We start from the raw sequence: 56,097 nt of genomic DNA, 5'->3' as shown, positions 1-56,097 counted from the left end.
GCATCGCCGCCGTCTTCATCGTCACCTCCGCCCGCGCGAGGTTCAGCGCCGCCGCGAAGCGCTCCGGGTCGATCTCGAACAGGAGGTCGCCCTTCCGCACCGTCTGGTTGTCGCGCACATGGAGGGTGCTGATCAGTCCGGACACGTCGGGCGCCACGCGCAGCACGTCGGCCAGAACCCGCGCATCGCGCGTCCACGGCGACAGCAGGTAGTAGTTCCACAAATGCCAGCCGGCAAAGGCGGCGATGGCAACCGTGGCCAGCGTCACCGCGACGCGAATGGCGTTGTGCCCGCTCATGCCGGACCTCCTGTCAGAAGCGGCAGCCCGAGAGTCAGGGCGGCCAGAACGATCACATAGAGCGCGGCATCGAACAGCGGGCGATGCCAGACGAGGGCGTAGAAGCCGCTCCAGCGGGCGAGCCGGCTCAGCGCGAAAAAGGGAATGAAGGCGATCAGCGCCCACATCAGCACCGGCGGCAGGTAGAAGCCGAAAAAATCGAGTGTGTGAAACAGCGGATTCCACGTCATCACGCGCGCGCCTCGCACAGCGCGCGAAAAGCCTGGTCGCGCAGGGTCCGATCCTCCAGAAAACACAGGCTCGCCGCCACCTCGGCGAGGAGCGAGGCCGGCGCGGCGCCCGGCCGTGCCTCCGTCTGCGCCAGCGCGGCGCGCAACGGGGCGAAGCTTTCAGCGGGAGCGGTCGGGGGCGCGGCGGCTGTCCCGTCGCCCCGCCCGCCGGGCGCCAGCGCGCCGGCGAAGCGTTCAAGCCCCTCCGCGATCGCCGCACGCAGCGGCGGCGGCAGCGCCGGGCTGTCCGCCGCCTCCCGCAGCCGACCGAGTTCCCCCGCGCTGGCGGCGCAGGCCAGCAGGCCGCGCAGCAGCCTGTCATGGGCGGGACGCGCCGGCGTCAACTGCGCCAGCAGCGCGCCCAGCGACCCCAGTATTTCGCGCGCCGCCGCCCGTGGCGCGCGCTGCCCGCGCGCCACCTCAGGCAGCAGCACGCCGAGCGCACGGTCAACCGCGCGGCGGCGCGAGGCCCGCGCCGTCGCCGGCACGAGCCGCACCACCATCAGGCAGACGAACATGCCGAAGGCGAGACCGAAGCAGAAATTGGCGAAGTCCAGAGGATCAGGCGTGAACACATTGCCGGTCGCGGCCGCGGCGACGTAGAAAATGGTGAAGGTTCCCGCCGTGCGGGCATAGCGCGGCGTCGCGATCAGCAGGCCCGCCGGCACCAGCACCGCCAGCAGGAACAGCGCCAGCGCCTCGAAGCCCTCCAGCCAGGGATAGATGAAGACCATGGTGGCATAGGCCGCGAAGCAGGCCGCCACCACCGCGCGCAGATAGGGCCAGCCGAGCTTCTGCGGATCATCAGTGTTCACGCATTGATAGTTCATCAGGGCGAGCCCGGTAATGCCGGCAATGCCCTGGTCCCATTGCGTCGCGTACCAGATGGCGCAGAAGATCATCAGCCCCAGCGCGGCGCGCCCGCCCTGCAGCAGGGCGGAACCGTGGGCGGCGGCTCGTCTTTCGCGGTGCCGCGCGGTGCCGGCGGCAGGCGGCTCGAACACCGCGCGCTCGGCGAGGCACAGCAGGGCGAGTTCGCGCAGCATCGCCCCCGCCTGCCGGCAGATCAGCACGGCCTCGGCCCGCGCCGCGAGCGGCGTGGCGTCGCCCGGCGCGGACAGCCGGCGGGCGAGCGCGGCAAGGTCCAGCCGGAGCGTGGACAGGTCGGCGCAGTGCCGCTCCGGCCGCTGCAGCAGGGCGGGGTCGGCCGCGCCGCGCTCCAGCAGCGCCACCATCCGCTCCAGCGCCGCCCGCAGCGCCTCGGGCGCCGCCTGCGTCCCCGCCCCGTCGGCGGCGAGCCGCAGATGCAGCGCCCGCGCCTGCGCCAGAACGCCGAGAAAGCGGCGGGCGACCTCGTCCATCCGGTCGCGATCGGCCCGCATCTCCGGCGCTTCAAAGCGCGTATAGGAGCGGAGCGCGTCAAACTTCACGATCTGCGGCAGCAGCGACCGGCGGTCGTCGATCACTTGGTCGCCGCGCGTGGCCGCGCGCAGGGTCAGCGCGGCATGGGCGCACAGCCCGCGCAAGGTCTTCGCCAGCAGCCCGCGCAACTGGGTGCCGGCATGGTCGGGCAGCACCAGCGCGCCGGCCAGCGTCGCGCAGGCAATGCCGATGCTGATCTCGCTCACCCGGTCCACCGCCACCAGCCAGGCCGCAGCGGGCGCGGCGGCGCCCTGAAAGGTGACCAGCAGCCCGGTGAAGCCCGCCAGCATGAAGCCATAGGCGGTGAAATTGCTCGCCTGAGCGGCGCCGTAATAGCACAGGAAGATCCAGACCATGGCGCTGCCGACGAGGAGCAGCGGGTCCTGCGAGAACAGCTTGACGGCGGCGAGGCCGTAAAGCGCGGCGAGAATCGTGCCGAGGAAACGGAACGCCCCCTTGGCCAGCGCCGCCCCGGTGGAGGACTGGGTCAGGAGATAGACGGTCAGGATCGCCCATTGCGGCTCCTGAAGCTCAAGCCAGTAAGCAAGGGCGAGCGCGACGATGGCCGCGCCCGCGAGGCGCGAAGAAAACAGAAGAGTGCGCCAGTTCGGATTCAGTAGAAATCCGTGTCTATTGTCACGCGGCAAAGAGTGACTAAGTCGCACCTAGAACCTGCCTTGAACGTGACGTGGCGTCGCGCGATTATAGCCATCCTGCCCTGAATGAACAGCCCGCCCCTCCTCCGCCGTGAGGCGCCGCCCGGCCACGCCGCCGCCATGCAGCGGTCACGACTTTTCCGTAATCCATACAAAGTGAGACAGTGAACTCCGTCGCCTTTCGTGCTTTCCTGCAAGCGGGGTACGGGTCGATGTCTTCACATGAGAGGCGCGCGACAGTCGCAGGGGGGCCGTGTTGAGGTTGAGGGGATTGATGGCCGGGTTGCCGGCCCTTGCCATGCCATGTGCGGCCTCCGCCGCAGGCTTTCTCGAACCGGCCGGGCCGATCGCCGCCGGTCAGATCGCGCATTTCGGCACGATCAGCGCGCTGATGCTGATCGTCATCGTGCCGATGTTCATCGCGCTGCCGCTGGTTCTGTGGCGCTACCGGCGCGGCGGCAAGGGCAGCTACCGGCCGGACTGGGAGTTCAACTGGGGGCTGGAACTTCTCATCTGGGGCGTGCCGGTGGCGCTGGTCGTGGCGCTCGGCACCGCGCTGTGGCGCCAGACCATCGCCGGCGACCCCTACCGCCCGCTGGGGCCCGACCCGCTGGTGGTGGAAGTCGTCGCGCTCGACTGGAAGTTCCTCTTCCTCTACCCCGAACAGGGCGTGGCGACGCTCGACCTGCTCGCCTTGCCGGAGGACCGGCCGGTGACGCTGAAGCTCACCAGCGGCACCGTCATGCAGTCCTTCATCGTTCCGCGCCTCGCCGGCCAGATCTACGCCATGGCCGGCATGCAGACGCAGCTCAACCTCATCGCCGACGAGACCGGCGATTTCACCGGGCGCAACACCCAGTATAACGGCCTCGGCTTCGCCACCCAGTCCTTCACCACACGGGTGATGACGCCGGACGATTTCGATGCCTGGGCAGCCTCGGCCAAGACGCAGGCCGCCACCCTGGACGCCCGCGCCTATGCCGCGCTGCTACCGTCCTCGGTGGTGAGCGAGCCGGTGATCTATGGCAGCTTCACCCCCGGCCTGTTCGACCAGATCATCGCCAGCTTCGCCCCCGGCATGACCGGCGGGCACGCCGCCCACGCGCCGCAGGCCCGTAACGACGCGCCGCAGGCCGCCCACGCGCCGCAGGCCGACACCGACGCGCCGGCCGCGGCCGCGCCCCATCAGCATCACCAGACCACGCCGGAGGCCGGACAATGAACTGGGAGCTTGTCTTCGGCCAGATCAAATGGACCTCCTTCGTCTTCGCCGGGATGATCGAGAATCCCTCGCTCAGCGAGGCCATCGCCTCCGGCGCGGGCTCTCTCGCCGTGCTGGGCGCGATCGCGACGGTGATCCTGCTCACGGTGAAGGGCTGGTGGGTACCGCTGTGGCGCGACTGGCTGACCAGCGTCGACCACAAGCGGGTCGGCATCATGTATATCGTGGTGGCGCTGATCATGTTCGCCCGCGCGGTGATCGAGGCGGCGCTGATGCGCGCCCAGCAGCTTTCCGCCTATGATGGCGGCGGCTTCCTCTCGGCGGATCATTTCGGCCAGCTCTTCAGCACCCATGGCACGATCATGATCTTCTTCGTCGCCATGCCCTTCATCACCGGGCTGATGAACTATGTCATGCCGCTGCAGATCGGCGCGCGCGACGTGTCCTTCCCGCTGCTCAACGCCATCTCGCTGATGCTCACCGTCGCCGGCGCCATGCTGGTGATGGTGTCGCTGGTGGTCGGGCGTTTCTCCACCGGCGGCTGGTCGGCCTATCCGCCCTTCACCGGCATCGAGTTCAGCCCGGACGAGGGGGTGGATTACTGGATCTGGGCGGTGTCGCTCGGCTCCATCGGCTCGACGCTGACGGGGCTGAACTTCGCCGTCACCATCTACAAGAAGCGCTGCCCCGGCATGTCGCTGTTCCGCATGCCGCTGTTCACCTGGACGACGTTGTGCACGTCGATCCTGATGATCTTCGCCATGGCGCCGCTGACCGCCGCCACCATCATGCTCGCCCTCGACCGCTACGCCGGCTTCCATTTCTTCACCAATGGCGACGGCGGCAACATGATGAACTACGCCAATCTGTTCTGGCTGTTCGGCCACCCGGAGGTCTACATCCTCATCCTGCCGGCCTTCGGCGTGTGGTCGGAAGTGGTCGCCACCTATTCCAGCAAGCGCATCTATGGCTACACCTCGCTGGTCTACGCCACCATGTGCATCGCCGTGCTCTCCTTCGCCGTGTGGCTGCACCACTTCTTCACCATGGGCCAGAGCGCCAATGTGAACGCCATTTTCGGCATCGCCACCATGATCATCGGCGTGCCGACGGGGGTGAAGGTCTATGATTGGCTGCTGACCATGGTGGGCGGGCGCATCCGCCTCTCCACGGCGATGCTGTTCCACATCAATTTCCTGCTCACCTTCATTCTCGGCGGCATGACCGGCGTGCTGCTGGCCAATCCGGGCGTCGATTTCCAGGTGCACAACACGCTGTTCCTAGTGGCGCATTTCCACAACATGATCATCCCCGGCGTGCTGTTCGGCATGTTCGCGGCGGTGCAGTTCTGGTTCCCCAAGGCGTTCGGCTTCCGCCTGCATGAGGGGCTGGGCCGCGCCTCCTTCTGGTGCTTCGCGCCGGGCTTCCTGCTGGCCTTCTTCCCGCTCTACTGGCTCGGGATGATGGGCGCGACGCGCCGCACCTTCGAATGGTCGAACCCGGATTATCTGCCCTGGCTCGCCCTCGCCATGCTCGGCGCGGCGCTGATCCTCGCCGGCTTCGCCTTCATGACGGCGCAGTTCATCGTCTCGGTGCGCCGGCGCGAGGAACTCGCCGCCCCGCTCGGCGATCCCTGGGACGGGCGGGCGCTGGAATGGTCGATCCCCTCCCCGCCCCCGGCGTGGAACTTCGCCGTGCTGCCGCAGGTCACCGCCCGCGACGCCTTCTACGAGGCGAAGAAGGACGGCACCGCCTATCGCTCGCCGGCGGGCTATGAGGACATCGAGGTGCCGCGCAACACCGCGACCGCGCCGCTCATCGGCCTGTTCGCCTGCGCCTGGGCCTTCGGCCTCGTCTGGCACATCTGGTGGCTGGCCATCCTCTCCTTCGTGCTCATCTGGGCGGTGGTGATCGCCCGCTCCTTCGCCACCGACACGGAAGAGACCGTGCCGGCGGCCACGGTGCGGGCGGCGAACGAAGCGTTCCTCGCCGCCGTGCGCGCCGCGCCGGGCGTGACCCGCGACCAGGAGATGACGGCGGCGAACCGGGGCCGTGCCATCCCGGAAAGTCTGGAGGGAGGCGCCGGCGCCCTTGCCGCCGGCGCGGCCATGGAGGTGACGCGATGAGCCTTTCCGAACGTCTCCACCCCGGCATCAATCTCGCCGGCACCGATCCGGAAAGCCACGAAGCCGCCGAAGAAGTGCTGTTCGGCTTCTGGATCTTCCTGATGAGCGATCTGGTGCTGTTCGCGGTGCTGTTCGCCACCTATGCCGCCATGAGCGTGCAGGGCATCGCCGAAGGCCCGCGCCCGGCCGAGGTGTTCGACCTCACCGCCGCGTTCCTGGAGACGCTGCTGCTGCTGCTCTCCAGCTGCGCCTTCGGCTTCGCCATGCTGGAGATGAAGTACCGCGAGAACCGGCGCGGCGTGCTCGGCTGGCTGCTCGTCACCGGCCTGCTCGGCGCCGGCTTCGTCGGCATGGAGCTGCACGACTATTATGTGATGATCACCGCCCATGGCGCGCCGCCGCAGGCGAGCGGCTTCCTCTCCGCCTATTACCTGCTCACCGGCACCCATGCGCTGCATGTCTCGTCCGGGCTGGTGTGGATGGCGGTCATGGCGGTGCAGGTGGCGGCGCTGGGCATGAACCCGGCGGTGAAGCTGCGGCTGATGCGCCTTGCCTTGTTCTGGCACATGCTCGATGTCGTCTGGATCGGCATCTTCACCTTCGTCTATCTCTACGGGGTCGTGTCATGAGCAACCGGGTGTCCGCCGACCTGCCGGCCAGCGAGCTTGAGGACGAGGGCCATGAGCGCCGTTCCTATGTGATCGGCCTCGTGCTCGCGCTGGTGCTGACCACCGGCGCCTTCGCGGTGGTGTGGTTCGATCTGTTCAGCGGTGCCGCCGCGCTCGCCGCGCTGGGGCTGCTTGCCGTGCTGCAGGCGGTGGTGCATCTGCGCTACTTCCTGCACATCGACCTTCAGCGCTCGCACCGCGACGACCTGTTGCTGATCCTGTTCACCGTGCTGATCCTGCTCATCATGGTGTCCGGCACCATCTGGATCCTCTACGACCAGCACATGCGCATGATGGGCTGACGGCGGGCCGACCGCCGGAAGCGACTGGCGCTGCGGCGGCCGGCTATGCAGGCTGCGATGAAAGCGGCTGCGAGGAACGCGGCTTCGAGGAACGCTTGCGCCGCATGAAACGTTGCGCCCCGGGATTTCTCACCGGGAGCGCCGCGCGTGATCACCGACCTCTGGTACAAGAACGCCATCGTCTACTGCCTCTCCGTCGAAGGCTTCATGGATTCGAATGGCGACGGCATAGGCGATTTCCGCGGCCTGATGCGGCGGCTCGACTATCTGCACGGGCTGGGCGTCACCGCCATCTGGCTGATGCCGTTCCAGGCCTCGCCCGGCAAGGATGACGGCTATGACGTGGCAGATTATTACGGCGTCGACCCGCGCTATGGCACGCTGGGCGATTTCGTCGAATTCACCCACGCCGCCCGCCAGCGCGGCATGCGGGTGCTGATCGACCTCGTGGTCAACCACACCTCGAACCAGCACCCCTGGTTCAAATCCGCCCGCTCGGACCCCAACTCGCCCTATCGCGACTGGTATGTCTGGTCCAAGACCAAGCCGAAAAACGCCGATGAAGGCATGGTCTTTCCCGGCGTGCAGACCACCACCTGGACCTATGACAAGGCGGCTAAGGAGTATTATTTCCACCGCTTCTATGATTTCCAGCCCGACCTCAACACCGCCAACCCCGATGTGCAGGCGGAGATTCTGCGCATTATGGGCTTCTGGCTCGAACTCGGCGTCTCCGGCTTCCGCATGGACGCCGTGCCCTTCGTCATCGCGGAGAAGGGGGCGGAAATCGACGGCAAGCCGATCGAGCATTTCAACATGCTGCGCACCTTCCGCGAGTTCCTGCAGTGGCGGCGGGGCGACGCGATCATCCTGGCGGAAGCCAATATCCTGCCCGAGGACGACAAGAAATATTTCGGCGCCGATGGCGACCGCATGCACATGATGTTCAATTTCCAGGTCAACCAGTCGCTTTTCTACGCGCTCGCCAGCGCCGACATGAAGCCGCTGGTCAAAGCGCTGAACGCCACGCGGCCGGACTATGCCACCGCGCAATGGGGCCTGTTCCTGCGCAATCATGACGAACTCGATCTCGGCCGGCTGACCGAAAAGCAGCGGGAGCAGGTGTTCGCCGCCTTCGGGCCGGACAAATCCATGCAGCTCTATGACCGCGGCATCCGCCGCCGTCTCACCCCGATGCTCAAGGGCGACCGCCGGATGATGGAGCTGGCCTACAGCCTCATGCTCTCCCTGCCGGGCACGCCGGTGCTGCGCTATGGCGACGAGATCGGCATGGGCGACGATCTCAACCTGCCCGAGCGCTACTGCGCACGCACGCCCATGCAATGGTCGAACGAGAAGCAGGCCGGCTTCAGCGCGGCGGAAAAGACCTATTTGCCGGTGATTTCCGAGGGCGCCTATGGCTATGAGCAGGTCAATGTCGCCGACCAGCGGCGCGACCCGGAATCCTTCCTCAACTGGATGGAGCGGATGATCCGCACCCGCCAGGAAACGCAGGAAATCGGTTGGGGCGCCTTCGAGGTGGTCGATGTCGGCCACGACGCCGTGCTGTGCCTGCGCTATGAATGGCGCAACAACGTCGCCGTGTTCCTGCACAATTTCCACCCCGAGGGGGTGAGCGTCCGCTTCGCGCTCGAAGCCCCGGAGGGCGAGCCCGACCGGCTGGTCAACCTTTTGTCCGAGGACCACGCCCAGGCGGACGCCAAGGGCCGCTACGAGATCACGCTGGAGCCCTATGGCTATCGCTGGTTCCGCATGGGCGGGCTCGACTACGCCTTCCGCCGCTCGGAACTTTAGTCCCGCCCGTCCAGCGCCACGATGACCCCCTCATAGGGCCGCAGCGCCAGGCGGCCCTCCACCCGCTCGGCGCGGTCGCCCTCGGTGGAGAGCAGCACCTGCCCCCGGGTGCCGGGCGGCAGCGGAATGTCGCCCTGGGCCCTGCCGGCGAGGTTGAGCGCCACCAGCACGCATTCCTGCGCGCTCTCGCGCAGGAACACCAGCACGTCCCCCAGCGCGGTGATCTTGCGATAGCTGCCCGCGTGCAGCACCGGATGGGCACGGCGCAGCGCGATGAGGTCGCGGTAGAGCCGTAGCAGCGAGGCGGGCTGTTCCGCCTGCACCGCGACATTGCGGGTGGCGAAGTCCGCCGCCAGCGGCAGCCAGGGCTGGCCATTGGTGAAGCCGGCATGCGGCGAGGCGTCCCACTGCATCGGCGTGCGCTCGGGATCGCGGCCGAGGCCGAGCCCCGGCTCGTTCTTCTCCCAGGGGTCCTGTGCGTCGTCGGTGGAGATAGGCACATTCTCCATGCCGATCTCGTCGCCATAATAGAGCGTCGGCGTGCCGCGCAGGGTGAGCAGCAGCATGGCGGCGACGCGGGTGCGCGCGGCGCCGATGCGCGAGGCGATGCGCGGCTGGTCGTGATTGCCCAGCACCCAGTTCGGCCAGCCGCCTTCCGGCACCGCCGCGTCATATTCGGCGATCAGCGCGGCGAGCTGCGGCGCGGTCCAGCTCGCATGGATGAGCTGGAAGTTGAACGGCAGATGCGCGCCTTCGAGATTCTCGCCGTAATAGGCCACCAGCCGGTCGATCGGCAGGTAGATCTCGCCGATCAGCACGCGGTCGTCATATTCGTCGATCACCGCGCGCAGTTCGGCGATGATGGCGTGCACATCGGGCTGGTCGGTGGAGCGGGTCTGCAGGAAGCGGCGAATATCGCCGTCGCCGGGCGCATATTCCGGATTGGGCGGGTTGTCGCGGAACTGCTCGTCCTTCATCAGGTGCCAGATCACATCGACACGGAACCCGTCCACCCCGCGCGCCATCCAGAAGCGCAGCACATCGTGCATCGCCGCCCGCACGGCGGGGTTGCGCCAGTTGAGGTCCGGCTGCTGTTTCAGAAAGGCGTGGTAGTAATATTGCCCGGTCGCAGGGTCGAGGCTCCAGGCCGGCCCGCCGAAATTGCTCATCCAGTTATTGGGCGGGCCACCATCAGGCGCGGGATCGCGCCAGATGTACCAGTCCCGCCGGGGGTTGTCGCGCGAGGCGCGGCTCTCGACGAACCAGGGATGCTGGTCGGAGGTGTGGTTGGGCACGAAGTCGAGCACGATCTTCAGCCCGCGCGCATGCGCCTCGGCCACCAGCCGGTCGAAGGCGGCGAGATCGCCGAACATCGGGTCGATGTCGCAGTAATCGGCCACGTCATAGCCGAAATCGGCCATGGGCGAGGGGAAGATCGGCGAGATCCACACCGCGTCGACGCCAAGCGTGACGAGATAGTCCAGCCGCGCACGGATCCCGTCGAGGTCGCCAATGCCGTCGGCATTGCTGTCCTGAAACGAGCGGGGATAGACCTGATAGAAAATCCCGCGCTGCCACCAGCGTGTCTGCGTCATCCGCGCCTCCTAAAGGTCTGGTCAGGCCCGGCCCCGCAATTGGGGAAGCACGAGGGCGCCAAACGTCTCGATGAACGCCTGCTGGTTTAGCCCGACATTGTGAAGGTAGATGTCGCCGAAGCCGAGTTCGGCCAATTCCGCCAGCCGCGCCGCGTGCCAGCCGGGATCGTCGGAAATGAGGATGCTGTCGTCGAGGTCTTCCGGCCGCACCAGCCGCGTGGCGGCGTCGAACTGTTCCGGCAGTTTCAGCTCGGCGGCGACGGAAGAGGACAGCGTGTTGAAACGCCACTGGTCATGCGCGTTGGCGCGCGCCTCGTCCATTGTGCCGGCATAGGAGAGATGCACCTGCAGCACCAGTCTCTTGCCCGCGCCGCCGCCCTCATGGAAAGCCTCGATGATCGCCCGCAGCCGCTCCATGGGCTGGTTGATGGTGACAAGGCCGTCCGCCCATGCCCCCGCCCGTCGCGCCGTCTCCGGCGTCAGCGCGGCGGCGATGAAAGCGGGCGGCACGGACGGGCGCGTATAGAGCCGCGCCTCCTCGACCGCGATCAGCCCGCCCTGCCGGTTCACCGTCTCCCCGGCAAACAGGGCGCGCATGATCTCCACCGCCTCAGTCAGCCGCGCGTCGCGCTCCGGCTTGGATGGCCAGCGCTGCCCCGTCACGCGCTCATTGAGCGCTTCGCCGGAGCCGAGCGCCATCCAGAACCGCTCGGGAAACATCTCCGCCAGCGTCGCCGCCGCCTGCGCGGTCAGCGCGGGATGGTAGCGCCGGCCGATCGGCGTGGTGACGACGCCGAAGGAGAGCGAGGTGGTCGCCAGCGCCGCGCCGAGCCAGCTCCAGGCATAGCCGGAATGCGGCTGGCGCGCGCTCCACGGCGCGAAATGGTCCGAGCACATCGCCGCCGCGAACCCCGCCTGTTCCGCCGCCTGCACATGGGCAAGCAGGGCGCTGGGGGCGAACTGCTCATGCGAGGCGTGATAGCCGATGCGAAGAAAGGGCGCGGCGGGCATGCGGGAAATCCGGTAGCTGGAGGAACGGGACGCTCGTCCCGCAGGGCGTGGAAGCAAACGTCCGAGCCGCCCCAGGGTTTCCGCCGCCCTGTTGCCGAAGATGGCAAAGAGCCGGTTTTCGGTTTGCCCGCCGGGCGAAGGGTGGAACAATCGCGCCGGTGCCGGCTTGTGTCGGCAGCATCTCGACACCAGTCCAAGGGGGGATTGCATGCCCATATCCATCAGCCGGCGCGGCCTGCTGGCCACCCTCGCGGCGGCGGCGCTGGTGCCGGGTGCCGCCCGCGCCGCCGCGCCCGTGGTGGTGAGTTCGAAGATCGACACCGAGGGCGCGGTGCTCGGCAACATCATCGCGCTGGTGCTGGAGCATGCCGGCATTCCGGTGACGCGCCGGCTGCAGCTCGGCCCGACCAAGATCGTGCGCACCGCGCTGCTGGCGGGCGAGATCGACCTCTACCCCGAATATACCGGCAATGCCGGCTTCTTCTTCGCCATGGCGGACGATCCGGTGTGGAAGAATGCCGGCGCCGCCTATGAGAAGGCCCGCGATCTCGACGCCGCTAATGGCCTGGTCTGGCTCGCCCCTGCCCCCGCCGACAACACCTGGGGCATCGCCGTGCGCGGCGATGTGGCGGCGCGCGAGAGCCTCGCCACCATGGAGGATTTCGCGCGCTGGACGAAGGATAGCGAGGTGAAGCTCGCCGCCTCGGCCGAATTCGTGGAAAGCGCGGCGGCGCTGCCCGCCTTCCAGCAGGCTTATGGCTTCAAGCTGTCCGGCGACCAGTTGCTGGTGCTCTCCGGCGGCGACACCGCCGCCACCATCAAGGCGGCGGCGGAAGGCACGTCCGGGGTCAACGCCGCCATGGTCTATGGCACGGACGGCGCCATCGCCGCGCTGAACCTCAAGGTGATGACCGACACCAAGCAGGTGCAGCCGGTCTACCAGCCCGCGCCGGTGATCCGCAAAGGCGTGCTCGACGCCTATCCCGCCATTGCCGACGCGCTCGCCCCCGCCTTTGCCGGACTCGACCTGGCGACGCTGCAGCGGCTGAACGCGCAGGTGCAGCTCGAAGGGCGCGACGCGCGCGCGGTTGCCGAGGCCTATCTCAAGGCGCAGGGGCTGCTCGGGTGAGGCACCTCGCCGGCCGGGCGCCGGCACGCGCCGGCGACGCCGACGGCAGCCAGGGCGGGATCCCTGATGCGCGAACGGGTGAGGCGCGCAGCGGGCTCGACCTTCTGCCGCTGCTCTTCGCTGCCATCGCCCTTGCGGGCCTGCTCGCAGGCGGCTTCGTCGTCGTCGCCCCCAACCGGCTGCTGTCGGGAAGCCCGCTCCCGCTCTGGGCGGCAGCGGGGTCCGCTGCTGCGGCGCTGGTGCTGGCGCCGCTCGCCCTCATTGCGGGGCTGGCGATGCGGCCCGCGTGGCGCGCGCGGCACGCGCTGACCGGCCTCGCCGCCGCCGCGCTGGTCGTGGCCGCGCTCGGCGTGGCCGGGCTGGCGGCCGGCGCGCAGGCCGAAGCGGCGGGGTCGCTCACCCGCGTCTCGCTCGGAACCGGCTTCTGGGTCGCGGTGGTGGCGGGGCTGCTCCTCCTCGCCGACAGCACCGAGCGGACATCGCATCCGGCCGGCAAGGCCGTGCCGCTGCTCGCCCTGCTGGCCGGCCTTGCCGCGCTGCTCGCCAGCGGCGGCCTCGCTTCGCTGTCGCTGGCGCGGGAATATGCGGTGCGCCAGGAGGCCTATCGCGACGAGGTGCTGCGGCATCTGCAACTGACCGGCGCCGGCCTCGTTCTGGCGGTGATCGTCGGCGGGGTGATCGGGCTCATGGCCTATCGCCGGCCGCGGCGCGCCGGCCCGATCTTCGCCGTGCTCAACATCGTCCAGACCATTCCCTCGCTCGCTCTCTTCGCCCTCCTCATCGGTCCCATCACCCTCCTCACCGGCCTCGTGCCGGGCCTTCGCCACCTCGGCATTTCCGGCATCGGAGCGACGCCCGCCATCCTCGCGCTGGGGCTCTACGGCCTGCTCCCGGTCGCCCGCGGCGTCCATGCGGGCCTGTCTAACGTCCCGTCGGATCTCGTGGAATCGGCGCGGGGCATGGGTATGACGCCGGCGCAGATCGTCCGCCACACGCTGGTGCCGCTCGCCCTGCCGACGCTGCTGCAGACGCTGCGCCTTACCCTGGTGCAGCTCATCGGCCTCGCCACCCTCGCCGCCCTGATCGGCGCAGGGGGCCTAGGAACCTTTATTTTTCAAGGACTTGGACAGAGCGCTGCCGATCTCGTCCTGCTCGGCGCGCTCTCCGCCATCGCCCTCGCCTTGCTGGCCGACACCGCCCTGCGAGGTCTCTCCCTGCTCCTGCTGCGGAGGCAAGCGTGATCCGCTTCGAGGCTGTCTCCAAGCGCTTCGGCGCGGCATCGGCGCTTGATGGCGTGACGCTGGACGTGCCGCGCGGCACGCTCTGCGCGCTGGTCGGCAGCTCGGGTTCGGGCAAGTCGACCCTGCTGCGCCTCGCCAACAGGCTGCTCGAACCCGATGGCGGACGCATCCTCATCGAGGGCTCCGACATCGCCACGCTCGCCCCGGTCGAACTGCGCCGGCGTATAGGCTATGTCATTCAGTCGGTTGGTCTTTTTCCGCATTGGACTGTCGCGCGCAACGTCGCCACCGTGCCGGTGCTGCTGGGATGGCCGGCGGCGCGCATCCGGTTGCGCGTGGCCGAGCTGCTCGATCTCGTCGGCCTGCCGCCCGAAAGCCACGCCCAGCGCTACCCCGACGAACTCTCCGGCGGCCAGCAGCAGCGCGTCGGCGTGGCGCGGGCGCTGGCGGCCGAGCCCGAGCTTCTGCTGATGGACGAGCCCTTTGGCGCCGTCGATCCGCCGACGCGGCGGGGGCTGCAGGATAGCCTGATCGACATTCAGCAGCGCATCGGCACCACCATCCTGCTCGTCACCCATGATGTCGAGGAGGCGATCCGCCTTGGCGGCACGCTGGCGGTGCTGCACCAGGGTCGCCTGTTGCAGACCGGCACGCCGGCCGAGGTGCTGGCGCATCCCGCGAACGAGGCGGTGGCGCGCTTTTTCGGCGGGCCGCTGCTGGGGCTCAACAGGCTCAAGGCGCTGCGGGTCGGCGACCGCGCGGATTTCAGCGCCGCGCCATCGGTGGATGGCGCGCCGATCGACGCCGACGCCACGCTGGAAGCGGCTCTGGCCCGCATGGTGGCGGAAGGATGTGCCCGGCTGCCGGTGCGAAGCCTCGCAGATGGCCGCGCCGGCCTGATCGCCCTCACCGACCTGGTCCGCCCATGAACCGAAACCGGGCGAGACAGTTTGCGTGGCATCTCGCCCGCCGACCGGCGATCTGGGCCGGGGCGGCCTTCCTCGCCCTCACCTTTGGCATGGACGCACTGGCGCCGCATCTCGGCATTTTGTTTCCGCCGGGCACGCGCCTCGTCTACAGCCGCGCCAGCTTTCCCGAACTGGTAGCAGCGCATGCGCTGCTGACCGGCTCGGCCAGCCTCGTCGCGGTTGCGCTCGGGGCCGGCGCCGCGCTGTTCGCTACCCGCCCGGCGGGGCGGGCCTATGCGCCGACGCTGGAGCGGCTCGGCGCGCTGGCACAGACCTTTCCGCCCGTCGCCGTGCTGGCGCTCGCCGTGCCGAGCCTCGGCTATGGCGCCCTGCCGACCGCCTTCGCGCTGGTGCTTTACGGCGTGCTGCCGGTGATGGGCGCCGGCATGGCGGGGTTGCGCAGCGTGCCGGCGCCGGTGCTGGAGGCGGCGGACGGCATCGGCTTTTCGCCGGCCGGCCGGCTATGGCGGATCGAGTTGCCGCTGGCGGCGCCGATCCTGTTCGCGGGCATCCGCCTTTCGGTGACGATCGGCATCGGCACCGCCACGATCGGCTCGACGGTGGGCGCGCTGACCCTCGGCTCTCCGATCATTGACGGGCTGTCGGCCGGCAATCCCGCCTTCGTGCTGCAGGGCACGGTGCTGGTGGCGCTGTTCGCCGTCGCCGTCGATCTGGCGCTCGGCGAGGTGCAGCGCGCGCTGCCGCAGCGCGCGCCGCCGCGGAAAGGGGCCTAGTTGCCGTGGCCTGAACGCTCCTGGCAGCGATAGCCGGCGAGGCACTGGCTCTGGTCCTGCGAGGGAATCCAGCTTGGCGCGCCGCCATCGGCAGCATCGCACAGGCTGGGATTGGAGACGACGCGGCTGAGGTCGCCGCTGCCGGTATCGAACACCACGGCACCACGCTGCTGCACCAGCGCGTTCACCGCCGCGCAGCTCATACTGGTGGAGCGCGGCGTCTCCTGCGCCTGCGCCGTGGCGGCGGCAAGGATCAGCGCAGCCGAAAGGAAAAGGACACTTCGCATTGGGGGCTCCCGAGAACATGTCGCCGCGCTCCTGCGGAGCCGGCGAACGGCACATGGCGGCCGCAACGGTATCCTAGCAAATCCGCCGCACGACGACAGGCAAAGCCGCGTGAAGCCCCGCTGGCGCAATCCTGATGCAGGCCTCCTTCACCCCGCCAGCCGGCGGGCACGGCGCTTGCGCAGCACGGCGATGGTCGCCAGTGCGAGGAGGATCACCGCCAGCGAAAACACCGTCGTCACCGTGCCCAGCGCATAAAGCACCGGCGTCGTGACATTGGTGGTCATGCCGTAGATCTCGAGCGGCAGCGTGTTGAAGCTGCCGGAGGTCATCAGCGTGCGGGCGAATTCGTCATAGGACAGGGTGAAGCCGAACAGGCCGACGCCGATGAGGCTCGGCAGGATGATCGGCAGCACCACATGGGCGAAAGTCTGCCACGGGCTGGCGCCGAGATCGCGCGCGGCTTCCTCATAGGCCGGGTTGAAACGGTTGAACACAGCGAACATGATCAGGAGGCCGAAGGGCAGCGTCCAGGTGAGGTGCGCGCCGAAGCCGGAGGAATACCAGGCCGGCTCCAGCCCGAACACGTTGAAGGCGAGGCCGATGCCGAGCGAGATCAGGATCGAGGGCACGATCAGGCTGGCAATGGTGAGGTAGAACAGCGGCCCGCTGCCGAGGAAGCGGCGGCGGAAGGCGAGCCCCGCCAGCAACGACACCACCACCGTCGTGAGCATGGTCATCAGCCCGAGAACCAGCGAGCGCGAGAAGGCGCCGCCGAAGTCGCCGACCGCCTGCTGCTCGAACAGAAGGTTCTCGAACCAGCGCAACGACACCCCGTTCATCGGGAAGGTGAGCCCGCCATTCGGCCCCTGAAAGGAGAGGATGAAGATGGTCGAGAGCGGGCCGTAGAGGAACAGCACGAACAGGATGAAGAAGGCGGTGAGCACATAGAAGCCGGGGCCGCGCTTGTCCGAGTTCATCGCTCACAGCTCCTTGCGGATGTTGACGATGCGCAGGATGCCGGCGACCAGCAGCAGCACCAGCGCGAGCAGGATCACCGCATTGGCGGCCGCCGCCGGATATTGCAGCAGCGCGATCTGGTTCGCCATCATCAGACCGACCGAGGCGGACTGACCGCCGGACATGAAACGGACGGTGATGAAGTCGCCCATGACCAGCGTCACCACGAAGATCGAGCCGATGGCGATGCCGGGCTTGGCGAGCGGGATGATCACATTGGTAAGGATCTGGAAGGCGCTGGCACCTGCGTCGCGCGCCGCCTCGATCAGCGCCCGGTCGATGCGCATCAGCGTGTTGAAGATCGGGGTGACCATGAACAGCGTGTAGAGATGCACCATGGCCAGCACGACCGCGAAATCCGAGAACAGCAGGAATTCCAGCGGCTGGTCGATCACGCCCATCGACATCAGCGACTGGTTGAGCAGCCCGTTGCGGCCGAGGAACGGAATCCACGAGATCATGCGGATGATGTTCGAGGTCAGGAACGGGATGGTGCAGATGAGGAACAGCACCATCTGCATGGTCGCCGAGCGGATGTGGAAGGCAAGGTAATAGGCGACCCAGAATCCGATAATGAGCGTCACCGCCCAGACGATGACGGTGTATTTCAGCGTGTTGAGATAGGTGCTCCAGGTCACCGGCGAGGTGATCGTCTCCTCGTAATTGGTGAAGACGAAAGCCGGGAAGATCTGGATCGAATCGTAATCCCAGAAGCTCACCATCACGATGGTGGCGATCGGCAGCACCAGGAACGCCGCCAGGATCAGCGTCAGCGGCGTGGCCTGCAGATAGGGGGCGATCCGGGACAGGGTCATACGGGGCCGATCCGGTGCGGAACTTCGATCCTGTGGAACGTCATGGCCGGGCTTGACCCGGCCATCCACGTCCTTCTGGCGTCGAAGAAGCGTGGATCCCCGGGCCCAGCCCGGGGATGACGTCGTATGCGTCGCAAGGCCTCACGCGGCGATGAATTCGTTCCAGCGGCGGACCATGTAGCGGTCCTCGTCCATCACCGAGTTCCAGCACGCCACCGCGCCCATGCGCTCCTGGAACGAGCCGCCGTCGCGCACCGCGCCGGCCGTGTACATCACCTTGCCCTCGGGCGAGAGGATGTCGGCCTTGGCCGGCTGGCCCAGCATCCAGAACGCCCATTCGTCCGGAGTCATGTTCTTCTCGGCGGTGGAGAGCACGGCGGAATAATAGCCCTGCCGGTTGAGATAGGCGCCGACCCAGCCGGAGAGATACCAGTTGATGTACTCATAGGCCGCGTCGAGTTGCGCGCCCTTCAGGTGCTTGGCGATGCCGAGGCCGCCGCCCCAGGCGCGGTAACCTTCCTCCAGCGGCTGGTAGACGCAGGCAATGCCCTTGGAACGCACCGCCGCCACCGCCGGCGACCACATGGACTGGATCACCACCTCGCCCGAGGCCATCAGGTTCACGCTCTCGTCGAAGGTCTTCCAGAAGGCGCGGAACTGGCCGGCCTTCTTGGTCTTGATCAGGAAGTCGATCGTGGTGTCGATCTCCGCCTTGGTCATGTTGCCCTTGTCGCCATATTTGATGATGCCGGCGCTCTCGCAGATCATCGCCGCATCCATGATGCCGATGGACGGGATGTTGAGGATCGAGGTCTTGCCCTTGAAGGCGGGATCGAGAATGTCCTTCCAGTTCTTGATCGGCCGGCCGACGAGATCGGGGCGGATGCCGAGCGTATCGGCGTTGTAGATGGTCGGGATAAGCGTCATCCACTGGGTCGGCGCGGGCGCGAATTTCTTGGAATCCGGGCCTTCGACGAAGCCGACCGTGTTCGGCGCGGTGCCCTGGGCGATCTTCGAGTCGGGGGTCAGCTTGCCGGTGGTGAAGATGGGCACGATCTGGTCGTAATATTTGATCTTGGTCACATCCATCGGCTGCAGCGTGCCGGCGGCGAACACCTTCTTGCAGATCCAGTATTCGATATCGGCGATGTCGAAGGAATTGGCCTGCGTCACCACGCGCTGCGACACCGCGTCGGAATCGAGCGCGGTCATCTGCAGGGTGATGCCGAGATCCGCCTTGCACTTCTCGGCGATGGCGTTGAGGTTCGACACGCCGGTGCCGAACTGGCGCAGCGTGATCGGGTTCTGCGCCCAGATGGTGGGGAAGCCGGTCACCGCCTGCCCGCCGACGGCGAGACCGCCGAGCGCCGCCGCGCCCTTGAGCAGGCCGCGACGGCTGACGCCGGTTCCCTTGGCGACCTTGGTGCCGGTGCGATCCGTGGTCTTCTGGCTCATCAATCTCTCCCGAGCGTTGTCGGCGGTGGCATGGGCGGGTGAAGCGGTCAGGCGGCGGGCGACGCCCGGAGGATGTGCACGTCCTGCGGAGTCCAGGCGAGCGGCACGGCATCCCCGACGCTGAGCGGGGCGGCGAAGAAGGCGGTCTCCGGCACCTGCACGGAAAACTCGGCAATGCCGGGGGCATTGAGCGCCACCTGCACCTTCTGGCCGTGATATTCGATGTTCTGCACGAGGCCGGTGAGACCGCAGCCCGGCCGCGTGCCGGCGCCGAGCGTCACCCGGTCGGTGCGCACGGCGATCTCCACCGGCGCGCCCGGTTCCAGCCCCGGCGCGGCCGGCGCGCGGAACGCGGCACCGCCGGGCACTTCAAAGGTCACGTCCTCGCCGATATCCGTCACCCGGCCGGCGATGACATTGTGGTCGCCCATGAAGCGAGCGACGAAGGCGGTGGCCGGTCGGTTGAACACCTCGCGCGGCGTGCCGGCCTGTTCGATCCGCCCGCCATTCATCACCACCACGAGGTCGGAGAGCGCCATCGCCTCCTCCTGGCTGTGGGTGACGTGAATGAAGGAAATGCCGAGCTGAAGCTGCAGCTTCTTCAGTTCCTGCCGCACCTTGATCTTGAGGAAGGGATCGAGCGCCGACAGCGGCTCGTCCAGCAGCAGCGCCTGCGGATCGGTGATCAGCGCCCGGGCCAGCGCCACGCGCTGCTGCTGGCCGCCGGAAAGCTGGGCGGGGCGGCGCTCAGCGAGATGATCCATCTGCACGAGCCGGAGCATGTCCAGTGCCCGCGCCCGGCGCGCGGCCTTGTCCACCCCCTTCATCTTCAGCGAGAAGGCGACATTGTCGACGCTGTCGAGATGGGGAAACAGCGCGTAGCTTTGAAACATCATCGCCGTGCCGCGCTTGGCCGGCGGCAGGTCGGACACGACCGTCGGGCCGAGGCGGATATCGCCCTCGGTAAGGCTCTCATGGCCGGCGATCATGCGCAGCGTGGTGGTCTTGCCGCAGCCGGACGGCCCGAGCAGGCAGCAATAGGTGCCGGCGGGGATCTTCAGCGAGACATGGTCGACCGCGAGCGCCGCGCCATAGCGCTTGGTCACGTCGATGAGTTCGATATCGGCGCCCTTGCTCATCGCGTCGGCACGGCTCCCCTGTCGCTCTGACCCGGCGCCTCTCACGCAAGCGATATGCCAGTCGGAGCAACCCTGCCGCGCAGCGCGGCCTGTCACGCTCGTCGCAAGGCGTCGCCGGGCCGACGCGGAGCGAGGTACCTCATGACGCGCGCTGCTGCCTAGCGAACAGGCACGGCGCGCCTTTCCTGCCCAGTTTGCCGCCCGCTGCGCCCGCGCGGAACCGCCGCTCCTGCGACGCATGACGGATTGAGCGTGACGCGGCGATGCCGCACTCTAGATCAGACCGAGGGTCCGCAGAGGCCCGCCGCGCGCATGGGGTGCGCGGGAGGAGGAGATGCCGCATGAAACGCACGCTTTTCGCCGCCGCCCTTGCCGCGCTGGGGGTTGCTCTGGCCCCGGCAGGCCCAGCCGCCGCGCAGGACTTTCCCAACCGCCCGGTGACGCTGGTCATTCCCTTTTCCGCCGGCGGCTCCACCGATCTCGTCGGCCGCCTCGTCGCCGAGCGTATGAGTGCGGAACTCGGCCAGCCCGTGGTGGTGGAAAACAAGGGCGGCGCCGGCGGCAATCTCGGCGCGGCGCAGGTCGCCAAGGCGAACCCGGACGGCTACACCATCCTGATGGGCACGGTGGCCACCCATGCGCTGAACCCGGCCCTGTACAAGAAGATGCCCTATGACCCCGTCACCAGCTTTGCGCCGGTGTCGCTGCTGGTCATCGTGCCGAACGTGCTGGTGGTCAACCCGGATTTCCCCGCCAAGACGACGGAGGAACTGATCGCGCTGCTGAAGAAGGACCCGGACAAATACTCCTATGCCTCATCCGGCAATGGCACGCCGCTGCATCTCTCCGGCGAGCTGTTCAAGAGCATGGCGGATGTCGACATGCAGCACATTCCCTATCAGGGCGCCGGGCCGGCGCTGGTCGATGTGCTGTCCGGCCAGGTGCCGATCATGTTCGACAATCTCCCCTCCTCCACCAGCCACATCAAGTCCGGCAAGCTGCGGGCGCTGGGCGTGACCACCGCCAAGCGCGCGCCCTCCTTCCCCGATCTGCCGGCCATCGCCGAGGCAGTGCCGGGCTATGAGACCTATACCTGGAACGCCGTCTTCGCTCCCGCAGGCACGCCGCCGGAGGTGGTCGCCAAGCTCAACGCCGCCGCCAATGCGGCGCTGGCGGACCCGAAGGTGCAGGCCCGCCTCGCCGATTTCAGCGCCGTGTCGGTCGGCTCGACGCCGGAGGAACTGGGCGAGCATGTGAAGAAGGAAATCGCCAAATGGGCGCCGATCGTGAAGGCGTCCGGCGCGCAGCTGGACTGAGCCCCCCTCTGACAGGGGTGTCATCCCGGCCGTAGCGCAGCGCAGGGCCGGGGTCGCTCCCCCTTCCGCACATGATCCCGGATCGGCCTTCGGCCGTCCGGGATGACGAGAAGCTCAGAACACCGTGCCGTCGGCGTCGATGGCGAGCGGCGGCGGGCCGGCGGGCGGACGACGCTCGGCGGCGATGCGGCGCCCGGCCATCCAGGTGCCGCCTTGCAGCAGCTTGGCGAGCGGAAACTGGCTCGCATCGACCCCGAGCCGCTCGCGCACCCGATCAGCGAGAAGGTCCATCAGCGCCACGGTCAGGGCCCGCCATTCCACCACCAGCTCGGAATCGACCCGGTGCTTGCGCGCCGGATCGAGCGGCGCGCGCGGCAGAATCGCGCCGAGGTCGATCAGCAGCCCGCCATTGCGGTATTCCGGCAGCGCGGTCAGCGCGTCGAGTTCGGTCACGGCGAGCCCGGATTCCTCGAACGGCTCCAGCAGCGAATAGGTCAGCCATTGCGAGAGCTTGTGGAACGGCACGAGCTGGTCGGAGCGATCCGCCACCCGCACCGCCGGGTGCCGGCCCACATCGCCCAGCGCCACGCCGGCCACCTCCAGACCCGATGGCCAGATGACGGAAAGCCCGTCGAGCAGCGCTTTGAGGATGGCCTCCGCCGGCAGCCGGCCGATCCGCGCCTGCGGGGCGAGCGTGTCATAGAGCCCGCCGGGCCGCCCGTCCGGGCCGAAAAGGTCCGGCCGCGCCGCCACCGCCGCGCCGAGCCGGTTCAGCAGCGCCGCCCGCCCGGCGAGACCGACCAGCGGATTGGCGTCAGACACCTGAAAAAACCGGCCGAGCGTGCCGGCGTCGAGCGCGATCAGCGCCGCCGCATCGGCCCGCAGAGGCTGCGCGGGATCGGCGGAGAAGCCGCCGGCCGCGAACATGGCGAGGCTCGCCACCGCCAGCCCTTCCGAGCGGCCGATGGTGAGGCCCGTGCCCTCCTCATGGTAGCGCCAAGCGTCCCCCGCCCCGGCGTCGAGCAGCACGCTGACCACGGCGAGGTCGATCATGGTGCGCGCCCGCTCGGCGGCGTCCATGCCCTCAAGGCGCGGAGCGAGTGCCTCCCGGCGCGCCACCCCGCCGGCATCGAAGTGCCGCCAGCGGCTATGATAGGGAATGTCGAGGCTGGGATAGTCCTGCCGCGTCACCTCAGCCACATAGTCCGCCACCGCGTCGAGCGCACCGAGATCGACGGTGAAATGCGGCGACTGCCCGTCGCCCACATAATCAAGCACCTGGTGGCTGCGCGCACGCACGGCGGCGGGCGAACGCAGGGCGGCGAGTTCGGGGGGAATCATGGAGATTGCTTCTTCCAATTGGAACCAACGTCATCCCGGGCATGGCGTAGCCATGAACCGGGATCGCGTCATCACGTGCCCTCGTCGGCGAGCGATCCCGGATCGGACCCACGGCCCGTCCGGGATGACGGATAATGATGGGGCGCCTCTACTCCTCCAGCCCCCGGCCCTGCGTCTCCTCGAACCGGCTGTCGAAGCCGACGCCGTAATAGCCGGCGGAGACCTTCGCCTCCATCTCGACTCGGGCATCGGGCGGGATCAGATCGGCGGGGATCGGCACCCGCTCCACCACCTCGATACCGGCGCGGGCCAGCGCGTTGAACTTCATGTCGCTCATCGAGGCGAAACGGTCGATCTTCGAGATGCCGAGCCAGTGGAACACGTCCGGCATCAGCTCCTGGAAGCGCATGTCCTGCACCCCGGCGACGCATTCGGTGCGCTTGAAATAGGTCTCGGGCAGGTCGCCGCCCTCCTGCCGCTTGCGGGCGTTGTAGACAAGGAACTTCGTCACCTCGCCCAGCGCTCTTCCTTCCTTGCGGTTATAGACCACGAGGCCGGTGCCGCCCTTCTGCGCCATCTCCACGCACAGTTCGATGCCATGGGCGAGATAGGGCCGGCAGGTGCAGATGTCGGAGGAGAACACGTCCGAGCCGTTGCATTCGTCATGCACCCGGCAGGCGAGCGGGGTGACGCCGTCGCCGATCTTGGCGGGGTCACCGAACAGATAGAGCGTCATGCCGCCAATGGGCGGCAGGAAGACCTTGAGGTCGCCACGGGTGACGAGTTCCGGAAACATGCCGCCCGTATGCTCGAACAGCGCCCGGCGCAGCGCGCCCTCGGAGACGCCGAAGCGTTCGGCGATGCCGGGCAGGTACCATACCGGCTCGATCGCCGCCTTGGTGACGCGCACATCGCCCTTCGGCCCGATAATGTCGCCGTCGATGGTCAGCCGTCCGGCGCGCAGCGCCTCACGGATTTCCGGCATGTCGATACGGGCACGGGTGATGGCGATGCTGGGGCGCACATCGAGCCCCGCCGCGAGCTCGGGGCCGAACGCCTCGCCGATCATGTGGCCGAACGGGTCGAGCGAGACGATCTTGCCCGGATCGCCCCATTGCGGATGCGGGCCGATGATGTCGGAGGGCGCGGTATTGGTGAGGTCGGCCCTGAAATCGGCCGGCAGCGCTCCGGCGGCGATGGCGAGCGCGCGATAGACCGAATAGCCGCCCGCATGGGTGCCGATGGCGTTGCGCCGCTTCGGATCGGTCAGCGTGGCGACCACCGGTCCGCGCAGGGCCGGGTCGGGGGCGCCCCAGTTCAGCGCCGGGCCATCAGCCGCGACGCCGGTGGGCGCGCCATGGGAGGTGAGGACGATATGTTTGCGGGAACGACCGCCTGCACTGGCATTGACGGACATAGCTGGCTCGCTTCAAGTCCGGCGGACATCGCCGGCGTCCTGGAAGCAACGTATGTGAGCGTGAAAACGCCGCTTCCGCAAGGGGGCCGTCTGCCAGGCCGGCAAAAAACGGACGGAATGGTCCGTTTCTTGAATCCTTTTTCGCGCTATTCTGCGATCCGTGACGGGGCCGGCGACGTGCCGCGCGTCCCGTACCATGCGAGGACGACGCCGAGATGAACGCGCCCACCAATCCCAAGGCCGCCCTGCCGTCCACCACCGTCGTCGTCGATCACCCGCTGATCCAGCACAAGCTCACCCTGATGCGCCGCTCGCGCACCCCGGCGAACGAGTTCCGGCTGCTGCTGCGCGAGATCAGCATGCTGCTCGCCTATGAGGTGACGCGCGACATGCCGACCGAGATGATCGAGATCGACACGCCCATCACCACGATGCAGGCGCCGATCCTCGCCGGCAAGAAGCTGTGCCTCGTCTCGGTGCTGCGCGCCGGCGGCGGCATTCTGGAGGGCATGCTGGAAATCCTGCCCGCCGCCCGCGTCGGCCATGTCGGCCTCTACCGCGACCCGGTCTCGCTGGCGGCGGTGGAATATTATCTCAAGCTGCCGCGCGACATTTCCGAACGCACCGCCATCGTGCTCGATCCCATGCTCGCCACCGGCAATTCCGCGGCGGCGGCGGTGTCCGAGGTCAAGGCGGCGGGCTGCCAATCGGTGAAGTTCGTCTGTCTCATCGCCGCGCCGGAAGGGCTGAAGACGCTGCACGACGCCCATCCCGACGTGCCGGTCTATACGGCGGCGGTCGACAGCCACCTCAACGACCATGGCTATATCGTGCCCGGCATCGGCGATGCCGGCGACCGCATCTTCGGCACCAAATAGCGTGAGCGGCGGCGCGGGGCGCCGAAGATCTCGGCAACGCGCCCGTGCAACTGCCTGCCATACGGGCTTTGACCGGATGGCGGACCGTTCTACCCTTCGGGCAAATGTCCCTAGGGTTCCGGCGCCGCATGGCTGCGGCGCGCTGGTCCGAGAGGGGCAGCCGGGCGCGCCGCCAGTGCCCGGTCCACGGCGGGACAAAAGCCCGGGAGGCTCGCGCGGCGGCATTCGCGGCGAAGACCCTCTCGCATGCGCGCCGGGGTCTCCCGCGAAGGCCGTCAGGCCCTTCGACGAACGGAGACACGACATGCGCCGCTCCCCCACCCGTTCCCACCGCTTCGCCGGCCTCGCCCCCGCGCCGCAGCGCCAGCGCCTTCACCACCCCAATTTCGAAATCCGGGGCATGGAGGGCTGGAAGGCGCTGGAAGCGGAGGAAAAGCTCTCCGAGGATGGCTGGCGCAAGGAGCAGCAATGGGCGCTCGACATGGGCCTGCCCGGCGCGGACTCCATCACCGACAAGTCGATCCCGACCTTCGCGCGTGGCGAGCTGCCGCATTTCGCCGGCATCAACACCTTCATGAAGGCGCCCTATGTCGAGAATGTCCGCGATGTCGGCAAATATGACGCGGCGGTGCTGGGCATTCCCTTCGATAGCGGCACGACCTATCGCCCCGGCACCCGCTTCGGGCCGCAGGGCATCCGCCGCATCTCCGCGCTCTACACGCCCTATAATTACGAGCTCGGCGTTGATCTGCGCGAACAAATGACGCTGTGCGACGCCGGCGACGTGTTCACCATTCCCGCGAACTTGGAGAAGAGCTTCGACCAGATCTCCAAGGGCGTGAGCCACGTCTTCTCCTCCGGCGCGCTGCCGGTGATGCTGGGCGGCGACCATTCGATCGGCTTTCCCTGCGTGCGCGGCATCGCCGAATGCACCTCCAAGCGCATCGGCATCATCCATTTCGACCGCCATATCGACATCCAGGAAAAGGATCTCGATGAGCGCATGCACACCACGCCCTGGTACTGGGCGACCAACCTGCCAAATGTCTCGCCGAAAAATCTCGTCCAGCTCGGCATTGGCGGCTGGCAGGTTCCGCGCTATGGCGTGCAGGAGGCGAGGAAGCGCGGCACCAATGTGCTGACCATCGACGATATCGAGAAGATCGGGCTGGAAAAGGCGGCCGAGATCGCGCTCGAACTCGCCTGGAAGGATGCGGACGCGGTCTATATCTCCTTCGACGTGGACAGTATCGACTGCGGCTTCGTGCCCGGCACCGGCTGGCCGGAGCCCGGCGGATTCCTGCCGCGCGAGGCGCTGAAGATCCTCGGGCTGGTGGCGGCGGAAGGGCTGTGCGGTCTGGAGGTGGTGGAGGTCTCGCCGCCTTACGACACGTCCGACATCACCGCCCTGTTCGCCACCCGCGTGGTGGTGGAAGCGCTGGGCTCGATGATCGCCCATGGCAAGCTGGGCGCGCACAAGCACATCATCGACAAGCCGGTATCCTATTAGTTCGAGCCGGTTTCGACTTCGTCATCCCGGACGGCTCACAGGGCCGATCCGGGATCGCTCTCAGGCAGGTTGCGCCGCCTTCGGCGCACGATCCCGGCTCGGCGCGCCTGCGGCGCTCCGGCCGGGATGACGGCATAAAGGAGCGGCCCATGCATCGCGGCCACGACCATCATCACCACCACGACCATGGCGCCGGCGGGCACAGCCATTCTCATGCCCATGCCGAGGCGCATGCTCACGCTCATTCCCACTCCCATCCCCACGGCCATAATCACGGTCCCGCGCCCCGCCCGGCGGCGCAGTGGCAGACCCCGCATCTGCCGCACGGGCCGGAACCGGAAGAACACGCCCACGCCGAAGCCGATCTCGACCTGGTGGAAAAGGCTTTCGTGGAAGGCTTCGCCACCGCGAGCGACCCGACCAGCTTCCTGCGCCTCGCCCGCATCCCGTTCGATGCGGTGACAACGGAAGGCGCGCGTGTCAGCCTGCTGCGGGTCGAGACCGGCCAGACCACCGATGTCGGCGCGGTGATGCCGCATCTCGGCGGCGGCAGCTTCCGTTACGATCCGCTGCCCGCCGCCATGACCTCGCGCCGGCGCACGCTGCGCTTCGTCTATTTCGACGGCAGCGCCGCCGTGCCGATGACGCTGGAACAGGTTCGCACCCTCGCGCAGACGTGAGCGCGGTGGTTTTCCGATAGGCGCGCCCGATCGCCGCGTCCGGGCTTTGCCGGGTTGATCGGAACCGCTCCAAAGTTCATGGTGCCGACACAGTGCCTCGCTGGCTTGCCGGCGACGCCCAGTTGGGATGCGCCATGGACTACGCCCGTTTCTTCCAGGATGCCGTCGACACGCTCAAGAACGAGCGTCGCTACCGCACCTTCGCCGAAATCGAACGCGACACGGCGCGCTTCCCGCACGCCATCTGGCACACGCCGCAGGGCGAGCGTGACATCGTCATCTGGTGCTCCAACGATTATCTCGGCATGGGCTGCCACCCCGATGTGGTGGAAGCGATGTGCGCCACCGCGCGCCAATCCGGCGCCGGGGCCGGCGGCACCCGCAATATTTCCGGCAACAGCCATGCCGTCGTGGAGCTTGAAGCCGAACTCGCCGATCTGCACGGCAAGGAAGCCGGCCTCGTCTTCACCTCCGGCTACATCTCCAACCAGACCGGCATCGCCACGCTGGCGAAGCTGATCCCGAACTGCCTCATCCTCTCCGACGCGCTCAACCACAATTCGATGATCGAGGGCGTGCGCCAGGCCGGACGCGACAAGGCGGTGTTCCGGCATAACGACCTCGCCCATCTCGAAGAGCTGCTGCGCGCCGCCGGCGACCGGCCGAAGCTCGTCGTATTCGAGAGCATCTATTCCATGGATGGCGATGTCGCGCCCATCGGCGCCATCTGCGATCTCGCCGAGCGCTACGGCGCCATGACCTATCTCGACGAGGTTCATGCGGTTGGCATGTATGGCCCGCGCGGCGCCGGCGTCGCCGAGCGCGACGGCGTGATGCACCGGGTCGATGTGATCGAGGGCACGCTCGGCAAGGCGTTCGGCGTGGTCGGCGGCTACATCACCGGCAAGCGCGCGGTGATGGACGCGGTGCGCTCCTACGCGCCGGGCTTCATCTTCACCACCGCGCTGCCCCCGGCCGTGGCGGCGGCCGCCGCCGCGTCGGTGCGCCACCTCAAGGCTTCCGCCAGCGAGCGGGCCCGCCAGCAGGCGCAGGTCGCCAAGGTGAAGCGGGCGCTGGACCTCGCCGGCCTGCCGCAGATGGTGACCGATACCCATATCGTGCCGATCATGGTCGGCGACGCCGAGGCCTGCAAGGCCGCGAGCGACATGCTGCTGCAGGACCACGGCATCTATATCCAGCCGATCAACTACCCCACCGTGCCACGCGGCACGGAACGGCTGCGCATCACCCCCGGCCCGTTCCATGACGATGCGCTGATCGCCCATCTCGCCCATGCGCTGAGCGATGTGTGGAGCCGGCTCGGGCTCGGCTTCGTCAAGCGGGCGCAAGCGGCGGAATAATCCGCCGCGAAACGCAAGGTTCTGGCGGAATAATCACGCCGCGAGCGAGGAAACCCCGCGCTCAGTCCTTCGGCTCGGTCTTGTCGATCTCGACATTCTCGGACGGGATCGCCGCCCGGCCGAAGAACAGCCTTGCGATCACCGGGATCGCCAGCGCCAACCCAAGAAACCGCATCAGATGATGCGCGGCGACGAAGGCCGGGTCCATGCCGAGCACGAAGGCCATGATGGTCATCGCCTCCAGCGCGCCGGGCACATAGGACACCAGCACCTTGGGCAGCGGCTCGCCGGAAAGCCAGGCGCCGAGCACGGCGAAGCCGAGCGCGATCGCGGTGGCGATCGCCAGCGCCGCCAGCGAATCGACCAGGAAGTGGCGCAGGGTCGCCAGCTTGGTGCCGGCGAAGCGGCTTCCGGTATTGGCGCCGAGCACCACGAAGCCGATGATCAGGAAAAAGTCCGGCAACCTCCCCTCGATCAGTCCGAAGCCGTGCACCAGCCCGCTTGCCAGCATGGCGCCGACCATGGCACCGCCGGGAAAGCGGCTGCGCTCGGCCAAGAGCCCGCCGAAAATGCCAACGCCAAGCGAGATCAGGAAGCTCGTCATGTCGGGCACGACGGGGTTGATCGGCAGCGTGCCGGCCGGCTGGTGGCCGAGCCCGCCGAGCGCCGCCGGCAGCAACGCCACCAGCACGAACAGCCGCAGCGACTGACCGAACACACGCGGCGCGTATCGGCGCCGGAGCTTTCCGCCATGACCAGCACGGTGGAGAGCGCCCCGGGCGCGGCGGCGAAGAAGGCGCTGCGCCGGTCCCAGCCCGCGACCTTCTCCAGATAGACGATCACCGCCGCCATCATCACCGGCACCGAGGCCGCCAGCACGCCCATCGTCACCGGCCAGGTGGTGATGCCGCGCAGCGTCTCCGGCGTGATGGCCGAGCCCATGGAGGTGCCGAGGATCATATAGACGCCGAGCCGGGTGTTCTTCTCCACCCCCACAGGCGCGCCAAGCAGCGCGGCGAGCGCGGTCGCGACCAGCGCGCCGGAAAGCCAGCCCGCCGGCATGGCGAGCCAGGCGAACAGACCGCCCCCGCCAAAGGCGAGGGCGAGCGTGGCGAGGTACCAGGCGTGACGTTTGAAACCGGGGGATTTCAGCGCGGCGGGAAGCGGCATCGGCAGGACCAGAAGGCGGGGCGCCCTCGCCCGCCCGCAGGCCTGCGCGAACGCCGGCAACACGGCGACATTTGCGGCGGATCAATGCGACGAATGCCGGATCGGGTCAAATCCTCTCCATGCATAACGCAACGCTCATCCATGCCGAGCGGGCCGTGCCCCGCTACACCTCCTACCCCACCGCACCGCATTTTACCGGCGCGGTCCGGGCCGGCACGCATGCCGACTGGCTGTCCGTGCTGCCGGCGCAGGCGAGCGTCTCGCTCTATCTGCATGTGCCGTTCTGCCCGGCGCTGTGCTTCTATTGCGGCTGCACCACCAAGGCGACGCGGCGGCCCGAGCCTGTGGCGGCCTATGCGGACCGGCTGGAGCGTGAGATCGACCTCGTCGCCGACCGCATCGGCGGGCGCCGCGTCACCCACATCGCCTGGGGCGGCGGCACGCCCAGCCTGCTGGGGCCGGAGCGGCTACGCCGGCTCGGCGAAAAGCTCGCCGAACGTTTCGAATTCGACCACCTCGCCGAATACGCCTTCGAGCTCGATCCGCGCGAGACCGATGCGCCGCTCGCCGATGCCCTGGCCGCCATGGGGGTCGACCGCGTCAGCCTCGGCGTGCAGGATTTCAGCGTCCATGTGCAGAAGGCGATCGGCCGCATCCAGCCCTTCGCCACGGTGGAGCGGGCCATGCGCCTGCTGCGCGAGGCCGGCATCTCCTCGATCAATCTCGACCTGATGTACGGCCTGCCGCATCAGAGCGAGCGCGACATTCGCCGCACCACCCAGCTCGCCACGCTGCTGGCGCCGGAACGGCTGGCGCTGTTCGGCTATGCGCATGTGCCGTGGATGCGCGCCAACCAGAAGAGGATCGACGAGGCCGCCCTGCCCGGCGCCGCCGAGCGGCTCGACCAGTCCGAGGCGGCGCGCGAGGTGCTGCTCGCCAATGGCTATGTCGCCGTGGGGCTCGATCATTTCGCCCGCACCGACGATGCGCTGGCGCGCGCGGCGGCGGCAGGCCGGCTGCGGCGCAACTTCCAAGGCTACACTGCCGACCAGGCGGATGTGCTCATCGGCATGGGCGCCTCGGCGATCAGCCGCTTTCCGCAAGGCTTCACCCAGAACGCGCCGGATGCCGGCTCCTACATGCGCGCCATTGACGATGGTGGCTTCGCCACGGTGCGCGGCATCGCCTTCACCCCGGAAGACCGGCAGCGCGGCGCGCTGATCGAGCGTCTGATGTGCGATCTCGAAGTCGACCTCGACCCCTCGACGCTGGCCGAGGCTGCCCCGCGCCTCGCCGATCTCGCCGCAGACGGCCTGCTGACGCTGGAAGGCGGGCGCATCGCCATGACGGCGGGCGGGCGACCCTTTGTGCGCCTCGCCGCCGCAGCGCTGGACCACCGGCTGCAGAGCCAGACCGCGGCCCGCCATTCCGCCGCCGTGTGAGGCGCGCCGCCGAGCCGTCCGGCGATCGCTCAGCCGGTCGCGCTCAAAGAAAAGGGCGCCCTGCGTGAGGGCGCCCAGGCGGCGGAGGGACGTTTCGACGCCCTTGGAAAGAGCAGGCCGGCACGTAAGGCGCGGCGCTCAGAGCGCCCCGGCGAGGCGGCGCATGCTGCCGCGATCCTGGATACGCACCTCGTCGGCACGCTGCAGCACCACAAGGCCGCGCCGCTTGAGTTCCGAAAAGGCCCGGCTCACCGTTTCCAGCGTCAGGCCGAGGAAATCGGCGATTTCCTGCCGGGTCATCGAGAGGTGCAGCGTGCCGCCGACCATGCCCTCGGGCATCAGCCGCAGCAGGAAGAAGGCCACCCGCTCCAGCGCCGACATGCGCCCCAGCACCAGCGCGTGGGAATGCATGACGCAGAGCTGCGCCTCGAAGCGCCGCAGCAGCCGGGCGGCCAGCACAGGGTCGCGCTCCAGCGCGCTGCGGTCATGGGTGTTGATGGTGGCGGGGGTCAGCGTCTCGGCCGAGCAGGCATAGAGATCGCCATGGGCGAGGCCGAACACGTCGCCGGGACCGAGCAGTTCCACCACCTGGCGGCGCCCGTCCGGCAGCAGCTTGCTCAGCATGACAGCGCCCTCGACCACTTCCATGATGCGGCGGGCGGGATCGCCCTCATGCAGCACGGTGACATGGGCGGCGATCCGCAAGGTCGGGCAGGGTTCGGTGCCATAGGGCGGGCGAACCGTGCCGCCGGTGCGTTCGTCGATGATCTGTCGCATCTGTCTCGCTCCACCCTTGATCTTGCGCAACGCTAAAGCGAGACGGGCGGCGGCACAGTTCGGTGGGCTGCGTAAGGGACTTTCCGGAAGCGCGACGGCAAAGGCTTGGCCGCGCGCTGATTCTCGCCTCAGGCGTGCGGCAGCACGCGGGCGATGGCGTCCACGTCCAGCGGCTTGCGCATCACGCCATCAGGCATCAGGCCGCGAAGCTGGTGGTCGATGAAGCCCTGTGACTGGCCGGTGATGACGACCACGCGCGGCGGCGCGGCGAGGTTCAGCAGCCAGCGCACCAGTTGCGCGCCGGGAATGCCGGGCAGGCTGAGATCGACAATCACCGTATCCCCGGCTTCCGGCAGCGGCCCCTTGAACAGGCTTTCCGCATCGCGATGGGAGACCACGGCGTGCCCGATATTGCGCAGGATGAGGGCGAGCGAGTCGCTCACACCGGCATCATCCTCGACCACGTGAATCCGCAAGGGCTCTCTCCCACTGTTTTCCAAGACAGTGAGAAAGAGCGCCGGCATCAGCAATTCGTAGGGATGCGTAGACCGCCCTGCCATAGACGAGCGCTGGCGGGCGGCGGAACCATCAGTCCCGCATGTCCTTCAGCACGATACGCACGAGATCGGCGGCGTTCTTCGCGCCGAGTTTCTCCATGATGCGGGCACGGTGCACCTCGATGGTGCGCGGGGAAATGCCCAGCGTGCGCCCGGCTTCCTTGTTGGAGGCGCCGGAGGCGATCTGCACCAGCACCTCGCGCTCGCGCGGGGTGAGCAGGTCATGGCCGGGGAAGTGGGCTGTGAGCAGGTCGCCCGGCTCGGCCGAGCCGCGCCGTCCATGCGCGGCGATGGCGTCGCGCACCCGCTCCAGCACCGTGTCGGCGTCGAACGGCTTCTCGATGAAATCAAGCGCTCCGTGACGGATCGCATCTACCGCCATGGGAATGTCGCCCTGGCCGGAAATGATGAAGATCGGCGCCGGGTAGCGGTCGGCTTCCAGTTCTTTGAGGATGTCGAGACCGGAGCGGCCGGGCATGTGAACATCCAGCACGATGCAGGAGGGCACATGGCCGCGCGCCACCGCGAGAAAGGCCGCGCCGTCGGAGAAGCCGCGCACATGGTAGCCCTCCAGGCTGAGAACCAGCGAGAGCGCATCGCGCACCGCGGCATCGTCATCGACGATGAAGACCTCACCCAGATGTGCCATTCACGGCTCCCCTCACCCGACCTCGACCGGCCCCGCCACCGCCGGCAGAACCAGCGTGAAGCACGCGCCCCTGCCATCGCCGCCAGGATCGACCAACAGGTCTCCCCCGTGGTTCTGGGCGATCGTCCGCGAAATCGCAAGGCCGAGCCCCATACCGCGACGTTTTGAACTAGCGAAGGCTTCGAACAGCTTGGGCAGCGCCTCCGGCGCGATGCCGGGGCCGTTATCCTGCACCTCCAGCCGCACGCTGCCATCGCTGGCGAGGGTGCGGATGCGGATCGCCGGATCGGGCGCGCCGGCGGCGGCCTCGATGGCGTTGCGAACCAGATTGACCACAATTTGCTGGACCTGCACCGGATCGACCGAGACCGGCGGCAGGTTCTGGCCCGCCTCGCGCGCGATGCGGATGCGGTGGCGCTGACCGAGCAAAGTGAGGTCGATCGCCTCGTCGATCAGCGGGTCGAGCGCGCGCGCATGGCGCTCCGGCTCGCGCTTCTCCACGAATTGACGCATGCGCTGGATGATGTGCCCGGCCCGCTCCGCCTCGCCCGCCGCCTTGTCGAGAATGTCGCCGACCACCTGCACGATATCGACACCCCGGCTATGGGCGCGGCGGATCGCCTGCAGATAGAGCATCAGCGCGGTCAGCGGCTGGTTCAGCTCATGGGCGATGGCGGCGCCCATCTCGTCGATGGCGGAGACGCGGGCGAGGTGGACGAGTTCGCTCTGCAAATCGGCGAGCCGTTGCTCGCTTTCCTTGCGCGGGCGCAGATCGCGCAGAATGCCGATGAACTGCCGCCCGTCCGGCGTCGCCGCCTCGCCGACCGAGAGTTCCAGGGGAAACACCGTGCCGTCGGCATGCCGGCCCTGCACCTCGCGGCCGATGCCGATGATCTTCTTCACCCCGGTGCGGATATAGCTGCCGACATAGGCGTCGTGCTGGCGCGCATATTCCGTCGGCATCACCAGCTTGACGTTCTGGCCCACCGCCTCGGCGGCGGCGATGCCGAACATGCGCTCGCAGGCCTTGTTGAAGATCAGGATACGCGCATGCTCGTCGATGACGATGATGCCGTCGGCGGCGGTGTCGAGCACCGACAGCAGCCGCGCCTCCGACACGGTCGGCGGGTGCGGCGCGGTTTCGGGCGAAGCGGTGGGCAGCGCCGGTGGTGAGGCGAAATCCTTCATGATTTCAGTGTGCTCCCGCCACCCGCGCGTCGCAACCGGCCGTTGCACGATTTCGCCGGCGTCGGCGCTGCCGGAAGCTCATTTCTGTAGCCAGCGCACCAGCCGCTCGGTTGCCTCCGCCATCTGCGCCTCGCCGCGGGCGAAGCACAGGCGGATATAGTTCTCTCCGCCGGGGCCGAAGGCGGTGCCGGGGGCGAGGCCGATGCCGGCCTCGTCCACCAGCTTCAGCGCGAGGTTACGCATGTCCGGCTCGCCCTCGACGCCGAAGAACATGTAGAACGCCCCCGGCGGCGTGGCGAAGCGCACGCGGTTGGAGGAGGCGAGCCCCTTCGCCACGATGTCGCGCCCGCGCCGCGCCCGCTCGATCTGGTGGGCGACGAAGCTCTCGCCGCGCTCCAGCGCCGCCACGCCCGCCCGCTGCATGAAGGCGGCGACGCCGGAGGTGGAATACTGGATCAGGTTTTCCAGCACCGGGCCGAGCGAGGGATGCGCCTCGATCCAGCCGAGCCGCCAGCCGGTCATCGCCCAGTTCTTCGAGAAGGTCTGCACGAAGAGGATGCGGTCGTCCTCCGCCATCACATCGTGGAAGGAGGGCGCCAGCGCCGGGCCACCCTCCTCCGCCGCATAGAAGAAGCGGCCATAGATCTCGTCGGCGACGATCCACAGACCGTGCCGGCGGGCAATGTCGAGCACGCCGCGCAGCGTGTCCACTGACGCGACGAAGCCGGTCGGGTTGGCCGGGGAGTTGATAAAGATCACCCGGGTTCGTGGCGTCACCGCGCTCTCCAGCCGATCGAGATCGAGCCAGAAGCCGCGCGTCTCGTCGAAGGAGAAGGGCACGAAGACCGGCCGCGCGCCAACGACCTCGGCCGCCGCCGCCGCGTTCGGCCAGGAGGGCGAGGGGATGAGGATTTCCTCGCCGGCCGACAAGGTGAGCGCCAGCGCCACCTGGATCGCCTGCATGCCGGAGCCGGTGACGTAATAGCGCTCGGGATCGTCCGCCACGCCATAGAGCCGGTGCATGTAGCCGGCAATGGCCGCGCGCAGCTCCGGGATGCCGCGCTGCCAGGTGTAGAAGGTCTCGCCCGCCGCCAGCGACCGCGTCGCCGCCTCGCTGATGAAGGCGGGGGTCGGCAAATCGCCCTCGCCGGCCCAGAGCGGGATCAGCCCCTCTTTGCGGCGGCCGTAATTCATCACCTCGACAATGCCGCTCTCCGGCAGCGACAGCGCCTGCGGGCGGATATGGTCGAGCAGCGAGGGCGAGGGCAGGAAGGGTGCGGCGTCGGCGGACATGGGGAAACCTGGCAAGGGGCGGGTGTCCAGTCTACAGCCGGCTCACGGGGCGCCCTCATTCAAAGAGGTGAAGCGATGATGAGGAAAAGCGATGGATCGCCGCTCACCCCGCTTCTTCCGCGAGGCGCAGCAGATAGGCGCCATAGGCCGATTTCTTCTGCGCCTCGCCGAGCGCCCTCAGTTGCGCCGCGTCGATGAAGCCGGCACGGAAGGCCACTTCCTCGGGCGAGGCGATGCGCAGCCCCTGCCGGCTTTCCAGGATCTGCACGAACTGCGCCGCCTCGATCAGCGATTCCGGCGTGCCGGTGTCGAGCCAGGCGAAGCCGCGCCCCATCATCAGCACGTCGAGTTCGCCCCCCTCCATATAGGCGCGGTTGACGTCGGTGATCTCGATCTCGCCGCGCGGCGAGGGTTTCAGCCCGGCGGCGATCTCCACCACCCGGTTGTCGTAGAAATAGAGACCGGTCACGGCGAGATTGGAGCGCGGGACGGCCGGCTTTTCCTCGATCGAGATCACCTTGCCGCCCGGCCCCATCTCGACCACGCCGTAGCGCTCGGGGTCCTTGACGGGGTAGCCGAACACGGTGGCGCCGGTCTCGCGCGCCGCCGCCTTGCCGAGCAGTTCCGGCAGGCCGTGGCCGAAGAACAGATTGTCGCCCAGCACCAGCGCCACGGGATCGTCGCCGATGAAGTCTCGCCCGACGATGAAGGCGTCCGCCAGTCCGCGCGGGCTTTCCTGCACCGCATAGCTGAGCGATAGGCCGAATTGCGCGCCGTCGCCCAGCAGCTTCTGGAACAGCGCGCTGTCATGCGGCGTGGTGATGACCAGAATATCCCGGATGCCCGCCATCATCAGCGTGGTGAGGGGATAATAGATCATCGGCTTGTCGTAGACCGGCAGAAGCTGCTTCGACACCACCAGCGTGATCGGGTGAAGCCGCGTGCCGGAACCGCCGGCGAGGATGATGCCCTTCATGTGCGTCCGTGTTCCTGTGCACTCAAGCTGCGGGCGAAGCGAGCAGGGCGTCGACCACCTCGACCACCCGCTCCTGCCACGGCGCCGCGCGGAAGCCGCTCGCCCGCGCGAAGGCGTCGCTCGACAGTTCGGAATTGGCCGGGCGGCGGGCCGGGGTGGGGTAGTCCGCGGTGGTGATCGGCACGATCTCGGGATGGCGGCCGGTGTGCAGGCCGGCCCGCTCCAGTATCGCGGTGGCGAAGTCGAACCATGTCGTCGCCCCGCTGCCGGCGAGATGATAGGTGCCGGGCGCCAGCGTGCCGGCGGCGAGAAGGGGCGCGGCGGCGAGCAGGCCGTCGGCAATGTCGGCCGTCGCGGTCGGGCAGCCGTGCTGGTCGGCGACGATGGTCAGCCGCTCGCGCTCCGCACCGAGCCGCAGCATGGTCTTGAGGAAGTTGGCGCCATGGATGCCATAGACCCATGAGGTCCGCACGATCAGATGGCGCGCCAGCGCCGCGCGCACCGCCCGCTCGCCCTCTTCCTTGCTGGCGCCATAGACGCCGAGCGGGGCGACGGGATCGGTCTCGACATAGGCGCCCTGCTTGGTGCCGTCGAACACATAGTCGGTGGACAGGTGGACCAGCGCCGCGCCCTGCTCGGCGCAGGCGGTCGCGATCAGCCCCGGCGCGACGGCATTGATGAGATGCGCCCGCTCAGGCTCGCTCTCGGCGCGGTCCACCGCGGTATAGGCGGCGGCGTTGATGACGACATCCGGCCGGGCGGTGGCCAGCGCCCGCGTGAGCGCGGCGGCGTCGGTAATGTCGAGCCCGGCATGGTCGAGCGCCACCAGCTCATGACCGGCGCCCGCCGCCCGCGACGCGATTTCGCGCCCGACCTGCCCGCCGGCGCCGAGGAGCAGAAGACGTGTCATGTGGCGAGCCCGATGCGCTGGCGGGCGTAGCGCGCCTTCAGCGGCTCCCACCAGCCGGGATTGTCGAGATACCAGCGCACCGTCTTCTCGATGCCGCTCTCGAAGGTTTCCGCCGGCACCCAGCCGAGTTCGGTGGTCAGTTTGCTGGCGTCGATGGCGTAGCGCGCATCATGGCCGGGGCGGTCGGTGACGAAGGTGATGAGCCCCTCACGCGGGCCGATTTTCGCATCCGGCACCACGCGGTCCATGATGGCGCAGATGGTGCGCACCACGTCGATATTGCGCCGCTCATTATTGCCGCCGACATTGTAGCTCTCGCCCAGCCGGCCGCGCGTGGCGATGAGGTCGAGCGCCGCCGCGTGGTCGTCGACATAGAGCCAGTCGCGCACATTCTCGCCCTTGCCGTAGACCGGCAGCGGCGCGCCTTCCAGCGCGTTGAGGATGGTGAGCGGGATCAGCTTTTCCGGGAAGTGATAGGGCCCGTAATTGTTGGAGCAGTTCGACATCACCACCGGCAGCCCATAGGTGTGGAACCAGGCCCGCACCAGATGGTCGGATGACGCCTTGGAAGCGGAATAGGGCGAGTTCGGCTGATAGGGCGTGTCCTCGCGGAACAGCCCTTCCGCCCCCAGCGTGCCATAGACCTCGTCGGTCGAGATGTGGTGGAAGCGAAAACGCCCGCGCGTAGCGCCGTCGAGGGCGCGCCAATAGGCCAGCGTCTCTTCCAGCAGCGTGTAGGTGCCGACAATATTGGTGCGGATGAAGTCGCCCGGCCCGTCGATGGAGCGGTCGACATGCGACTCGGCCGCGAGGTGCATCACCAGATCGGGCCGGAACTCCGCCAGCGCGGCGCGGAACGCGCGGCCGTCGCAAATATCGGCCTGAAGGAAGCTGTGGCCGGGCAGGTTATGCACCTCGCCCAGCGAGGCGAGATTGCCGGCATAGGTCAGCTTGTCATAGGTCAGCACCTGCCGGCCCTGCCGCACCAGCCGGCGCACGACGGCCGAGCCGATGAAGCCGGCGCCGCCGGTGACGAGAACGCGCTGGGCGGGAACACTCACGATCTCACGCCCCCGCCGGCTCAAGGGTGAACGGGCTCGCATAGTCGCGCAACAGAGGGGCCGCCCGGTCCTTGCCCGACAGGATCGCCGCCCCCGCCGCCACCGGCCAGTCAATGGCGAGGTCCGGGTCGTCCCAGCGTATGCCGGCATCATGCGGCGGCGAGTAAGGCGCATCGACCTTATAGGCGACGATGGTGTCGGGCTCCAGCGTGCAGAAGCCATGGGCGAAGCCGTGCGGCACCAGCAATTGCTCCCCCTTGGCCGCCGTCAGCGTCGCGGCCACCCAGCGGCCAAAAGTCGGCGAGCCTCGGCGGATATCCACCGCCACGTCGAAGATAGCGCCGCGCACCGCCCGCACCAGCTTGGCCTGCGCCATTGGCGGGGTCTGGAAATGCAGGCCGCGCACCACGCCCACCTCGCGCGAAAGCGATTCATTGTCCTGCACGAAGGCGATGTCGAGGCCGAAGGCGTCGAATTGCGGCTTCTTGTAGGTCTCGCAGAAATAGCCGCGATCATCGCCATGGCGGACCGGCTGGACGAGAACCACGTCGGGAATGGCAAGGCGGGTGAAGGTGGTCATAGGACTCGGCACTCGCGGGAACTGCGCGCTTCTACCCGGTCTTGCGGCATCCTCACAGCCCTCCCGATGAGAGGACGTATGCCGAGATTAAGCGCGATCAGACCTTCTTCGCCAGAAGGTCGCGGATTTCGGTGAGCAGCACCTCCTCCTTGGTCGGCGGTGCCGGAAGCGGCGGCTCATCCGCCGCCTTCCGCCGCAGCCGGTTGATGCCCTTCACCACCAGGAACAGGATCCACGCGATGATGAGGAAATTGATCACCACGGTGAGGAAGTGGCCATAGGCGAAGACAGCGCCCTGTTCGCGCGCCGCCGCCAGCGAGGTGGCGGTCACCTCGGAGGAGAGGCCGAGGAAATAATTCGAGAAGTCGAGCCCGCCGAAAGCCGCGCCGACGAGAGGCATGAACAGATCGCTGACGATCGACGACACGATCTGTCCGAAGGCGGCACCGATGATCACGCCGATGGCGAGATCCACCACATTGCCCTTCACCGCGAACTCGCGGAATTCCGTGAGAACCTTGCTCATACCACCTCCGATCTCAGGCGACCTCGAATGCGCGCCCTCCGGCCGCGCCACTGTGATACGCCGGGCAGGTCCCGGCAACCCCGCCTTGCCGGCGGCGGCACCGTTGCACCCATCTTGCCGGAGCGGGCGGGCGCGGCGCATAAGGGTTGAGCCCCACGCCGCCGGGAGAATGCATGCTTCAGGCATGGTCCATCATCGCCGTCGCGCTCGTCTATATCGGCTTCCTCTTCGCCGTGGCGAGCTTCGGCGACCGGCGCCTGCCGCGGCGCGGGCGCGAGGGGCGGCCCTATATCTATTCGCTGTCGCTGGCGGTCTACTGCACCTCCTGGACCTTTTTCGGCTCGGTCGGCCTGGCCACCACCCAGGGCGTCAACTTCCTCACCATCTATATCGGCCCGATCCTCATCTTCGCGCTGGGCACGCCGTTCCTGCTGCGGCTGGTGCGGCTCGCCAAGGCGCAGAACATCACCTCCATCGCCGATTTCGTCGCGGCCCGTTATGGCAAGAGCCAGGGGGTAGCGGCGCTGGTGGCGGGCGTCGCCATTGTCGGCTCGCTGCCCTATATCGCGCTGCAGCTCAAGGCGGTGTCGGCCGCGCTGCTCGCCATGCTCGGCGATTTCGAGGGGCTGGGGCTGCACTACCCGTTGGTCGGCGACCTCGCGCTCACCGTCGCGGTGGCGATGGCGGTGTTCGCGGTGCTGTTCGGCACCCGTCATATCGACGCGACCGAGCATCAGGAAGGGCTGATGCTGGCGGTGGCGACGGAATCCATCGTCAAGCTGGTGAGCTTCCTTGCCGTCGGGCTGTTCGTCGTCTTCGGCATGTTCGCCGGCCCGTGGGACCTGTTCGACAAGGCGGCGGAAAAGGGCGTGCTGCCGGTACTGACCGATGGCTTCACGCTCGGCAGTTGGGCGGCGATGACGCTGCTCTCGGCGCTCGCCATCCTGCTGCTGCCGCGCCAGTTCCATGTCGCGGTGGTGGAAAACACCTCCGAGCATGAAATCCGCACCGCGCGCTGGCTGTTCCCGCTCTATCTCGTCCTCATCAACCTGTTCGTCATCCCCATCGCCGTCGCCGGCCTCGTCGCCTTCCCCCCCGGCTTCATCGACGGCGACATGTATGTCGTCACCCTGCCGCTCTCGGCCGGAGCGCAGGTCATGTCCCTGGTGGCTTTTGTCGGCGGTCTGTCCGCCGCCACCGCCATGGTGATCGTCGAGACGGTGGCGCTCGCCGTCATGGTGTCGAACGACATTTTCATGCCGCTGATGGTGCGCGGCCGACGGCTGCCGGAAGGCGATGAGGCCGGCCGCGGCGGTGTGGTGCCCGATCATGTCGATATGGGGCACCGGCTGCTGCTGGTGCGGCGCATCGCCATCTTCGCCATCCTGCTGCTGGCCTATCTCTATTACCGCGTGACCGGCGAGGCGCAGCTTGCCCAGATCGGGCTGCTGTCCTTCGCCGCCGTCGCCCAGTTCGGCCCGGCGCTGTTCATCGGCCTCGTCTGGCGGCGCGGCACCGGGCTGGGCGCGCTGGCCGGCATCGCCGCGGGCATCGCGCTCTGGGCCTATACGCTGCTGCTGCCCAATCTGGTCGATGCCGGACTGTTCAGCCCGGCGCTGGTGAGCGAGGGCCCGTTCGGCCTCGCCTTCCTGCGCCCGCAGGCGCTGCTCGGCGTGCAGGCGAGCCCGCTGGTGCATGGCGTTCTGTGGAGTCTCACCGTCAACGTATTGGTGTTCTTCGCCGTCTCGATGCTCCGCCGGCCGACCCCGATCGAACGGCTGCAGGCCAGCGTGTTCGTGCAGAGCGACCATGCCCCCTCCGCCCCCAGCTTCCGGCTGTGGCGCTCGCCGGTGACGGTGGGCGAACTCATCGCCACCGTGGCGCGCTATCTCGGCGAGGAGCGTACCCGCGCCTCGTTCGAAAGCGTGGCGGCGATGCGCGGCGTGTCGCTGGAACCGGGGCGCGAGGCGGATTTCCAGCTCATCCGCTATGCCGAGCACCTGCTCGCCTCGGCCATCGGCGCGGCCTCCTCGCGTCTCGTCCTGTCGCTGATGCTGCGGAAACGTACCGTCTCCACCAAGGCGGCGCTGAAGCTGCTCGACGACGCCTCCGCCGCCATCCAGTACAACCGCGAAATCCTGCAGACCGCGCTTGATCATGTGCGCCAGGGCATCGCCGTGTTCGACCGCGACCTGCGGCTCGTCACCTGGAACCGGCAATTCGGCGAGATGCTGGACCTGCCGCCGGAAATCCTGCGCATCGGCATCGGCATCGACCAGATCATCCGCTTCAACGCCGTGGCCGGCCAGTTCGGCCCCGGGCCGGTGGAGGAGATCGTGCGCGAAAAGCTCTCGCGCTATGCACGCCGCAACGTCGCCTTTCAGGAACGCCTCGCCCCGCGCGGGGTGGTGATGGAAGTGCGCGTCAGCACCATGCCCGATGGCGGGGTGGTGGTGACCTTCACCGACATCACCCCCAGCGTGGAAGCCGCGGAGGCGCTGGAGCGCGCCAATGAGACGCTGGAACGGCGGGTGCGCGAGCGCACCAAGGCGCTGGAAAACCTCAACGCCCAGCTCGCCCAGGCGAAAGCCGAGGCGGACGAGGCCAATATCTCCAAGACCCGCTTTCTCGCCGCCGCCAGCCACGACATTCTGCAGCCCCTGAACGCCGCGCGGCTTTACGCCACCAGCCTGGTCGAGCGCGCAGAGGCCGGCGACGACGCCCGCCTTGCCCGCAATGTCGACGCTTCGCTTGAAGCGGTGGAGGAAATTCTCGGCGCGCTGCTCGACATTTCCCGCCTCGATGCCGGCGCGCACAAGCCGGAATTCGCCGCGCTCCGGCTCGACGAGATCTTCCGCCAGCTCGATGTCGAATTCGCGCCGATGGCGACGGAAAAGGGCCTGCGCCTCACCTTCGTGCCAAGCTCGGCCGCCGTGCGTTCCGACCGCCGGTTGCTGCGCCGGCTGCTGCAGAACCTCGTCTCCAACGCCATCAAATACACGCCGCGCGGCCGGGTGCTGGTGGGGGTGCGGCGGCGGCGCGGAAAGCTGCGCATCGAGGTGCTGGACACCGGCGTCGGCGTGCCGCCGGCCAAGCAGAAGATCATCTTCAAGGAGTTCCAGCGCCTCGACGAAGGCGCGCGGGTGGCGCGCGGGCTGGGTCTCGGCCTCTCCATCGTCGAGCGCATCGCCCGCGTGCTCGGCCACAGCATCACCCTGGCCTCGACTCCCGGCAAAGGCTCGGCGTTCATCGTGGAACTGCCCGCCGCCCCGGCCCTGCCCGCCCGCGAGACGCCTTCGCCACGCGCGGCGGCGCCGCTGGCGACGCTTCAGGGCCTCAGCGTTCTATGCATCGACAACGACCCCGCCATCCTCGACGGCATGGAGACGCTGCTCAGCGGCTGGGGCTGCGAGGTGCTGAAGGCCCCGGGGGTTGAAGAAGCTCTCGCCATGCTGCGCGAGCGGCGCAGCCAGCCCGACGTGCTGCTGATCGACTACCATCTCGACAGCGGCGACGGCATCGAGGCCACCAAGCAATTGCGCTGGAAACTCGGCCAGAGCCTGCCGGCGGTGCTGATCACCGCCGACCGCTCCAAGCGTGTGCGCGATGGGGCCAAGGCGACGGAGATGGAAGTGCTGAACAAGCCGGTGCGCCCGGCCGCGCTACGCGCCCTGCTCGCCCAGTGCCGCGCCGCGCGGGCGGCGGCGGAGTGAAGCCAGCCGCATCAGGGGTGCGGGACGGGAAAGCCGTGCCTTTCGCTCAGGGCGGCGAGAATACCGTCCTTGTCGGCGATGAAGCCCCGCCCGTCATGACGGCCCGTCTCATGGGCCGAGGTCTCGCCAGGAGCCAGCAGGAGCAGCGGCAGGGACTGGTTCGCCTCACCGACCACGCGAATGAGCGCCTGCCGCGGTCTCGCCCAGTCGATCCGTTCGACATCGAGGCGCGTGGCCAGATCGGGGAAAGAAGCAAGCACGCCTTCGATCAGGGCACAGTGCCAGCAATAGAATATCTGCCCGGGACAGGCCGGATCGGCGAAGCCGGGTCGCAGCAGAAAAAGCGTATCCCGCCCCGCCATCCGCTCACCCCGCCGGCTGCGATCCCTGCGCCCAGGTGCCGCCCTCGATCTTCGAGGCCGCGATCACTGCCTGGGTGCGGCTTTCCACCCCGAGCTTCTGCAGGATGGCGGAGACATGCGCCTTCACCGTCGCCTCGGAGACGCCGAGCTCATAGGCGATCTGCTTGTTGAGCAGCCCCTCGGACAGCATCATCAGCACCCGCACCTGCTGCGGGGTCAGCGTGGCGAGGCGGGAGACGAGGGCCTGCGTCTCCCGGTCGGAACCGCCGGAGAGATCGACATCGCGCGGCGTCCAGGTGTGGCCTTCCAGCACGGCGGCGATGGCCTCGCGCATGGTCTCGACCGCGCTGGTCTTGGGGATGAAGCCGGAGGCGCCGAATTCCATGCAGTTGCGGATGACGCCGGCCTCCTCATTGGCCGACACCACCACGACCGGAATGCCGGGATATTGCGCGCGCAAATACATCAGCCCGGAAAAGCCGCGCACCCCGGGCATGGTGAGATCGAGCAGGATGAGGTCGAGGTCGCTCTCGCGCTCCAGAAGCGCCTGAAGGTCCTCGAAGCCGCCAGCCTCGAACAGTTCCGCCGCAGGAAACTGGCGCGACACCGCCTCGCGCAGCGCGCCCCGGAACAGCGGGTGATCATCGGCGATCACCAGCCGGAAACTCGTCGTCCTGTCCACGCGCAGCGGCCCCCTCCACCTGCACCCGACCCGTTCTCGCCGCGGGTCCGCGCCGCGATCATGGTGCGGACGGACCGGCGCCGCAAGCCGGCAGGCCAGAAGCGCCCGCACGGCCGGGATCGCAGGTCGTTTCTCGACCTTTAGTGGGCCTCGCCGACAAACGCCACAACCAATTCGCGCCGGTGCGGACGCACACGGTGCTCGACGAGGTAAAGCCCCTGCCAGGTGCCGAGCGCCATGCGCCCGCCAAGGACCGGCACGGCGAGGTGAACCCCGGTGAGCACCGCCTTGATATGGGCGGGCATGTCGTCCGGCCCTTCGAGGTCGTGCACCCATCCCGCCTGCTCCGGCGCCAGCCGCTCCAGCGCGGTGAGCAGGTCGGTTCGCACATCCGGATCGGCGTTCTCCTGCAGGGTCAGCGAGGCGGAGGTGTGGCGGCAAAATACCGACACCTCGCCCTCGCCGGCGCCGATGCCGTCCAGGAAAGTCGCCACCGCCTGGGTAATCTCGGTGAAGCCGCGCCCCTGCGTGTCGATGGTGAGAAGCGAGGTGAACCGCCGTGTCACCGCGCTTTCGCGCACCTCACCCTGCCGGATCCGCGCCATCGGCATGCCTCCTGTCACCCTTGCGCGCTGGACGTAGCGCGCCAGCTAGGCTTGGATAGACCCGATCAGCCCCTGATGACAGGTCCACCGCCACCCCCGTTCCGGAGTGTCGCCTGCCTATGACCTCAATGCCTTCTCCGGCGCCGCTGCGCGCCGCCTCCCCGCTGGTGATCGACCCCGGCTTGTTCGACCCCGCCGCCATCGCCCCCGATACGCGGGCGGTGAATGCGAGCATCGTCAAGGCGCTCGGCGCCGTGCCGGACCGCTGGGTTTTTCCGATGGCGATGCTGCGCAAGCTGCGGCTGGAGGGCAAAGGCCCGTTCCCGCTCTCGCCTGAAAGCCCCTACGCCCAGGCGATCGAGATCGAGGGCCCGCGCGGGCCGATCCCGCTGCGCATCCTCACCCCGCCGGCGCCGCCCAAGGGCGTGTATCTGCACCTGCATGGCGGGGGCTGGTGCCTCGGCTCGGCGCGGGAGAATGACGGGCTCAACCACCGCTTCGTCGAGCGCACCGGCTTCGCCGTGGTGTCGGTCGATTACCGGCTGGCCCCGGAACTGCCCTATCCCGCCGGCCCTGACGATTGCGAGGCCGCCGCGCTGTGGCTGCTGCGCGAGGGGCCGGCCCGCTTCGGCACCGACCGCTTCGCCATTGGCGGCGAATCCGCCGGCGCCAATCTCACGGTGGCGACGCTGCTGCGCCTGCGCGACCGGCACGGCCTCACCCCGTTCCGCGCCGCCAACCTCAATGCCGGCGCCTATGATCTCGGCCTGACCCCCAGCGCCCGCCGCTGGGGCGACGAACCGCTGGTGCTGAACACGCGCGACATCAATGTCTTTGTCGGCCATTATCTGCGGGAGGGCGGCGACGTTGCCGCCTCGGATGTCTCGCCGCTTCATTCCGACCTCACCGGTCTGCCGCCGGCGCTGTTCACCATCGGCACCCGCGACGCGCTGCTCGACGACACGCTGTTCATGGCGCCGCGCTGGCTGGCTGCCGGCAATGGAGCGGAACTGGCCGTCTATCCCGGCGGCTGCCATGTCTTTGTCGGCTTTCCCGGCTCGCTGGCCGACCAGGCCATGGCGCGCATCCACGCCTTCATCGGCACCTGCTGAACCGCGCCCGGGGGCGCCCGCGCTACAGCCCCTCGCCCTTGGGCGGCGGCGGCAACGGCGCTCCCTCCTGAGGCAGGTCCTTGCGCAGCCGCTCGATCATCTCGACGAAGCGGCGAAAGGCATGTTCGGCGAGGTCGACCGCCTGGTCGAGCCGCTGGCGGGCCTGCGCCGGCAATTCCTCCTCCCCGCCGGGCATAGCAGCCGATGGCGGCAGGGCATTCAGCCCTTTGGCGTCCGGCGCGTTGGCGTCCGGCGCCTTGGCCTCCGGCCCGGCCTGCGGCGGCGCCATGATGTCGGGCACGCCCGCGCCGCCCTTTTCCAACGCGGCGATGCGCGCCTGCAGCCGGCCGATCTCCGCCTCCAGCGCGGCACGATCATCCGGCACGGCCTCGCATACCCAGGCCTGCGCCCGCTGCGAGCAGAACGACATGGCGCCGGTGCGGGTGTCGAGCCGCATCAGCCCGCCTTCCACCGGCTGCATGGAAAAGCGCGCCGGATCGGCGGCGGGCGCGCCCGCCCCGGGCGTGGTCTGCGCCTGCACTCCCCCGCTCAGCATCAGCGCTCCGGCGAAGGCGCCCGCGCAGGCGATATGGGTGATTCGTGGTGTGGTCGGCCGCATGGTCAAGGCTCCTTGCGCTCCGGCGGGCACGCTTGGCATCAGGGAGTGAACGGCGCCCGTCCGCTCGACAACGCCGCGTCCAGCAGTTCGATCCGATCCTGACCCCAGAACACCTCGCCATCGAGCACATAGGCGGGCGAGCCGAACACATCCGCCTCGATGGCGGCATCGTGATTGGCCTGATAGATGATGGCGGTGCGGTCCTGCCCGGCGGCGTCCAGCAAATCGGCCGGCAGGGCGAGTTCCTCCAGCACAGCGGCGAGTGTCGCGGGATCGGCGAGGTTTTCCTCGCGCTGCCAGACCCCCGACATCAGGCGCTGCGCCAGCGGCCCGACCTCCTGGCCGGCGATCTGCGCGGCGATGATGAGCCGGTCCGCCAGCTTGGGGTCAAACGGCCAGTGGCTCGGCTTCACATTGAGCTCGATGCCCCGCGCCTCGCGCCAGCGCTTCAGTTCCACCAGCCGGTAGCGCTGCCGGGCGGGATGGCGCTTGGCGAGCGGCAGGCCGCCGGTCTCGGCGAACAGTTCGCCCAGCAGCACGGGGCGCATGTTCACCCGCGCCTCATGGCGCGCCGCCAAAGCGAGAAACGGCGCGTGGCCGAGAAACGCCCAAGGGCTGATGACGGAGAAGAAATAGTCGATCGAACGGGACATGGGCGCACTCGGCTGAACGGGTTGATCCGGACCTTGCCGGCCACGCTAGCCTATTTCGGCCGCTCATGTGCAGCCCTCGCGGCGCCCGCCGCAAAAGCAGACGGCGCCCGCCCGGGGCGCCGCTTGAGATGTCGCGGGACGAGAGAGCCCGATCAGGCCGCGCGGGCAGAGAAAGCGGCGACCATCTGGCGCAGCTCGCCAATGGCTTCCTCGATTTCGACCTTCTGCTGTTCCAGCAGGGCGAGCTGTTCGCTGCACTTCTCGGCGGTGAGGGCGAGCCCCCCGGCCGGCATGGCGGCGCCTTCGCGCAGCGCGACCATCGCCTTGATCTCGGCCAAGGTGAAGCCGAGCTTCTTGCCCTTCAGGATGATGGCGAGGCGCGAGCGCTCGGCCGGGCTGTAGAGCCGGGTCAGCCCCTCGCGGCGCGGGGCGAGCAGGCCCTTGTCCTCATAGAAGCGCAGGGCGCGCAGGGTCACGCCGAATTCGCGGGCGAGATCGCCAATGGTGAAAAAGCCCGCCTCGCCGGAAGCGGCATGAGCGGTATCGAGGGTGCGTTCGGCCTCGTAGGAAGAGAAATCCATCTGGGCAGCTCCGGGGGAAAGCGGGGGTCACGCGGCAGTACTGTTGACGCAACATCGCAGACCGGTTGCCGCAAGGGGAGAAAGTCACACCCGACGTTAGGGAAACTTACTGTTAAATGGATTCCTAACTGATTGATAAAAATCTCATTTTTTAAATGTCGCGGCAGACGGGTTAAACGGCACGGCGCGCCGCGCGGCGCCTGATACAGGCAGACCGAACCCACCAAAACACCTCCGGCGGACGCTTTTCCCCAGCGCCGGCGGACGCGGCGACGGGATCGGAGGCGCTGGCGCCGCGGCGAGCGACGCGCGGCGCATTAACCTGCCCTTTACCAAGATTCGTAACAGTTGCGGCAGGCAGCCTCCCGCGGTCGCCGCGCTGATTCCTGCTGCATTCGTGCCGGACGACGGAGACCCCAAGGTGAGGCAAGAGGCCCCTTCGACGACCGGAAAGATCGCTCCCGAGGCCTGGCGCGCGCTGGACGACGCCGCCCGCCGCGACGGGCTGCCGCTCGACCAGTGGCTGCGCGCCCGGCTCATGGGCACCACCGCCGCCGGCACGCCGCCCGCCGAACTCGACGGGCTGAACAATCTCGCCGAGCTGCGCCGGCGCATCGAGGAACTCGCCGGCCAGATCGGCCGCATCGACGCCCCTGCGCCGCCGGAGCCGGAGGCGAACCGCGCATCCGAGCCGGAGGCGAACCGCGTAGCTGAGCCGCAGGCGACCCGCACATCCGAGCCGCGGGCAGCCCGCCCGCTGACGCCGCCGCAGGCCCCGGACGAGCGCGGATCGTCGGATGACCGCCTTGCCGCCGCCATGCGCGAGATCGACCAGCGACTGGCAGCGCTTCAACTGTCGCGACGCCGTGCCGCGACGCCGGAAGACGCGCCGAGCCCGGCCGCGATCGAGGCCGCCGTGGCCGAGATCGCCGCGCGCCAGAGCGAGCTTGATTACGAGATGGCGCCACGCCGCCTGCCGGAGGCGGACGCGCTGGCGCCGCTGGCGCCCGGGCGCCTCGGGGCCAATGTCTTCACGCCCCCGCCCCCCTCAACCGGGGCCGCACGTCCCGCGCCGCTGCCGGCCGAGGCGCTCCTTCCGCTGCAGGACGAGCTTGCCGGCCTGCGCCGCGCCGTCGCCACGCTCGCCCCGCGCCAATCGGTGGACGAATTGCAGCGCGTGGTGCAGCAACTGGTCACGCGAGTGGAGCATTCCGAGACCCGCGACGAACATCTGCGCGCCACGCTGGCGTCGCTGCGCGAGATGATCGGCGGGCTTCGCCTGCCCGAGCCGCCCGAATTTGTGCTCGGACGCATCGCCGCGCTGGAACGCAAGATCGACATCGTCAACGCCAAGGTCGTCGACGGCGCCACTGTCGCCCGCCTGCAGGCGCAGGTCGCCGAGATTCGCGAGCTTCTGGCCCGCGCCCTCTCGACGGATGCGCTGAGGCTGCTGGCCGAGCAGGTGTCGCTGCTGGCGACCCGCGTGGCGGAAATGGCGACCCGCGAAAGCGAGACGGTCCGCACCGCCTTCGGCGCGCTGGAACGCCGCCTCGACACGCTGGCCGAGCGCGTCGCCGCCCCGCTGCCGCTCGACGATCTCCTCGCCCGGCTCGAAGCCATCCAGCACGATCTCGCCAGCGCCCGGCAGCACCTCCCGCCCGGGCTGGAGGCGCTGTTCAAGGGTCTCTCCGACCGGCTGGAGCGGATCGAGCGCCCCGCTGCCCCGCCCGATGACGGTGCCCGGTTCGAGGCGCTCGGCCGGCAGATCGAGGAAGTGTCGCACCGCCTCGGCGCCATCGGCGCGGAGGCTGGCGGCGAACGAGCGGAACAGATCGCCAGCCAGCTCGCCAGTATCGAGCGGGCGGTCAACGACCTGTTCATCCAGATGGAGGAGACGCGGGCCAGCCTGCTCGCCGCCGCGCGGCCGCGCCCGCCCGCGGGCGGCGGCGATGCCGAGACGCTCACCGCGCTGATCCGGCGCGAGATCGCCGCGCTGGAAACCCAGCGGGCGACGGAGAGCGCGACCGCACGGGCGACGGCCGCCGCCGCGGCCGAAGCGGCGGTCGCCGCCGAACTCGCCAGCCTCGCCGCTGCCTCAAGGCCGGCCCCGCCCGAGGCCATCCCATCGGAACCGCCGCCGGCTCCCGCGCCGGAACCCGCCGCGGTGTTCACGCCGCCCCCCGCCTCGATCCCGAAAGCCTTCGAACCACAGCTCATGCGCGCGGCGCTGGAAGCGCTCAGCCGCACCGCCATCTCTTCCCGCCGCGCTCCCGCCACCCCTGCGGCACCAATGACCAAGGAAGCGGAAGGGCCGGCTCTCCCGCCAGCGGCCGCGAACGACACCGCCACCAGCCGGGCGACCCTGATCGCGCAGGCCCGCCGCGCCGCCAGCCCGACGGAGCGGCCGGCCGCACCCCGGCCCGCCCCCGCCGCCCCGGTGGAACTGCGCAGCCATATCGGCAGACGAGTGGCAGCGCGTCCTGGCCGCTGGCTGGCGCGCATCCGCGCCATGCTGGTGATCGCGGTGTGCGGATCGGCGCTGGCCTATGGATCCTGGCATGTCCTCGCCCAGCTACGGCAGGAACAATTGCGCGCCGCCGGCCCCGCCAGCGTGCCGGGCCCGGAAGACATCACCGGCTCGGTAGGTGGCAGCGCGCCCCGCGCCCCGGCGCCGCCGTCGAACCTGATCTTTTCGCGGTAGCGCCGCGCCGCTCAGCGGTCCGGCAGGCAGGCGTGGTGGGCGATGCGGTAGGTGCGCGCCGCGCCGACAAGATGCGCCTCATAGGCGCCGCCGAACAGGCCAGCCACCGCTTCATGACGGATATTGAGCCCGCCCGCATAGGCGCCGAGCGCCGGCATCACGAGGCGCCGTCCATCGGTGGCGAAGCAGCGCCGGCGCAGGCTGCGCCCGCGCACCACCACCCGCGCGACGGGATGGAAGTGCCCGGCGATCTCGCCCTCGGCCGCGTCGGCGGCCGGCTCATGCCTCAGCGTGAGCGGCCCCACGCGCAGTTCGTCGGCGGCGTCGCCGGCGAGACCCGGCATCGGCGCGGGATCGTGATTGCCCGCGATCCATATAAGGTCACGCCCGCGCGCCAGTTCGGCGAGACTGGCGCGTTCGTCCGGGCCGAGCCGCGCCGCGCCGCCGCGATCGTGAAAACTGTCGCCCAGCGCCACCAGCACGCGGGGGCGGCGTCGCTCCACGATGCGGGCCAGAAGATCAAGCGTCGCCCGGCTGTCATAGGGCGGCAGCGGCACACCGCGCACGGCGAAGGCGGAGCCCTTTTCCAGATGCAGGTCGGCGACGATGAGCATGCGTTCGGCCGGCCACCACAGCGCCCCGGCGGCGTCGAGCACCAGCGTCGCGCCGACCAGCGTCACCGCCGTGCCGCCCTCCGCCGCGTCCTGGGCCGCCTGCTGCGCCTCAACCGCTTCCCGCGCCTGCACTGTCCATCGCCTCCCGGATCAGTTCGTCCTCGGCCTCGGCCAGCAACGCCTCCGACGCCCCGCCCGCCACCATTTCCCGGCCAATCTCCAGCATGACAGGCACCGCCAGCGGCGAGACGCGCGACAGGGCGACATGGTCGATTCGGCCTTTGATACGGGCGAGCATGTCGGAGAGCCGGCGAATGTCCAACAGACCTGTCGCCGCATCCGCCCGCGCCGCGCGCAGCAGCACATGGCCCGGCTCGTGCCGGCGCAGCACGTCATAGACGAGATCGGTCGACATGGTCACCTGGCGGGAGTTCTTCTCCTTGCCGGGGAAGCGCCGCTCGATCAGCCCGGCAATGACCGCGCATTGGCGGAAGGTGCGCTTCATCAGCGCCGATTCCGCCAGCCATTCCTCCAGGTCGTCGCCCAGCATGTCGGCGTCGAACAGGTCGTCGAGCGACAGCCGCCCCTGCTGGATGGCCAGCGACATGTCGCGCACGCCATAGACCACCAGCGCATAGTCATTGGCCATGAAGCCAAGCGGGTGCAGCCCGGCGCGGTCGAGCCGCCGCGTCAGCAGCATGCCGAGCGTCTGGTGCGCGAGCCTTCCCTCGAAAGGATAGGCGACGAGATGGTAGCGGTCGCCGCGCGGAAAGGTCTCGACCAGAAGGTCCTCCCGCCCCGGCAGGCGGGAGCGCAGCTTCTGCAGTTCAAGCCAGTCGCGCACCTGCCCGGGCAGGCTCTGCCAGCGTTCCGGCTCGGAAAGCAGCGCCCGCACCCGCGCGGCGAGGAAGGTGGAGAGCGGAAACTTGCCGCCGGCATAGGAGGGAACGCGCGGCTCCTTGGCGCTGGTTCGGGCGACGCGCACCTCATTCTCGTGGATGGTGAGATATTCCAGCACCTCCCCAGCGAAGACGAAGGTGTCGCCGGGGCTCATCGTCTCGACGAAGTATTCCTCCACCTCGCCCAGCACCCGCCCGCCATAGCGCGATTTGGCGCTGGCGAGACGCACTTTCAGCATGGTGGATTCGACGATGGTGCCGACATTCAGCCGGTATTGCTGCGCCACCTGCGGATTGGCGACACGCCAGCGCCCGTCCTTCCTCTGCCGGATGCGGGCGAAGCGCTCATAGGCGCGCAGCGCGTAGCCGCCGGTGGCGTTGAAGGCGACCACATCGTCGAAATCGGCGCGGGCGAGGTCGGCATAGGGCTCGGCGGAGATGACTTCCGCGTAGAGATCATCGGCCTCGAATGGCCCGGCGCAGGCCATGCCGAGCACATGCTGCGCCAGCACGTCGAGCGCGCCGGTGCGGATCACCGCGCTGTCCTGCGCCCCCGCCCTCACTGCCTCCAGCGCGGCCCGGCATTCCAGCACCTCGAAGCGGTTGGCCGGTACGAGCACCGCGCGCGAAGGTTCGTCCAGCCGGTGATTGGCCCGGCCGATGCGCTGCATGAGCCGCGAGGAGCCCTTGGGCGCGCCGACATTGACCACGAGGTCCACCGCCCCCCAGTCAATGCCGAGGTCGAGCGAGGAAGTGCAGACCACTGCCTTGAGCTTCCCCTCGCCCATCGCCGCCTCGACCCGCCGGCGCTGCGACACATCGAGCGAGCCGTGATGCAGCGCGATAGGCAGATTGGCGTCGTTGATGTGCCACAGCTCCTGGAACAGCAGTTCCGCCTGCATGCGGGTGTTGACGAAAACGAGCGTGGTCGTGTGCCGCTCGATCAGGCGGTAAATCTCTTTCAGCGAATGGCGCGCCGTGTGCCCGGCCCAGGGCACATGGGCGACACTGTCGAGCATGGAAAGATCGGGCGCGGCGCCAGCCTCGGCCAGCACCAGTTCCCCGGTCTCGCCCCTCCCGGTCTGCGGCACCAGCCAGCGCCGCAGCGTGTCGGGATCGGCCACCGTGGCGGAAAGGCCGACCGTCTGCACCCCGGGCGCGAGGCGTCGCAGCCGGGCGAGGCCAAGGCTGAGCAGATCGCCGCGCTTGGAGCCGGCCAGCGCGTGGAGTTCATCCAGCACGATGCGCTTGAGATCGGCGAACAACGGCTCGGCATCGGCGGAGGCCAGCAGCAGCGCGATCTGCTCCGGCGTGGTGAGCAGGATGTCCGGCGGGTCGCGGCGTTGGCGCTGGCGGCGCGAGGCCGGCGTGTCGCCGGTGCGCGTCTCGATGCGCACGGCCAAGCCCATTTCCTGCGCCGGCCGCTCCAGATTGCGCGCGACATCGACGGCGAGCGCCTTCAGCGGCGAGATATAGAGCGTGTGCAGGCCGAGCGGGCGCGGATTGTTCCGCGCCGCCGGGCGGCCGGCGAGTTCAACGAGGCTCGGCAGGAAGCCCGCCAGCGTCTTGCCGGCGCCGGTGGGGGCGATCAGCAGGGTGGAGCGCCCCTCCCGCGCCTGCGCCAGCAGTTCCATCTGATGCGCGCGCGGCGCCCAGCCCCTGCCGGCAAACCAGCGTCGGAACGGCTCGGGCAGAAGATCGTCGGGCGCGGCATGCATGATCGTCACCGCGAGAAGCTAGTGACTCGGGCGCGAAATGCGAGGGTCAGGCCCGCACGCCCCTCACGGCTTCACCAGCGAGGGCGCTATATCTCCACCGCCTTGCCGGCGCCGGTCGGCAGAGCGGGCCGCACGAACGTGTCGAACTGCGTCCACAGTGCCGAGGCGATAGCGCTTATCTCCTGGGCGGCGTAGTGCCAGACGACAAGGCTGAGCGCGATGTTCAGCGCGGCGACAAGCGCCGGTCCCTGCCACGCCCGCTCATGCAGGCGCTCGGGCTGCTGCGCGACCTTCAGCGCGATGATGGCCAGGGCGGCGATGGGCGGGCCGACCAGCAGCGGCACCCAGGCCAGAATCCGGGCGATCTCCAGAATGCTCAGGCTGCCCAGAGGACGCCCCAGCACCAGCGACAGGGAACGGCTGACGGCCCCGCTGCCGGCGAGTTCCGCCACCGGAACGACCGCGCCGCAATTCTCGCACAGCGTCGTGCGGGCGGAGAGGCGAAACCCGCATGCGGGACAGCGCAGGCCCGCCCGCCAATGCGCGGCGCTCAACGAATCATCCCCGCCGCGAGATTGCGCAGATAGCGTTCATTCATCGCCTTGGCCGTCTTATAGGCGTCGACCCACGACCAGATGTTGATGATCCAGCCGAGCAAGACGAACCACAGGAGGATGCAGCCGAAGAACATCAGGATCCCCTTGCCGATCTGCCCATTATAGAGCTGGCCCAGCCCGACGATCAGAATGGAGAGGATGAGGGCCGTGCCGGCGGATTTCGGCGCGGCGACGCCGGGGTCCAGAATCACCACCTGCTGCGGCCGCGGCTCGCTGGCGATGTTGTTGGTCACCTGCACCACCGTCGCACCCGCTTCGGCGCGCACCGGGCCCGCCGGTGGCGGCGCCGGGACCGCGCGCGGGAACAGCGAGACGAGGGCCGGATCATCGGCGGCGCGGGTCCACGTCTCCGCCCCGAGCCGCACCGCCTGCGTCTCGGCGTCGATGCGCCCCTCCTGGGCAAAATCCCGCAATTGATGGCCGGTAAAGGGGCCGAACACCTCGCCGTCGAGATGCACATACCATTCGCCGTCGAGCGGGTGCGGCGGCGGTTTCGGCACTGCCGAGGCCCGTCCCGGAGCCGCCGGAGCCATGTTGCGCATGCCGCCTGAGCTGTTTGTGTCGTCCATCATCCACCCACCCTTCGGTACCATCATTCTGCCCTAGGCGGCGCACGTCAACCGCAGGCACAGGAGAGAACCGATCGCATCCTGCGGTGGGCCCCGCTCACGCTTCGCGCAGCGCCAGTACCAGCAGCCCGGCGACTGGCTGGTCCCTTTCCCGCCGCACCGGAACCGCGTCGAGGGTCAGGCGGCTAAGGCCGGCTGCGCCCAGCGCCGCATCGACATAGGCCGGGGCATGGGCGAAGCGCAGCGTGTCGCGCAGCAGCACGCCTTCCCCGTCATGGCTCTCGGTGGTGAAGGCGAGCAGCCCGCCCGGTTCCAGCACGCGGCGGGTCTCGTGGAGGATGGGGGCGAGATCGTCGAGATAGCAGAAGGCATCGCCGGCGAAGATCAGGTCGGCCTCGCGCGCGGGTCGTTCGCGCAGGAAGGCCACCATCTCGCCGGCGGCGAGCGCGTCATAGACCTTCCGCCGCCGCGCATGGGCGACCATGTTGGGCGAGAGATCCACCCCCTCCATCACACCGATGCGGTCGACGAGGCGGGCGCCGACGAGGCCGGTGCCGCAGCCGAGATCGAAGCCGCGTGCGAAGGCATAGGGCCGGCCGAGCCGGGCGCAGGCCGCCGCCAGCCCGGCGTCGATCACTTCCGGCCCGCGATAGTCGAGCCGCGCCAGCGCCGCGTCGAAACGGTCGGCGTACTGGTCGAACAGCGCGCGGACATAGGCCGGGCTCATGCCCGCCACCTCGCCTTCCAGCCGGGCGAGCCGCAGCGTGGCACCCAGCGTGTCGGCGGGATCGAGCGCCCGCGCCTGCGCGAAGGCGTCGCCCGCCCCCGGCGCGTCGCCCGCCGCCTCGCG

General features: G+C 68.7%; 51 protein-coding genes, 1 pseudogene and 1 riboswitch (2 of these 53 running past the window's edge). Of the genes and pseudogenes, 18 read left to right on the top strand and 34 right to left on the bottom strand.

The genetic code is table 11. The features are described from left to right. The 3 genes in view from AAC979_RS21010 to AAC979_RS21000 are tightly spaced (each overlapping or abutting the next) and all read right to left on the bottom strand, a layout consistent with a single transcriptional unit that may run on beyond the window. Nucleotides 1-298 carry the 5' portion of an efflux RND transporter periplasmic adaptor subunit gene (locus AAC979_RS21010; RefSeq protein ID WP_371348845.1) on the bottom strand. The gene continues 581 nt to the left of window position 1, outside the view, so 298 of the gene's 879 nt are visible here — the first part of the coding sequence; the start codon lies at nt 296-298; its stop codon lies beyond the left edge, outside the window. After that, nucleotides 295-528 carry a DUF1656 domain-containing protein gene (locus AAC979_RS21005; protein WP_371348844.1) on the bottom strand — a complete coding sequence of 78 codons (234 nt, stop codon included), beginning with the start codon at nt 526-528 and terminating at the stop codon, nt 295-297. Before AAC979_RS21005 ends, AAC979_RS21010 begins: the two co-directional genes overlap by 4 nt. After that, nucleotides 528-2,636, bottom strand: a complete 2,109-nt coding sequence (locus AAC979_RS21000; protein ID WP_371348842.1) for an FUSC family protein — start codon at nt 2,634-2,636, stop codon at nt 528-530. The genes AAC979_RS21005 and AAC979_RS21000 overlap by 1 nt, the downstream gene beginning before the upstream one ends. A gap of 283 nt (nt 2,637-2,919) precedes the next feature. Between AAC979_RS21000 and AAC979_RS20995 the strand changes: the two genes are divergently transcribed. The 5 genes from AAC979_RS20995 to AAC979_RS20975 all read left to right on the top strand — a co-directional run bounded on the left by AAC979_RS20995 (nt 2,920) and on the right by AAC979_RS20975 (nt 8,778). Then, on the top strand, nt 2,920-3,867 hold the full coding sequence (locus AAC979_RS20995) for a ubiquinol oxidase subunit II (RefSeq protein ID WP_371348841.1): 948 nt from the start codon (nt 2,920-2,922) through the stop codon (nt 3,865-3,867). Further along, nucleotides 3,864-5,993, top strand: a complete 2,130-nt coding sequence (locus AAC979_RS20990) for a cbb3-type cytochrome c oxidase subunit I (protein ID WP_371348840.1) — start codon at nt 3,864-3,866, stop codon at nt 5,991-5,993. The genes AAC979_RS20995 and AAC979_RS20990 overlap by 4 nt, the downstream gene beginning before the upstream one ends. Next, a complete protein-coding gene (locus AAC979_RS20985; protein ID WP_371348839.1) occupies nt 5,990-6,622 on the top strand; it encodes a cytochrome c oxidase subunit 3 in 633 nt (210 codons plus the stop codon). Before AAC979_RS20990 ends, AAC979_RS20985 begins: the two co-directional genes overlap by 4 nt. After that, the gene (gene cyoD / locus AAC979_RS20980) at nt 6,619-6,963 is read left to right on the top strand and encodes a cytochrome o ubiquinol oxidase subunit IV (RefSeq protein WP_371348837.1); all 345 of its coding nucleotides are present in this window, start codon (nt 6,619-6,621) and stop codon (nt 6,961-6,963) included. Before AAC979_RS20985 ends, cyoD begins: the two co-directional genes overlap by 4 nt. 147 nt (nt 6,964-7,110) lie before the next feature. Next, nucleotides 7,111-8,778: an alpha-amylase family protein gene (locus AAC979_RS20975; protein ID WP_371348836.1), complete on the top strand. Its 1,668-nt coding sequence runs from the start codon at nt 7,111-7,113 to the stop codon at nt 8,776-8,778. On the opposite strand, the gene AAC979_RS20970 is transcribed toward AAC979_RS20975, so the two are convergent. Both AAC979_RS20970 and AAC979_RS20965 read right to left on the bottom strand, forming a co-directional pair. Then, entirely contained in the window at nt 8,775-10,373 is a 1,599-nt protein-coding gene (locus tag AAC979_RS20970; RefSeq protein WP_371348834.1) for an alpha-amylase family glycosyl hydrolase, read from the bottom strand. The two genes, AAC979_RS20975 and AAC979_RS20970, sit on opposite strands and share 4 nt — an antisense overlap. Before the next feature lie 21 nt (nt 10,374-10,394). Next, on the bottom strand, nt 10,395-11,384 hold the full coding sequence (locus tag AAC979_RS20965; RefSeq protein WP_371348833.1) for a TIGR03885 family FMN-dependent LLM class oxidoreductase: 990 nt from the start codon (nt 11,382-11,384) through the stop codon (nt 10,395-10,397). A 208-nt stretch (nt 11,385-11,592) separates the two neighbouring features. On the opposite strand from AAC979_RS20965, the gene AAC979_RS20960 reads away from it, so the two are divergent. From AAC979_RS20960 to AAC979_RS20945, 4 genes are read left to right on the top strand one after another with little or no spacing between them, the layout of a single operon-like run. Beyond that, entirely contained in the window at nt 11,593-12,513 is a 921-nt protein-coding gene (locus tag AAC979_RS20960) for an ABC transporter substrate-binding protein (protein WP_371348831.1), read from the top strand. Then, nucleotides 12,510-13,754 carry an ABC transporter permease gene (locus AAC979_RS20955; protein ID WP_371348830.1) on the top strand — a complete coding sequence of 415 codons (1,245 nt, stop codon included), beginning with the start codon at nt 12,510-12,512 and terminating at the stop codon, nt 13,752-13,754. The genes AAC979_RS20960 and AAC979_RS20955 overlap by 4 nt, the downstream gene beginning before the upstream one ends. Next, entirely contained in the window at nt 13,751-14,683 is a 933-nt protein-coding gene (locus AAC979_RS20950; protein WP_371348829.1) for an ABC transporter ATP-binding protein, read from the top strand. Before AAC979_RS20955 ends, AAC979_RS20950 begins: the two co-directional genes overlap by 4 nt. Then, nucleotides 14,680-15,456: an ABC transporter permease gene (locus AAC979_RS20945; RefSeq protein WP_371348828.1), complete on the top strand. Its 777-nt coding sequence runs from the start codon at nt 14,680-14,682 to the stop codon at nt 15,454-15,456. Before AAC979_RS20950 ends, AAC979_RS20945 begins: the two co-directional genes overlap by 4 nt. Here the strand turns inward: AAC979_RS20945 and AAC979_RS20940 are convergent. From AAC979_RS20940 to AAC979_RS20920, 5 genes are all read right to left on the bottom strand, one after another. Continuing rightward, nucleotides 15,453-15,743: a hypothetical protein gene (locus AAC979_RS20940; protein ID WP_371348827.1), complete on the bottom strand. Its 291-nt coding sequence runs from the start codon at nt 15,741-15,743 to the stop codon at nt 15,453-15,455. The genes AAC979_RS20945 and AAC979_RS20940 overlap by 4 nt on opposite strands. Nucleotides 15,744-15,890: 147 nt before the next feature. Beyond that, nucleotides 15,891-16,721, bottom strand: a complete 831-nt coding sequence (locus AAC979_RS20935) for an ABC transporter permease (RefSeq protein ID WP_371348826.1) — start codon at nt 16,719-16,721, stop codon at nt 15,891-15,893. Nucleotides 16,722-16,724: 3 nt separating this feature from the next. After that, nucleotides 16,725-17,576, bottom strand: a complete 852-nt coding sequence (locus AAC979_RS20930; protein ID WP_371348825.1) for an ABC transporter permease — start codon at nt 17,574-17,576, stop codon at nt 16,725-16,727. Nucleotides 17,577-17,717: 141 nt separating this feature from the next. Beyond that, a complete protein-coding gene (locus tag AAC979_RS20925; RefSeq protein WP_371348824.1) occupies nt 17,718-19,031 on the bottom strand; it encodes a PotD/PotF family extracellular solute-binding protein in 1,314 nt (437 codons plus the stop codon). Between the two features lie 47 nt (nt 19,032-19,078). After that, nucleotides 19,079-20,170, bottom strand: a complete 1,092-nt coding sequence (locus tag AAC979_RS20920; protein ID WP_371348822.1) for an ABC transporter ATP-binding protein — start codon at nt 20,168-20,170, stop codon at nt 19,079-19,081. A gap of 341 nt (nt 20,171-20,511) precedes the next feature. Here AAC979_RS20920 and AAC979_RS20915 point away from each other — a divergent pair, with 341 nt between their 5' ends. Further along, nucleotides 20,512-21,486 (top strand): Bug family tripartite tricarboxylate transporter substrate binding protein, encoded by a 975-nt coding sequence (locus AAC979_RS20915; RefSeq protein ID WP_371348821.1) that lies wholly within the window; start codon nt 20,512-20,514, stop codon nt 21,484-21,486. 114 nt (nt 21,487-21,600) lie between these two features. Here the strand turns inward: AAC979_RS20915 and AAC979_RS20910 are convergent, their stop codons facing one another. Continuing rightward, the gene (locus AAC979_RS20910; protein ID WP_371348820.1) at nt 21,601-22,827 is read right to left on the bottom strand and encodes a URC4/urg3 family protein; all 1,227 of its coding nucleotides are present in this window, start codon (nt 22,825-22,827) and stop codon (nt 21,601-21,603) included. Between the two features lie 148 nt (nt 22,828-22,975). Next, a complete protein-coding gene (locus AAC979_RS20905) occupies nt 22,976-24,244 on the bottom strand; it encodes a GTP cyclohydrolase II (protein ID WP_371348819.1) in 1,269 nt (422 codons plus the stop codon). Between the two features lie 215 nt (nt 24,245-24,459). On the opposite strand from AAC979_RS20905, the gene upp reads away from it, so the two are divergent. From upp to hemA, 4 genes are all read left to right on the top strand, one after another. Further along, nucleotides 24,460-25,122, top strand: coding sequence for a uracil phosphoribosyltransferase (upp, locus tag AAC979_RS20900; protein ID WP_371348818.1), 663 nt, complete (start codon nt 24,460-24,462; stop codon nt 25,120-25,122). A 99-nt stretch (nt 25,123-25,221) separates the two neighbouring features. Then, a riboswitch (guanidine-I (ykkC/yxkD leader) is annotated at nt 25,222-25,333 on the top strand. A gap of 93 nt (nt 25,334-25,426) precedes the next feature. Next, nucleotides 25,427-26,632: an agmatinase family protein gene (locus AAC979_RS20895; RefSeq protein ID WP_371348816.1), complete on the top strand. Its 1,206-nt coding sequence runs from the start codon at nt 25,427-25,429 to the stop codon at nt 26,630-26,632. A gap of 149 nt (nt 26,633-26,781) precedes the next feature. Next, a complete protein-coding gene (locus AAC979_RS20890) occupies nt 26,782-27,312 on the top strand; it encodes a hypothetical protein (protein WP_371348815.1) in 531 nt (176 codons plus the stop codon). Between the two features lie 134 nt (nt 27,313-27,446). After that, a complete protein-coding gene (hemA, locus tag AAC979_RS20885; RefSeq protein ID WP_371348813.1) occupies nt 27,447-28,673 on the top strand; it encodes a 5-aminolevulinate synthase in 1,227 nt (408 codons plus the stop codon). A 61-nt stretch (nt 28,674-28,734) separates the two neighbouring features. Here hemA and AAC979_RS20880 read toward each other — a convergent pair. Further along, nucleotides 28,735-29,735: pseudogene (locus AAC979_RS20880) on the bottom strand (AbrB family transcriptional regulator). Between the two features lie 227 nt (nt 29,736-29,962). On the opposite strand from AAC979_RS20880, the gene hemN reads away from it, so the two are divergent. Beyond that, nucleotides 29,963-31,285, top strand: coding sequence for an oxygen-independent coproporphyrinogen III oxidase (gene hemN / locus AAC979_RS20875; RefSeq protein WP_371348812.1), 1,323 nt, complete (start codon nt 29,963-29,965; stop codon nt 31,283-31,285). A gap of 138 nt (nt 31,286-31,423) precedes the next feature. Here the strand turns inward: hemN and AAC979_RS20870 are convergent, their stop codons facing one another. From AAC979_RS20870 to mscL, 10 genes are all read right to left on the bottom strand, one after another. After that, nucleotides 31,424-32,062 (bottom strand): Crp/Fnr family transcriptional regulator, encoded by a 639-nt coding sequence (locus tag AAC979_RS20870; RefSeq protein WP_371348811.1) that lies wholly within the window; start codon nt 32,060-32,062, stop codon nt 31,424-31,426. 128 nt (nt 32,063-32,190) lie between these two features. Continuing rightward, complete coding sequence (locus AAC979_RS20865) at nt 32,191-32,538, bottom strand: response regulator (protein WP_371348810.1); 348 nt, start codon at nt 32,536-32,538, stop codon at nt 32,191-32,193. 112 nt (nt 32,539-32,650) lie between these two features. Continuing rightward, nucleotides 32,651-33,268, bottom strand: a complete 618-nt coding sequence (locus AAC979_RS20860; protein WP_371348809.1) for a response regulator transcription factor — start codon at nt 33,266-33,268, stop codon at nt 32,651-32,653. Between the two features lie 12 nt (nt 33,269-33,280). Then, a complete protein-coding gene (locus AAC979_RS20855) occupies nt 33,281-34,456 on the bottom strand; it encodes a sensor histidine kinase (RefSeq protein ID WP_371348808.1) in 1,176 nt (391 codons plus the stop codon). A gap of 78 nt (nt 34,457-34,534) precedes the next feature. Then, entirely contained in the window at nt 34,535-35,749 is a 1,215-nt protein-coding gene (locus tag AAC979_RS20850; RefSeq protein WP_371348807.1) for a pyridoxal phosphate-dependent aminotransferase, read from the bottom strand. 103 nt (nt 35,750-35,852) lie between these two features. Next, the gene (gene rfbA / locus AAC979_RS20845; protein ID WP_371348806.1) at nt 35,853-36,725 is read right to left on the bottom strand and encodes a glucose-1-phosphate thymidylyltransferase RfbA; all 873 of its coding nucleotides are present in this window, start codon (nt 36,723-36,725) and stop codon (nt 35,853-35,855) included. Between the two features lie 22 nt (nt 36,726-36,747). Next, nucleotides 36,748-37,635 (bottom strand): dTDP-4-dehydrorhamnose reductase, encoded by an 888-nt coding sequence (gene rfbD, locus AAC979_RS20840; protein ID WP_371348805.1) that lies wholly within the window; start codon nt 37,633-37,635, stop codon nt 36,748-36,750. Next, nucleotides 37,632-38,738, bottom strand: coding sequence for a dTDP-glucose 4,6-dehydratase (gene rfbB / locus AAC979_RS20835; RefSeq protein ID WP_371348804.1), 1,107 nt, complete (start codon nt 38,736-38,738; stop codon nt 37,632-37,634). Before rfbB ends, rfbD begins: the two co-directional genes overlap by 4 nt. Then, a complete protein-coding gene (gene rfbC, locus AAC979_RS20830) occupies nt 38,701-39,276 on the bottom strand; it encodes a dTDP-4-dehydrorhamnose 3,5-epimerase (protein WP_371348803.1) in 576 nt (191 codons plus the stop codon). Before rfbC ends, rfbB begins: the two co-directional genes overlap by 38 nt. Nucleotides 39,277-39,373: 97 nt before the next feature. Then, nucleotides 39,374-39,802: a large conductance mechanosensitive channel protein MscL gene (gene mscL, locus AAC979_RS20825; protein WP_371348802.1), complete on the bottom strand. Its 429-nt coding sequence runs from the start codon at nt 39,800-39,802 to the stop codon at nt 39,374-39,376. Nucleotides 39,803-39,975: 173 nt separating this feature from the next. Here mscL and AAC979_RS20820 point away from each other — a divergent pair, with 173 nt between their 5' ends. Next, on the top strand, nt 39,976-43,515 hold the full coding sequence (locus AAC979_RS20820) for a NahK/ErcS family hybrid sensor histidine kinase/response regulator (protein ID WP_371348801.1): 3,540 nt from the start codon (nt 39,976-39,978) through the stop codon (nt 43,513-43,515). An 11-nt stretch (nt 43,516-43,526) separates the two neighbouring features. On the opposite strand, the gene AAC979_RS20815 is transcribed toward AAC979_RS20820, so the two are convergent. The 3 genes from AAC979_RS20815 to AAC979_RS20805 all read right to left on the bottom strand — a co-directional run bounded on the left by AAC979_RS20815 (nt 43,527) and on the right by AAC979_RS20805 (nt 45,164). After that, nucleotides 43,527-43,877: a DUF3088 domain-containing protein gene (locus AAC979_RS20815; RefSeq protein WP_371348800.1), complete on the bottom strand. Its 351-nt coding sequence runs from the start codon at nt 43,875-43,877 to the stop codon at nt 43,527-43,529. A 4-nt stretch (nt 43,878-43,881) separates the two neighbouring features. Beyond that, nucleotides 43,882-44,559 (bottom strand): response regulator transcription factor, encoded by a 678-nt coding sequence (locus AAC979_RS20810; RefSeq protein ID WP_371348799.1) that lies wholly within the window; start codon nt 44,557-44,559, stop codon nt 43,882-43,884. A 140-nt stretch (nt 44,560-44,699) separates the two neighbouring features. Next, nucleotides 44,700-45,164 carry a secondary thiamine-phosphate synthase enzyme YjbQ gene (locus AAC979_RS20805; protein WP_371348798.1) on the bottom strand — a complete coding sequence of 155 codons (465 nt, stop codon included), beginning with the start codon at nt 45,162-45,164 and terminating at the stop codon, nt 44,700-44,702. 119 nt (nt 45,165-45,283) lie between these two features. Here AAC979_RS20805 and AAC979_RS20800 point away from each other — a divergent pair, with 119 nt between their 5' ends. Then, nucleotides 45,284-46,276, top strand: coding sequence for an alpha/beta hydrolase (locus AAC979_RS20800; RefSeq protein ID WP_371348797.1), 993 nt, complete (start codon nt 45,284-45,286; stop codon nt 46,274-46,276). Nucleotides 46,277-46,298: 22 nt separating this feature from the next. Here AAC979_RS20800 and AAC979_RS20795 read toward each other — a convergent pair whose 3' ends face one another. From AAC979_RS20795 to AAC979_RS20785, 3 genes are all read right to left on the bottom strand, one after another. Beyond that, nucleotides 46,299-46,895: a hypothetical protein gene (locus AAC979_RS20795; RefSeq protein ID WP_371348796.1), complete on the bottom strand. Its 597-nt coding sequence runs from the start codon at nt 46,893-46,895 to the stop codon at nt 46,299-46,301. A 38-nt stretch (nt 46,896-46,933) separates the two neighbouring features. Further along, the gene (locus tag AAC979_RS20790) at nt 46,934-47,548 is read right to left on the bottom strand and encodes a 2-hydroxychromene-2-carboxylate isomerase (protein ID WP_371348795.1); all 615 of its coding nucleotides are present in this window, start codon (nt 47,546-47,548) and stop codon (nt 46,934-46,936) included. Nucleotides 47,549-47,700: 152 nt separating this feature from the next. After that, nucleotides 47,701-48,129, bottom strand: coding sequence for a MerR family DNA-binding transcriptional regulator (locus AAC979_RS20785; protein WP_371348794.1), 429 nt, complete (start codon nt 48,127-48,129; stop codon nt 47,701-47,703). 421 nt (nt 48,130-48,550) lie between these two features. Between AAC979_RS20785 and AAC979_RS20780 the strand changes: the two genes are divergently transcribed. After that, nucleotides 48,551-50,830, top strand: coding sequence for a hypothetical protein (locus AAC979_RS20780; RefSeq protein WP_371348793.1), 2,280 nt, complete (start codon nt 48,551-48,553; stop codon nt 50,828-50,830). 11 nt (nt 50,831-50,841) lie between these two features. On the opposite strand, the gene pdeM is transcribed toward AAC979_RS20780, so the two are convergent. From pdeM to AAC979_RS20755, 5 genes are all read right to left on the bottom strand, one after another. Then, nucleotides 50,842-51,510: a ligase-associated DNA damage response endonuclease PdeM gene (gene pdeM / locus AAC979_RS20775; RefSeq protein ID WP_371349115.1), complete on the bottom strand. Its 669-nt coding sequence runs from the start codon at nt 51,508-51,510 to the stop codon at nt 50,842-50,844. 43 nt (nt 51,511-51,553) lie between these two features. Then, on the bottom strand, nt 51,554-54,061 hold the full coding sequence (locus AAC979_RS20770) for a ligase-associated DNA damage response DEXH box helicase (protein ID WP_371348792.1): 2,508 nt from the start codon (nt 54,059-54,061) through the stop codon (nt 51,554-51,556). Nucleotides 54,062-54,147: 86 nt separating this feature from the next. Then, nucleotides 54,148-54,615, bottom strand: a complete 468-nt coding sequence (locus AAC979_RS20765; RefSeq protein ID WP_371348791.1) for a hypothetical protein — start codon at nt 54,613-54,615, stop codon at nt 54,148-54,150. Then, complete coding sequence (locus AAC979_RS20760) at nt 54,612-55,250, bottom strand: GYF domain-containing protein (protein WP_371348790.1); 639 nt, start codon at nt 55,248-55,250, stop codon at nt 54,612-54,614. Before AAC979_RS20760 ends, AAC979_RS20765 begins: the two co-directional genes overlap by 4 nt. A gap of 94 nt (nt 55,251-55,344) precedes the next feature. Beyond that, on the bottom strand, nt 55,345-56,097 hold the 3' portion of the coding sequence (locus AAC979_RS20755; RefSeq protein ID WP_371348789.1) for a class I SAM-dependent methyltransferase. It continues 174 nt past the right edge of the window; only the last 753 of its 927 coding nucleotides appear in the window; the start codon falls outside the window, past its right edge; the stop codon is at nt 55,345-55,347.

The organism is Ancylobacter sp. IITR112, assembly GCF_041415945.1.
Lineage (GTDB): Bacteria > Pseudomonadota > Alphaproteobacteria > Rhizobiales > Xanthobacteraceae > Ancylobacter.
Note: the sequence above shows the minus strand (reverse complement) of the source record. Positions and strands in the feature narration are given on the sequence as shown.

What these genes read in the sequence shown, in the direction of transcription:
- AAC979_RS21005 (WP_371348844.1), bottom strand. Translation starts at nt 528, where the DNA reads ATGACGTGGAATCCGCTGTTTCACACACTCGATTTTTTCGGCTTCTAC.
- AAC979_RS20995 (WP_371348841.1), top strand. Translation starts at nt 2,920, where the DNA reads ATGGCCGGGTTGCCGGCCCTTGCCATGCCATGTGCGGCCTCCGCCGCA.
- AAC979_RS20990 (WP_371348840.1), top strand. Translation starts at nt 3,864, where the DNA reads ATGAACTGGGAGCTTGTCTTCGGCCAGATCAAATGGACCTCCTTCGTC.
- AAC979_RS20985 (WP_371348839.1), top strand. Translation starts at nt 5,990, where the DNA reads ATGAGCCTTTCCGAACGTCTCCACCCCGGCATCAATCTCGCCGGCACC.
- cyoD (WP_371348837.1), top strand. Translation starts at nt 6,619, where the DNA reads ATGAGCAACCGGGTGTCCGCCGACCTGCCGGCCAGCGAGCTTGAGGAC.
- AAC979_RS20970 (WP_371348834.1), bottom strand. Translation starts at nt 10,373, where the DNA reads ATGACGCAGACACGCTGGTGGCAGCGCGGGATTTTCTATCAGGTCTAT.
- AAC979_RS20965 (WP_371348833.1), bottom strand. Translation starts at nt 11,384, where the DNA reads ATGCCCGCCGCGCCCTTTCTTCGCATCGGCTATCACGCCTCGCATGAG.
- AAC979_RS20960 (WP_371348831.1), top strand. Translation starts at nt 11,593, where the DNA reads ATGCCCATATCCATCAGCCGGCGCGGCCTGCTGGCCACCCTCGCGGCG.
- AAC979_RS20945 (WP_371348828.1), top strand. Translation starts at nt 14,680, where the DNA reads ATGAACCGAAACCGGGCGAGACAGTTTGCGTGGCATCTCGCCCGCCGA.
- AAC979_RS20940 (WP_371348827.1), bottom strand. Translation starts at nt 15,743, where the DNA reads ATGCGAAGTGTCCTTTTCCTTTCGGCTGCGCTGATCCTTGCCGCCGCC.
- AAC979_RS20935 (WP_371348826.1), bottom strand. Translation starts at nt 16,721, where the DNA reads ATGAACTCGGACAAGCGCGGCCCCGGCTTCTATGTGCTCACCGCCTTC.
- AAC979_RS20930 (WP_371348825.1), bottom strand. Translation starts at nt 17,576, where the DNA reads ATGACCCTGTCCCGGATCGCCCCCTATCTGCAGGCCACGCCGCTGACG.
- AAC979_RS20925 (WP_371348824.1), bottom strand. Translation starts at nt 19,031, where the DNA reads ATGAGCCAGAAGACCACGGATCGCACCGGCACCAAGGTCGCCAAGGGA.
- AAC979_RS20920 (WP_371348822.1), bottom strand. Translation starts at nt 20,170, where the DNA reads ATGAGCAAGGGCGCCGATATCGAACTCATCGACGTGACCAAGCGCTAT.
- AAC979_RS20915 (WP_371348821.1), top strand. Translation starts at nt 20,512, where the DNA reads ATGAAACGCACGCTTTTCGCCGCCGCCCTTGCCGCGCTGGGGGTTGCT.
- AAC979_RS20910 (WP_371348820.1), bottom strand. Translation starts at nt 22,827, where the DNA reads ATGATTCCCCCCGAACTCGCCGCCCTGCGTTCGCCCGCCGCCGTGCGT.
- AAC979_RS20905 (WP_371348819.1), bottom strand. Translation starts at nt 24,244, where the DNA reads ATGTCCGTCAATGCCAGTGCAGGCGGTCGTTCCCGCAAACATATCGTC.
- upp (WP_371348818.1), top strand. Translation starts at nt 24,460, where the DNA reads ATGAACGCGCCCACCAATCCCAAGGCCGCCCTGCCGTCCACCACCGTC.
- AAC979_RS20895 (WP_371348816.1), top strand. Translation starts at nt 25,427, where the DNA reads ATGCGCCGCTCCCCCACCCGTTCCCACCGCTTCGCCGGCCTCGCCCCC.
- AAC979_RS20890 (WP_371348815.1), top strand. Translation starts at nt 26,782, where the DNA reads ATGCATCGCGGCCACGACCATCATCACCACCACGACCATGGCGCCGGC.
- hemA (WP_371348813.1), top strand. Translation starts at nt 27,447, where the DNA reads ATGGACTACGCCCGTTTCTTCCAGGATGCCGTCGACACGCTCAAGAAC.
- hemN (WP_371348812.1), top strand. Translation starts at nt 29,963, where the DNA reads ATGCATAACGCAACGCTCATCCATGCCGAGCGGGCCGTGCCCCGCTAC.
- AAC979_RS20870 (WP_371348811.1), bottom strand. Translation starts at nt 32,062, where the DNA reads ATGCGACAGATCATCGACGAACGCACCGGCGGCACGGTTCGCCCGCCC.
- AAC979_RS20860 (WP_371348809.1), bottom strand. Translation starts at nt 33,268, where the DNA reads ATGGCACATCTGGGTGAGGTCTTCATCGTCGATGACGATGCCGCGGTG.
- AAC979_RS20855 (WP_371348808.1), bottom strand. Translation starts at nt 34,456, where the DNA reads ATGAAGGATTTCGCCTCACCACCGGCGCTGCCCACCGCTTCGCCCGAA.
- AAC979_RS20850 (WP_371348807.1), bottom strand. Translation starts at nt 35,749, where the DNA reads ATGTCCGCCGACGCCGCACCCTTCCTGCCCTCGCCCTCGCTGCTCGAC.
- rfbA (WP_371348806.1), bottom strand. Translation starts at nt 36,725, where the DNA reads ATGAAGGGCATCATCCTCGCCGGCGGTTCCGGCACGCGGCTTCACCCG.
- rfbD (WP_371348805.1), bottom strand. Translation starts at nt 37,635, where the DNA reads ATGACACGTCTTCTGCTCCTCGGCGCCGGCGGGCAGGTCGGGCGCGAA.
- rfbB (WP_371348804.1), bottom strand. Translation starts at nt 38,738, where the DNA reads ATGCGAGCCCGTTCACCCTTGAGCCGGCGGGGGCGTGAGATCGTGAGT.
- rfbC (WP_371348803.1), bottom strand. Translation starts at nt 39,276, where the DNA reads ATGACCACCTTCACCCGCCTTGCCATTCCCGACGTGGTTCTCGTCCAG.
- mscL (WP_371348802.1), bottom strand. Translation starts at nt 39,802, where the DNA reads ATGAGCAAGGTTCTCACGGAATTCCGCGAGTTCGCGGTGAAGGGCAAT.
- AAC979_RS20820 (WP_371348801.1), top strand. Translation starts at nt 39,976, where the DNA reads ATGCTTCAGGCATGGTCCATCATCGCCGTCGCGCTCGTCTATATCGGC.
- AAC979_RS20815 (WP_371348800.1), bottom strand. Translation starts at nt 43,877, where the DNA reads ATGGCGGGGCGGGATACGCTTTTTCTGCTGCGACCCGGCTTCGCCGAT.
- AAC979_RS20805 (WP_371348798.1), bottom strand. Translation starts at nt 45,164, where the DNA reads ATGGCGCGGATCCGGCAGGGTGAGGTGCGCGAAAGCGCGGTGACACGG.
- AAC979_RS20800 (WP_371348797.1), top strand. Translation starts at nt 45,284, where the DNA reads ATGACCTCAATGCCTTCTCCGGCGCCGCTGCGCGCCGCCTCCCCGCTG.
- AAC979_RS20795 (WP_371348796.1), bottom strand. Translation starts at nt 46,895, where the DNA reads ATGCGGCCGACCACACCACGAATCACCCATATCGCCTGCGCGGGCGCC.
- AAC979_RS20790 (WP_371348795.1), bottom strand. Translation starts at nt 47,548, where the DNA reads ATGTCCCGTTCGATCGACTATTTCTTCTCCGTCATCAGCCCTTGGGCG.
- AAC979_RS20785 (WP_371348794.1), bottom strand. Translation starts at nt 48,129, where the DNA reads ATGGATTTCTCTTCCTACGAGGCCGAACGCACCCTCGATACCGCTCAT.
- AAC979_RS20770 (WP_371348792.1), bottom strand. Translation starts at nt 54,061, where the DNA reads ATGCATGCCGCGCCCGACGATCTTCTGCCCGAGCCGTTCCGACGCTGG.
- AAC979_RS20760 (WP_371348790.1), bottom strand. Translation starts at nt 55,250, where the DNA reads ATGATGGACGACACAAACAGCTCAGGCGGCATGCGCAACATGGCTCCG.